The 56,093-nt window shown below is 65.1% G+C and carries 52 protein-coding genes, 1 pseudogene and 1 riboswitch (2 of these 54 running past the window's edge); of the genes and pseudogenes, 22 read left to right on the top strand and 31 right to left on the bottom strand.

Going from position 1 to position 56,093, the window contains the following annotated elements; all coding sequences use genetic code 11:
* The 3 genes from CXQ88_RS07795 to CXQ88_RS07785 form a co-directional block, all read left to right on the top strand.
* Positions 1-78, top strand: the final stretch of a protein-coding gene (locus tag CXQ88_RS07795; RefSeq protein ID WP_104043586.1) for an ABC transporter permease. It extends 972 nt beyond the left edge of the window; the window shows 78 of its 1,050 coding nt (coding positions 973-1,050); its start codon lies off the left edge, out of view; its stop codon occupies positions 76-78.
* A 72-nt stretch (positions 79-150) separates the two neighbouring features.
* On the top strand, positions 151-1,233 hold the full coding sequence (locus CXQ88_RS07790) for a polyprenyl synthetase family protein (RefSeq protein WP_258061739.1): 1,083 nt from the start codon (positions 151-153) through the stop codon (positions 1,231-1,233).
* Between the two features lie 230 nt (positions 1,234-1,463).
* On the top strand, positions 1,464-2,708 hold the full coding sequence (locus tag CXQ88_RS07785; RefSeq protein ID WP_258061738.1) for an ROK family protein: 1,245 nt from the start codon (positions 1,464-1,466) through the stop codon (positions 2,706-2,708).
* Between the two features lie 118 nt (positions 2,709-2,826).
* On the opposite strand, the gene CXQ88_RS07780 is transcribed toward CXQ88_RS07785, so the two are convergent.
* The 8 genes from CXQ88_RS07780 to CXQ88_RS07745 all read right to left on the bottom strand — a co-directional run bounded on the left by CXQ88_RS07780 (position 2,827) and on the right by CXQ88_RS07745 (position 13,349).
* The gene (locus tag CXQ88_RS07780; protein WP_219816310.1) at positions 2,827-4,911 is read right to left on the bottom strand and encodes a PQQ-dependent sugar dehydrogenase; all 2,085 of its coding nucleotides are present in this window, start codon (positions 4,909-4,911) and stop codon (positions 2,827-2,829) included.
* 317 nt (positions 4,912-5,228) lie between these two features.
* Complete coding sequence (locus CXQ88_RS07775) at positions 5,229-6,629, bottom strand: alkaline phosphatase family protein (RefSeq protein WP_104043583.1); 1,401 nt, start codon at positions 6,627-6,629, stop codon at positions 5,229-5,231.
* A 38-nt stretch (positions 6,630-6,667) separates the two neighbouring features.
* Positions 6,668-7,801, bottom strand: coding sequence for a metabolite traffic protein EboE (gene eboE, locus CXQ88_RS07770; protein ID WP_104043582.1), 1,134 nt, complete (start codon positions 7,799-7,801; stop codon positions 6,668-6,670).
* Positions 7,801-8,679, bottom strand: a complete 879-nt coding sequence (locus CXQ88_RS07765) for a TatD family hydrolase (protein WP_104043581.1) — start codon at positions 8,677-8,679, stop codon at positions 7,801-7,803. Before CXQ88_RS07765 ends, eboE begins: the two co-directional genes overlap by 1 nt.
* Positions 8,680-8,690: 11 nt before the next feature.
* Positions 8,691-10,199: an EboA domain-containing protein gene (locus CXQ88_RS07760; protein WP_219816309.1), complete on the bottom strand. Its 1,509-nt coding sequence runs from the start codon at positions 10,197-10,199 to the stop codon at positions 8,691-8,693.
* Entirely contained in the window at positions 10,196-11,077 is an 882-nt protein-coding gene (locus tag CXQ88_RS07755) for an SCO3242 family prenyltransferase (RefSeq protein ID WP_258061736.1), read from the bottom strand. The genes CXQ88_RS07760 and CXQ88_RS07755 overlap by 4 nt, the downstream gene beginning before the upstream one ends.
* A complete protein-coding gene (locus tag CXQ88_RS07750) occupies positions 11,074-12,294 on the bottom strand; it encodes an inositol-3-phosphate synthase (protein ID WP_258061734.1) in 1,221 nt (406 codons plus the stop codon). Before CXQ88_RS07750 ends, CXQ88_RS07755 begins: the two co-directional genes overlap by 4 nt.
* Before the next feature lie 104 nt (positions 12,295-12,398).
* A complete protein-coding gene (locus CXQ88_RS07745; RefSeq protein WP_181037441.1) occupies positions 12,399-13,349 on the bottom strand; it encodes a sugar phosphate isomerase/epimerase family protein in 951 nt (316 codons plus the stop codon).
* A 322-nt stretch (positions 13,350-13,671) separates the two neighbouring features.
* Here CXQ88_RS07745 and CXQ88_RS07740 point away from each other — a divergent pair, with 322 nt between their 5' ends.
* The 3 genes from CXQ88_RS07740 (at position 13,672) to idi (ending at position 17,142) form a co-directional block, all read left to right on the top strand.
* Complete coding sequence (locus tag CXQ88_RS07740) at positions 13,672-14,880, top strand: ROK family transcriptional regulator (protein ID WP_104043579.1); 1,209 nt, start codon at positions 13,672-13,674, stop codon at positions 14,878-14,880.
* Positions 14,881-15,380: 500 nt separating this feature from the next.
* A complete protein-coding gene (locus CXQ88_RS07735) occupies positions 15,381-16,280 on the top strand; it encodes a sugar phosphate isomerase/epimerase family protein (protein WP_219816307.1) in 900 nt (299 codons plus the stop codon).
* A gap of 334 nt (positions 16,281-16,614) precedes the next feature.
* A complete protein-coding gene (gene idi / locus CXQ88_RS07730) occupies positions 16,615-17,142 on the top strand; it encodes an isopentenyl-diphosphate Delta-isomerase (RefSeq protein ID WP_104043682.1) in 528 nt (175 codons plus the stop codon).
* Positions 17,143-17,179: 37 nt separating this feature from the next.
* Here idi and CXQ88_RS07725 read toward each other — a convergent pair whose 3' ends face one another.
* Positions 17,180-17,830, bottom strand: a complete 651-nt coding sequence (locus CXQ88_RS07725; protein WP_104043577.1) for an AmiS/UreI family transporter — start codon at positions 17,828-17,830, stop codon at positions 17,180-17,182.
* A gap of 203 nt (positions 17,831-18,033) precedes the next feature.
* Here CXQ88_RS07725 and gdhA point away from each other — a divergent pair, with 203 nt between their 5' ends.
* Entirely contained in the window at positions 18,034-19,371 is a 1,338-nt protein-coding gene (gene gdhA / locus CXQ88_RS07720; protein ID WP_104043576.1) for an NADP-specific glutamate dehydrogenase, read from the top strand.
* Between the two features lie 9 nt (positions 19,372-19,380).
* On the opposite strand, the gene CXQ88_RS07715 is transcribed toward gdhA, so the two are convergent.
* The 3 genes from CXQ88_RS07715 to CXQ88_RS07705 all read right to left on the bottom strand — a co-directional run bounded on the left by CXQ88_RS07715 (position 19,381) and on the right by CXQ88_RS07705 (position 22,445).
* Positions 19,381-20,478, bottom strand: coding sequence for a D-TA family PLP-dependent enzyme (locus CXQ88_RS07715; RefSeq protein ID WP_104043575.1), 1,098 nt, complete (start codon positions 20,476-20,478; stop codon positions 19,381-19,383).
* A gap of 72 nt (positions 20,479-20,550) precedes the next feature.
* Complete coding sequence (locus CXQ88_RS07710) at positions 20,551-21,300, bottom strand: ThuA domain-containing protein (RefSeq protein WP_104043574.1); 750 nt, start codon at positions 21,298-21,300, stop codon at positions 20,551-20,553.
* On the bottom strand, positions 21,300-22,445 hold the full coding sequence (locus CXQ88_RS07705) for a Gfo/Idh/MocA family protein (protein WP_258061731.1): 1,146 nt from the start codon (positions 22,443-22,445) through the stop codon (positions 21,300-21,302). The genes CXQ88_RS07710 and CXQ88_RS07705 overlap by 1 nt, the downstream gene beginning before the upstream one ends.
* 168 nt (positions 22,446-22,613) lie before the next feature.
* Here CXQ88_RS07705 and CXQ88_RS07700 point away from each other — a divergent pair, with 168 nt between their 5' ends.
* Both CXQ88_RS07700 and CXQ88_RS07695 read left to right on the top strand, forming a co-directional pair.
* The gene (locus CXQ88_RS07700; protein ID WP_104043572.1) at positions 22,614-23,465 is read left to right on the top strand and encodes a helix-turn-helix domain-containing protein; all 852 of its coding nucleotides are present in this window, start codon (positions 22,614-22,616) and stop codon (positions 23,463-23,465) included.
* A gap of 124 nt (positions 23,466-23,589) precedes the next feature.
* The gene (locus CXQ88_RS07695; RefSeq protein WP_104043571.1) at positions 23,590-23,982 is read left to right on the top strand and encodes a DUF1761 domain-containing protein; all 393 of its coding nucleotides are present in this window, start codon (positions 23,590-23,592) and stop codon (positions 23,980-23,982) included.
* Positions 23,983-23,987: 5 nt separating this feature from the next.
* Here the strand turns inward: CXQ88_RS07695 and CXQ88_RS07690 are convergent, their stop codons facing one another.
* Positions 23,988-24,578, bottom strand: a complete 591-nt coding sequence (locus CXQ88_RS07690) for a dihydrofolate reductase family protein (protein ID WP_104043570.1) — start codon at positions 24,576-24,578, stop codon at positions 23,988-23,990.
* 332 nt (positions 24,579-24,910) lie between these two features.
* Between CXQ88_RS07690 and CXQ88_RS07685 the strand changes: the two genes are divergently transcribed.
* On the top strand, positions 24,911-26,200 hold the full coding sequence (locus CXQ88_RS07685; protein WP_104043569.1) for an ammonium transporter: 1,290 nt from the start codon (positions 24,911-24,913) through the stop codon (positions 26,198-26,200).
* A gap of 161 nt (positions 26,201-26,361) precedes the next feature.
* On the opposite strand, the gene CXQ88_RS07680 is transcribed toward CXQ88_RS07685, so the two are convergent.
* Positions 26,362-27,387, bottom strand: coding sequence for a glycoside hydrolase (locus CXQ88_RS07680; protein WP_258061730.1), 1,026 nt, complete (start codon positions 27,385-27,387; stop codon positions 26,362-26,364).
* A gap of 174 nt (positions 27,388-27,561) precedes the next feature.
* A complete protein-coding gene (locus CXQ88_RS07675) occupies positions 27,562-31,068 on the bottom strand; it encodes a DEAD/DEAH box helicase (RefSeq protein WP_104043567.1) in 3,507 nt (1,168 codons plus the stop codon).
* A gap of 230 nt (positions 31,069-31,298) precedes the next feature.
* Between CXQ88_RS07675 and CXQ88_RS07670 the strand changes: the two genes are divergently transcribed.
* Complete coding sequence (locus tag CXQ88_RS07670; RefSeq protein ID WP_104043566.1) at positions 31,299-32,150, top strand: DMP19 family protein; 852 nt, start codon at positions 31,299-31,301, stop codon at positions 32,148-32,150.
* Positions 32,151-32,235: 85 nt separating this feature from the next.
* Here CXQ88_RS07670 and CXQ88_RS07665 read toward each other — a convergent pair whose 3' ends face one another.
* Positions 32,236-32,829, bottom strand: a complete 594-nt coding sequence (locus tag CXQ88_RS07665; RefSeq protein WP_258061729.1) for a DUF5655 domain-containing protein — start codon at positions 32,827-32,829, stop codon at positions 32,236-32,238.
* Between the two features lie 131 nt (positions 32,830-32,960).
* Between CXQ88_RS07665 and CXQ88_RS07660 the strand changes: the two genes are divergently transcribed.
* The 3 genes from CXQ88_RS07660 to CXQ88_RS07650 all read left to right on the top strand — a co-directional run bounded on the left by CXQ88_RS07660 (position 32,961) and on the right by CXQ88_RS07650 (position 35,194).
* Positions 32,961-33,671 carry a protein tyrosine phosphatase gene (locus CXQ88_RS07660; RefSeq protein ID WP_104043565.1) on the top strand — a complete coding sequence of 237 codons (711 nt, stop codon included), beginning with the start codon at positions 32,961-32,963 and terminating at the stop codon, positions 33,669-33,671.
* A 223-nt stretch (positions 33,672-33,894) separates the two neighbouring features.
* Positions 33,895-34,473, top strand: coding sequence for an RNA polymerase sigma factor (locus CXQ88_RS07655; protein ID WP_104043564.1), 579 nt, complete (start codon positions 33,895-33,897; stop codon positions 34,471-34,473).
* A complete protein-coding gene (locus CXQ88_RS07650; RefSeq protein WP_104043563.1) occupies positions 34,466-35,194 on the top strand; it encodes a hypothetical protein in 729 nt (242 codons plus the stop codon). Before CXQ88_RS07655 ends, CXQ88_RS07650 begins: the two co-directional genes overlap by 8 nt.
* A gap of 40 nt (positions 35,195-35,234) precedes the next feature.
* Here CXQ88_RS07650 and CXQ88_RS07645 read toward each other — a convergent pair whose 3' ends face one another.
* Complete coding sequence (locus tag CXQ88_RS07645; protein ID WP_104043562.1) at positions 35,235-35,774, bottom strand: COG4315 family predicted lipoprotein; 540 nt, start codon at positions 35,772-35,774, stop codon at positions 35,235-35,237.
* Between the two features lie 167 nt (positions 35,775-35,941).
* Between CXQ88_RS07645 and CXQ88_RS07640 the strand changes: the two genes are divergently transcribed.
* Both CXQ88_RS07640 and CXQ88_RS07635 read left to right on the top strand, forming a co-directional pair.
* Entirely contained in the window at positions 35,942-36,442 is a 501-nt protein-coding gene (locus tag CXQ88_RS07640; RefSeq protein ID WP_104043561.1) for a sigma-70 family RNA polymerase sigma factor, read from the top strand.
* On the top strand, positions 36,439-37,107 hold the full coding sequence (locus CXQ88_RS07635; protein WP_104043560.1) for an anti-sigma factor family protein: 669 nt from the start codon (positions 36,439-36,441) through the stop codon (positions 37,105-37,107). Before CXQ88_RS07640 ends, CXQ88_RS07635 begins: the two co-directional genes overlap by 4 nt.
* 86 nt (positions 37,108-37,193) lie before the next feature.
* Here the strand turns inward: CXQ88_RS07635 and CXQ88_RS07630 are convergent, their stop codons facing one another.
* Positions 37,194-38,039, bottom strand: coding sequence for a DUF1206 domain-containing protein (locus CXQ88_RS07630; RefSeq protein WP_104043680.1), 846 nt, complete (start codon positions 38,037-38,039; stop codon positions 37,194-37,196).
* Positions 38,040-38,207: 168 nt separating this feature from the next.
* Positions 38,208-39,131, bottom strand: a complete 924-nt coding sequence (gene trmB, locus CXQ88_RS07625) for a tRNA (guanosine(46)-N7)-methyltransferase TrmB (RefSeq protein WP_104043559.1) — start codon at positions 39,129-39,131, stop codon at positions 38,208-38,210.
* A 268-nt stretch (positions 39,132-39,399) separates the two neighbouring features.
* On the opposite strand from trmB, the gene CXQ88_RS07620 reads away from it, so the two are divergent.
* Positions 39,400-40,707, top strand: a complete 1,308-nt coding sequence (locus tag CXQ88_RS07620) for a CynX/NimT family MFS transporter (RefSeq protein ID WP_104043679.1) — start codon at positions 39,400-39,402, stop codon at positions 40,705-40,707.
* Between the two features lie 27 nt (positions 40,708-40,734).
* On the opposite strand, the gene CXQ88_RS07615 is transcribed toward CXQ88_RS07620, so the two are convergent.
* Both CXQ88_RS07615 and CXQ88_RS07610 read right to left on the bottom strand, forming a co-directional pair.
* Positions 40,735-42,024 carry an MFS transporter gene (locus CXQ88_RS07615; RefSeq protein ID WP_104043558.1) on the bottom strand — a complete coding sequence of 430 codons (1,290 nt, stop codon included), beginning with the start codon at positions 42,022-42,024 and terminating at the stop codon, positions 40,735-40,737.
* 26 nt (positions 42,025-42,050) lie between these two features.
* Positions 42,051-43,298, bottom strand: coding sequence for a M20 metallopeptidase family protein (locus tag CXQ88_RS07610; protein ID WP_104043557.1), 1,248 nt, complete (start codon positions 43,296-43,298; stop codon positions 42,051-42,053).
* Between the two features lie 132 nt (positions 43,299-43,430).
* On the opposite strand from CXQ88_RS07610, the gene CXQ88_RS07605 reads away from it, so the two are divergent.
* Positions 43,431-44,462 (top strand): Lrp/AsnC family transcriptional regulator, encoded by a 1,032-nt coding sequence (locus tag CXQ88_RS07605; RefSeq protein WP_104043556.1) that lies wholly within the window; start codon positions 43,431-43,433, stop codon positions 44,460-44,462.
* 79 nt (positions 44,463-44,541) lie between these two features.
* Positions 44,542-45,963, top strand: coding sequence for an MFS transporter (locus tag CXQ88_RS07600; protein ID WP_258061727.1), 1,422 nt, complete (start codon positions 44,542-44,544; stop codon positions 45,961-45,963).
* A gap of 2 nt (positions 45,964-45,965) precedes the next feature.
* Here the strand turns inward: CXQ88_RS07600 and CXQ88_RS07595 are convergent, their stop codons facing one another.
* Positions 45,966-46,754: an SAM-dependent methyltransferase gene (locus tag CXQ88_RS07595; RefSeq protein ID WP_104043554.1), complete on the bottom strand. Its 789-nt coding sequence runs from the start codon at positions 46,752-46,754 to the stop codon at positions 45,966-45,968.
* A gap of 376 nt (positions 46,755-47,130) precedes the next feature.
* Here CXQ88_RS07595 and CXQ88_RS07590 point away from each other — a divergent pair, with 376 nt between their 5' ends.
* Positions 47,131-49,050 (top strand): DEAD/DEAH box helicase, encoded by a 1,920-nt coding sequence (locus CXQ88_RS07590; RefSeq protein ID WP_104043553.1) that lies wholly within the window; start codon positions 47,131-47,133, stop codon positions 49,048-49,050.
* A gap of 54 nt (positions 49,051-49,104) precedes the next feature.
* Here CXQ88_RS07590 and CXQ88_RS07585 read toward each other — a convergent pair whose 3' ends face one another.
* From CXQ88_RS07585 to CXQ88_RS07555, 7 genes are all read right to left on the bottom strand, one after another.
* Positions 49,105-49,755, bottom strand: coding sequence for an MBL fold metallo-hydrolase (locus CXQ88_RS07585; RefSeq protein WP_104043552.1), 651 nt, complete (start codon positions 49,753-49,755; stop codon positions 49,105-49,107).
* 35 nt (positions 49,756-49,790) lie between these two features.
* Entirely contained in the window at positions 49,791-50,786 is a 996-nt protein-coding gene (locus tag CXQ88_RS07580; RefSeq protein WP_104043551.1) for an aldo/keto reductase, read from the bottom strand.
* A gap of 69 nt (positions 50,787-50,855) precedes the next feature.
* Positions 50,856-51,482 carry a nucleoside/nucleotide kinase family protein gene (locus CXQ88_RS07575; RefSeq protein ID WP_104043550.1) on the bottom strand — a complete coding sequence of 209 codons (627 nt, stop codon included), beginning with the start codon at positions 51,480-51,482 and terminating at the stop codon, positions 50,856-50,858.
* Between the two features lie 49 nt (positions 51,483-51,531).
* Entirely contained in the window at positions 51,532-51,918 is a 387-nt protein-coding gene (locus CXQ88_RS07570) for a DMT family transporter (protein ID WP_104043549.1), read from the bottom strand.
* Positions 51,918-52,241 (bottom strand): DMT family transporter, encoded by a 324-nt coding sequence (locus CXQ88_RS07565; RefSeq protein ID WP_104043548.1) that lies wholly within the window; start codon positions 52,239-52,241, stop codon positions 51,918-51,920. Before CXQ88_RS07565 ends, CXQ88_RS07570 begins: the two co-directional genes overlap by 1 nt.
* A gap of 9 nt (positions 52,242-52,250) precedes the next feature.
* Positions 52,251-52,316: riboswitch (guanidine-III (ykkC-III) riboswitch) on the bottom strand.
* Positions 52,317-52,455: 139 nt separating this feature from the next.
* Positions 52,456-52,986: a ferritin gene (locus CXQ88_RS07560; protein ID WP_104043547.1), complete on the bottom strand. Its 531-nt coding sequence runs from the start codon at positions 52,984-52,986 to the stop codon at positions 52,456-52,458.
* A 72-nt stretch (positions 52,987-53,058) separates the two neighbouring features.
* Positions 53,059-53,649 carry a HutD/Ves family protein gene (locus tag CXQ88_RS07555; protein WP_104043546.1) on the bottom strand — a complete coding sequence of 197 codons (591 nt, stop codon included), beginning with the start codon at positions 53,647-53,649 and terminating at the stop codon, positions 53,059-53,061.
* A gap of 95 nt (positions 53,650-53,744) precedes the next feature.
* Between CXQ88_RS07555 and CXQ88_RS07550 the strand changes: the two genes are divergently transcribed.
* Together CXQ88_RS07550 and CXQ88_RS07545 are read left to right on the top strand one after the other, a co-directional pair.
* A complete protein-coding gene (locus CXQ88_RS07550) occupies positions 53,745-54,359 on the top strand; it encodes a phosphoribosylanthranilate isomerase (RefSeq protein WP_104043545.1) in 615 nt (204 codons plus the stop codon).
* A gap of 69 nt (positions 54,360-54,428) precedes the next feature.
* Positions 54,429-54,830: a YccF domain-containing protein gene (locus CXQ88_RS07545; protein WP_104043544.1), complete on the top strand. Its 402-nt coding sequence runs from the start codon at positions 54,429-54,431 to the stop codon at positions 54,828-54,830.
* Positions 54,831-54,884: 54 nt separating this feature from the next.
* Here CXQ88_RS07545 and CXQ88_RS07540 read toward each other — a convergent pair whose 3' ends face one another.
* Positions 54,885-55,259 carry a VOC family protein gene (locus CXQ88_RS07540; RefSeq protein ID WP_104043543.1) on the bottom strand — a complete coding sequence of 125 codons (375 nt, stop codon included), beginning with the start codon at positions 55,257-55,259 and terminating at the stop codon, positions 54,885-54,887.
* A 93-nt stretch (positions 55,260-55,352) separates the two neighbouring features.
* Positions 55,353-56,093 (bottom strand): annotated as a pseudogene (locus tag CXQ88_RS07535) (2-phosphosulfolactate phosphatase) (it continues 23 nt past the right edge of the window).

Raw genomic sequence — 56,093 nt, 5'->3', positions numbered from 1 at the left:
AAGGGCCTGATCATTGTTGTCGCAGTTCTCCTGCAGCAGCGCTTCGCCGCCCGGGGTCCGCGCAAGATAAAAAGCTAGGTCGCCGGAGGGCGGGCACAGTGCGCTCCCGGCAATTCCGCGGAGCCAGGACCAGAAGCGAAGGGCAGCGCAGTGAACTTCCTGAACGTGGACAACCGACTGAACGGCAACGCGGACCTTGAGCTGGTCGAAAATGCGCTTCAGCGCTTTTTCGCCGACGCGAAGCTGCGCGCTGTCTCCGTGAACGCAACCTATCTCGGCCTCTGGGAAGCACTCGAAAGAGCAACCGCGGGCGGCAAACGCTCCCGCCCGCGGTTGGTCATGCTGGCTTACCGCCAGCTGGGCGGCACTGATTTCGTCAGCGCCGCGGAGCTCGCGGCCTCGTACGAACTCCTGCACAGCGCGCTCATCATTCATGACGACGTCATTGACCGTGATTTCGTCCGGCGGGGCATCCCCAATGTGTCCGGCCACTACCGAAGCAGGGCACTGCGTGCCGGTGAGCCGTCTGCGTCGGCAGACCACGCCGGGGTTTCGGCCGGGCTCCTTGCCGGGGACCTGGCCCTGTCGAGCGCCTACCGACTGTTGAGGGCGATAGAAGCGCCGGCCTCGGTGCACTGGCGGCTGAACAGCATCCTCGATGATGCGATTTTCTCTTCGGTCGGCGGCGAAGTCCTGGACATAGAGTTCAGCCGGACGCCGGAAATGCCTTCGCTTGAAGACATCACCAAGACGGCACACCAAAAAACTTCCGTTTACTCGTTCGAGGCGCCCCTGCAGGCAGGCGCCGTGCTGGCAGCGGCCCCGGAACCCGTTGTGGCGGCGCTGACTGGCTTTGGGCGTTACGCAGGCATCGCCTATCAGATCGCGGATGACGTTCTGGGCGTTTTCGGCAAGGAAAGCCGCACCGGGAAAACCACTTGGGGAGACCTCCGGGAAGGCAAACGGACGGCCCTGCTCTCCTATGCAGCCACCCGGCCGGAATGGAGCAGGATCGCGTCACTCATCGGATCGCAGGACATGACCGCCGCAGACGCCGAAAAGGTCCGGTCGCTGCTGGTGTCCTGCGGTGCGAAGGACTACGCCATACAGCTTGCCACCGAGAATGCCCACCTCGCAGTGATGCACCTGGACGCAGACCGAGTGCCGGATGCCGTAAGCAGGAGCCTTGAACGAATGCTGTTCTCTGCTATCTCCAACGTCGGGTCACACTAGCCGCGCTGTGATGGCTCCCGCCTCGCAGATACCGCCCGCTCTGCCGTTATTATGAGAGAACAAATCCGGCACCGAGGCTATCTGCCAGGAAGGACCTGATCCGGGGTGGAAGGGAAGACGTCGGCCGTTGTCGAAGTGCCCTGCCTTTGCCGTTCGGTTCCACTCTTGATTGCGGGAGTCGCGCCCGGACAAGTTGCCGCGGAATGACTTCGCCAATGCACGATGAGCGCGTGCGACGCACCGTTGCCGGGACCAACCTCGGGAACAACCGCGATTCCACCCGGCAGCATAATCTTTCCACCGTGCTGGGCCTGGTGCACTCCATGGCCGGCGTTTCCCGCGCACAACTGACCCGGGCCACCGGGCTCAACCGATCAACTATCGGGGCGCTCGTGGGTGAACTCGTCCACCTCGGCCTTGTGGTGGAGAGTGACCTCGACCAGGCACAACAGCACGGCCGCCCCAGCATCATGATTGAACCGAGTCCCGGCGCGCTGGCACTGTCGGTGAACCCGGATATCGATGTGGTCAGCGTTGCGCTTGTTGCCTTGGGCGGGCACATAGTGAACCCTGTCCGCTTCCATACCGTCCGCGCGCCGTCGGTAGCGGAAGTGGTAAATATCGTGAAGGCGATTTACACGGGGATGCGCACCTCGCTTCCCGCCCGTCACCGGATCATGGGCGTGGGGCTGGCCATTCCGGGGCTGGTGGATCCTGTGGATGGCACCGTCATAGAGGCCCCGCATCTTGGCTGGCGTGACCAGCGTCTCGCAGCGCTCCTCAGCGAGGCCTTGAAACTGCCGGTCACCGCAGCAAATGACGCTGTCGCCGGTGCACGTGCGCAGGCCACATTCGGTGCGGGCCGCGACGTTCGGGACCTTGTCTACCTTTATGGCGGAGCGAGCGGCATAGGCGGAGGTGTCATCAGCGGAGGGCGCCTTATTCGAGGAGCCACGGGATTCGCCGGACAACTTGGGCACACTCACGTGCGCTCAGGCGGGACCGCTTGCACCTGCGGGTCCTACGGCTGCCTTGAAGCCGAGGTCACGCGTGAAGAGCTGATTGCTGCAGTCGGCTTACCGGCCGGGGAAAGGGAGAACCTCGAAGAGGCCGTGTTGGAGAAACTGCAGGACGAGTCCGCGTCCCAGGAGTTGCGGGACATCATCGACCGGCAGGTCGCACTTCTGGCTATCGGACTGAAGAGCGTGGTCAACCTGCTGAATCCGTCCCTGATCGTGCTGGGCGGTTTCCTGCGCATCCTCGTTCGCGCCGCACCGGACGCCCTCGGCGAAGCGCTGCGCACTCCGGGAACACGCGGGCCGCGGGAGAGCGTCGCCATCGAGTTGGCTCCCCTTGGCGAAGATTCCATCCTGGTTGGTGCCGCGGAGCTCGCCTTCGAACCCCTCATCCGGGATCCCGCCGGTTTCCTGCGCCCCCAGGATGACGACGCCGATGCGAGGGTTCCGTCCGCGTAATTCTCCGCGGCAGGTAACCAAAAAGCGGATCCTGTTCCAGCTTTCGGCTGGGACAGGATCCGCTTCATTCTTTGGGCCGGTGGCCCTTATAGTGCAACCACTGCTACTCCGCGGAGCATCAGTTGGCTACGGCAAGTACCACCTCAGCGGTTCCGGTCAGCGGAGCAGATGCGGCGTCGCCGGCGTCGGTGTAGCTGGCGCTGAAGACTGCTGAAAGGTCGTCTACGGCCGGGTCATGGCCCTCGGGAACGGTAGTGGTGAGGGTGCCGGTGCAGCCCGAGGTCGTGGTCTGCGGGTGTCCGTGCGTGTGGTGGCCGAGGATGTAGGTCACCTTGACAAGTGAGCAGTCAACCGGCTGGTCATCCGTAACGCGGACCTCGTAGCTGACAGTGTCGCCGAAGCGGAACTCCTGGCCTGCGACGGGGTTGATGAACTCAATGACCGGTGCCTGGTTGCCTACCTCAATTGCCACCTCTGCGGACGAGTGGCGCCCACGGTGCTTGCCGCCCTGGTCCGTGACCTTCAGGCTCGCAGTGTAGGTTCCGATTTCCTCATAGGTCCAGGTGGGGTTCGCTTCCTCAGAGTCCACGACTCCATCGGAGTTGAAGTCCCACTCGTAGCGGATCTTGTCGCCGTCGGCGTCGGCAGTGCCTTCGCTCGAGAACTTCACGGTCAGCGGTGAGGCACCCGCCGTCGGCGTTCCGGCGGCTACCGCCACGGGGCTGTGGTTGCCGCCTGCGCCGATGTAGTCGATGCGGGAAAGCTGCGCGTCGGGGTTCTCACCGAAGTAGCCATCGCCATATTCGAGAACGTAGAGGGCACCGTTGGGCCCGAACTCCATGTCGATGGGGTTATCGACCACGAGGGAGTCGACGACGTTCTCGATCGAGACGAGGTCCCCGTTCTCCACGGTCATGCCCTTGATGTAGTCGCGGGTCCATTCGTAGAAGAAGGACTTGCCGTCGTAGTAGGACGGCCACGCAACAGGGGCGCGGCCCTTGGTTGCCTTCTCGTCGAACTCGTAGGCAGGGCCGGCCATCGGGCCAATTCCGCCGGTTTCCAGCTCAGGGAATTCGGCAGAGGCGCCGTAGGAGAACCAGACCTCAGGCTGGACTACCGGGGGCAGCTCCCGGAGGCCAGTGTTGTTTGGTGAATCGTTCACGGGAGCAGCACAGTTGAATGTTTCACCGGAGGTGCCGGTGGCGAAGTCGTAGTCGACGTACGGCAGTTCAGCGGTAGCGCAGTAGGGCCAACCGTAGTTGGAAGGCTCGTTGACTACAGCCCACTTGCCGGTGCCTGCAGGGCCGCGGAGGGGGTTGGCGGAACGCGCGTCGGGGGAGTAGTCGGCGATGTAGAGATCGCCGGTGCTCTGGCTGAGTTCGATGCGGAAGGGGTTGCGCAGGCCCATCACGTAGATCTCAGGCCGGGTCTGGGGAGTGCCGGGCTGGAACAGGTTGCCTGCGGGGATGGTGTAGCCGCCGCCGTCCTTGGGCGTGATCCGCAGGACCTTGCCGCGCAGGTCATTGGTGTTCGCGGAGGTCCGCTGCGCATCCAGCGCGGGGTTGCTGGTGGGGCGCTCGTCGATGGGGGTGTAGCCGCCCGACTGGAACGGGTTGGTGTCATCTCCGGTGGAGAGGTACAGGTTGCCCTCGGCATCGAAGACGATGTCGCCGCCGACGTGGCAGCAGATGCCGCGGTCCACGGGCACTTCGATGATCTCCTGCTCGCTGGCGAGGTCGATGGAGGAACCGTTGAACTGGAAACGCGAAAGCACCAGGGAGCCCTTGAACTTATCGAAGTCCGCGGCTGTGCCGGTGAAGGGCGCGTCACCCTCGTTCACGCCGGTGGTTGCGGGATCATCCACAGGGGTGTTCTGCGGTGGCGAGTAGTACAGATAAACCCAGTTGTTGCCCTTGGTCCCGAACTTGGGATCAAGGGCGACGCTCTGCAGGCCTTCTTCGTCATGCTCGTAGACATCCAGGGTTGCGGCCAGCGTGTTAAGGCCGGTCTCCGCGTCGTTGAGCCAAACTTCGCCGCCGCGGGTTGTGTGCAGAACGTCGTTGTTGGGCAGAACGGCCAGGTCAACGGGCTCGCCCGGGCCGTCGTTGAGCGTTACCTTCTGGAAGTTGGCATCGGGCGGAGCTACGTCGGGAGTGCCGCCCGGCTGGGCCTGCGCCGGTCCGACTGCGAGGGAGGTGGCCATCAGGGCAGCCATAGCCAAGCCGGCACCAGCTCGGGCGGTGCGTCTTTTGGTAAAACCGGTGGCATCGGCCCGATGCCCGGAAGCTTGCGCTATCCCGTGTCGATTAACAGTCATCGTTCACTTTCTTCTCGTCATTGAGGACCCGGACCAGCCGGACTCAGGTCACTTAGAACGCTAGTTGAGCCAACCGCAATTGCCTAGTGGTTTCAGAAAACAAAATTGAGCAGATCTTGAGCTGCCAGCTTATTTACGGGCATCCGCGACTGCGACAGCGCCGCAAACTGCCTGCCGTAGTTTTGTTGTTTGGAACGCTAAATTTAGCTTCGGATTCCCTGTGTCTGGAGAACAAGCTCCTTCACTGCAGCCGCAGGCACCTGCCGGCCACTGCTGAGGAGAACCTCTATCGAGGAAGGAATCCGGTCCTCCGAGCCAATGATGAGGGGCGTGCCGGCTGCGGAATCCGGGAGCCGTCCGTGAGTGCCCCGCACGTGCGTCGGATCCAGTGGCACGGTACTCATGGCATACCGCAGTCCCAGCTTCTTTTTCACCAGGTTGAGCCCTGCTTTTGCCTTCGCCAGCTTGTCTGCCGGATTGAAGAAGAGCTCGGCGGGATCGTAACCCGGTTTCCGGTGGATATCGACGCCGCGCGCATACTCGGGTGCCCGGTCGTCGTCGAGCCAGAAGTAATAGGTGAACCAGGCGCGGGGCTCCGCTACGGCAACGAGCTCCCCGGACCTTTCATGATCGAGTCCGTAACGGGCCTGCGCCTCCCGGTTCAGAACCTCGTCCACTCCATCAGTCCCGCGAAGAACCGCCGCCACCCGCTCCACGTCTGCCGGGTCGGAGACGTAGACGTGTGCAACCTGGTGATCAGCCACGGCAAACGCCCGCGACGTCCACGGATCGAGTTGCTCCCGGCCGTCCTGCACGTAGACCTCCAGCAGGCCTTCCCTGCGCAGGACGCGGTTGATATCCACGGGCCTGCTTGCTTCTTCGATCCCATACTCGGCCACGGCAATCACCGCGTAGCCACACGTCTGGGCTTCATCCAGCAGCGGCGCCAGGGTGCGGTCGAGTTCGGAAGCTGCGCGCGAAGCCTGCGGTGAATTCGGTCCATACCGCTGCAGGTCGTAGTCCAGATGCGGCAGATAGGCCATCAGCAGGTTTGGTGACTGGTTCCGCATGACGTGCCGCGTGGAGTTGACGATCCACTCACTCGACTGGATGGTCGCCGTCGGGCCCCAGTACTGGAAGAGCGGGAACTCACCGTAGCTGGCCACCAGTTCGTCGTGAAGTTCCGCGGGCCGGACGTAGGCATCGGGGGATTTGCGGCCATCCGCATGATAGACGGGCCTTGGGGTCACTGTTAGGTCCGTGGACATCCCCATGGCGTACCACCAGCAAATATTGCCTGCGCTGTACCCGGGATGCTGCCGGCGGGCGGCCTCCCAGATGTTCTCGCCGCTGACAAGCCTGTTGTGCTGGCGCCACAGGAAAACATCCCCGAGCTCCCGGAAGTACCAGCCGTTCCCCACGATCCCGTGCTGCGCCGGCGCCAAGCCTGTCAGCATGGTGGACTGAACCGTGCACGTGACAGCGGGCAGGACCGTAGCCAGCTCAGATGACCATCCCTGTGCAGCAAGCCGCGACAGGCGAGGCATTTGGCCCAGGGCCTTGGCAGTCAGGCCAACGACGTTCAGCAGCAGTACTGGTTTCACGGTTTTTCCTTGCTTCGGGTTGTCATTGGCGTCCGGCGTCAGGAGTGCTGGTCAGCGTGTGCGGCAGCAAACAGATTCGACTGCGCCCACTCAATCTCCGCTGCAATTCCGTCGGTGATGCCCACCGAAGCGCCGGGCAGCACGCTCCAGGTATAGGTCTCGATATCGAGGTGGACCTCAGATGCGTAGGGCAACTGGCGAACTTCGGTGACGGTCCGGCTCAGCACGTCCACGGTGGTCTCCAGAGGGGCGGAGGGGACGTGATGGAGGGGGATATGGAAGTGAACCCGCCACGCGCTTTCCCCTGGCAGCTCAGTGAGGGCTTCACCGAGATCGTCTGCAGCAACAACGCCGGTCGGCTGGGACTCCCGTACCTGGTGCAGGTATCGCGGTTCAACGAAGGCAGCCAGGGCCTCCCGGGCTGCCGGGTCGGACGGATCCGTGACGTGCAGGGCTGCTGACGCCTGTACCTTCACTATCCGCAAGCCAGCGGCATCGATCTCCTGGACAGCGTCCGCCGGGTCCGCGAACGAAACGGCAAGGTGGCAGGTATCCACGCACAAGCCTACGAACTCGGGATCCACGCCGCGTTCTATGCGGGTACGCAGCCAGCCGACCACGTCAGACACGGTATCGAGCACGCATCCCGGCTCGGGTTCGACGGCGACGCGGACAGTCTTTCCCGTACGTTCCCGCAGGTCACGCAACCCGGAGCTCAGCTCGGCAATGGCGGAGGTGGCGGCGTCGTCGTCGGCCTGTGTCCATGGCTCACGCCACGCAAGGGGCAGGGTCGAGATTGAGCCGGCTGTGCCCTCCGGCAGGAAAGCTGCCAGCACCTCGGCGCAGTCCAGCGTGTACTCCAACCGCGCACGCTCCGCCCACGTCGGCTTGTAAACGTCGAGCTTGACTACCTCATTGTGGAAGCCGCCGTAGGGGAAGGCATTGATTGTGTGCAGCTGCAGCCCTTCAGCATCGAGGACGTCGCGGAGGGCAGCGCGGTCGTCTGTATTGTGGACCAGCTGACGGGCCAGCCCGGCGGGTAACCACAGCCCCACGCCGAGGGTATCCAATCCGACGGTGCGGCGGATGGGACCGGCGTATTCGCGGAGCTGCCGGATCACGCCGTCGAGATCCTCGGCGGGATGGACGTTGGTGCAGTATGAGAGGAGCATCAGACCCTGGCCCCCCGCAGGACGGAGTTGCCCTCGAAACCCGCTGCCGCATCAGGCAGTTCAGCCGCATCGAACCCGGGGATCGGATCAAGGATGAGCTGGCCGCTCTGGCCGTAGAACTCGACGGGATTGCGCCAGAGCACCTTGTCGACGTCGTCGGTAGTGAAGCCGGCCGCGAGCATCGCGTTGGCGGTGCTGACGGTCTTCAGGGGGTCCGACCTGCCCCAGTCCGCGGCTGAGTTGACCAGCACCCTTTCGGTTCCGTACCTGTTCATGATCGCGACCATCCGCTGCTCATCCATTTTGGTGTCCGGGTAGATGGAGAACCCCATCCATGCGCCGGCGTCTTTCACCATCTCAACGTTCGTTTCATTGAGGTGGTCGACAACCACCATGCCCGGCGTGATGCCTGACTCTCGTACGACGTCGAGCGTCCTTTGAGTGCCGGCGAGCTTCTCCCGGTGTGGAGTGTGCACCATGGCCGGCAACGAATACTCAAGCGCAAGTTGCAACTGGCGGCTGAATGCCTCGTCCTCGGCGGGAGTCATCGAGTCGTAGCCAATTTCACCGATGGCCACGACGCCCTCCTTCGCCAGGTAGCGGGGGATCTCGTCCAGCACGGGAACGCACCGCGGATCGTTCGCCTCCTTGGGGTTGAGTGCGATTGTGGCGTGATGCCGAATGCCGAATTGGGCGGCGCGGAACCGTTCCCAGCCGAGCAGCGAGTCGAAGTAGTCGATGAAGGAGCCCACGTTGGTGCGGGGCTGGCCCATCCAGAACGCGGGTTCCACGAGCGCACGCACTCCGTTGGCGTAAAGGGCCTCGTAATCATTGGTGGTCCGGCTGGTCATGTGGATGTGGGGGTCGAAAATACGCATATCTGCTTCCCTTAAGAAGTGGTGGAATAGCTGGATGAGGACTGCAGGATCAGATGGACGTCCTCGGGGATCGGACGCCCGGCGGCGCTGCGTTCCGCAGCGAAGTCGCGTGCCATCCGCGCAAGCTCGGCATCAGCCCGTTCCTGGAGATCAGTGACCGCGCCGAGGCTGATGCCCATAAAAACCAGCTTCAGCACGGCATGGCGCCAGCTGTGCTGGTCCAGGTAGGCGGCGGCGAAGGGACCGACGGCGGCTGCAACAATGCCGCTTTCGCTGGTCCTCAGGGCCTCCGCTGTCAGGCGCACTCCGGCGGTGACGACGACGGCCGGAGGTTCCGGCGAGCGCGTTGCCAATGCCCCCAATCCCTTCAGCACGCCCCGGCGTTCGGCGGAATCGCCGCCGTCGTAAAGCGTCAACAGGGTTTCTGCCAGTTCATGGGGAGAAAGGACCTCTCCAAGCCATCCGATCAGCTGGCCACGCGCATTGTCGCTTACGGTGCCGTACAGAACACCGGCGGGATCGGCATCCGGACGCAGAGGGCCGCGGCCGAGGCGGCGGCCGGCCATGGCAAAAATCCTGCCAAGGCTGGCGGGGTCGGCGGCGATCGCCGCTGTGCTTTCCCGCAGCCATCGTTCCGATTCCGCCCTGGTTCCCGCTTCGCCCCAGGCGGTGCCGAGCGCCTCCATACTGCGCACCGCCAGCCCCGGCGCGTCGTGGGAGTGCCGCGGAAACTCGACGGCGGCAACGCCACGGTAGCCGAGCTCGGCCAGGGTCGCGAGTGCGAGCGGCAGGTCGACGGTGCCTTCACCAAACGGCAGGTGCTCGTGGGCGTGCGGGCGCATGTCGTCCAACTGGACGTTGGCCAGGAGTGGACCGGCCTGCAGCAGTGCGCCCCTCACCCCGGCCGGCTCCACTACTACACAGTGGCCGATATCCACGGTCACCCGCAGGTTGTCCGGATTGCCAAGTTCTTCGCGCAGGCGCAGCACGTCGGAAACCGTCTCGACCAACATTCCCGGTTCGGGTTCGACGGCGAGTAGGACGTCCCTGCCGCGTGCATACTCCACGATGTCAGCGACCCGGGAGGTAAGCCGCTGCCATCCCGTTTCGGGGGTGGCATCCTCAGGAAGTATGCCGGAGAAGAAGGAGACGCACTCTGCCTGCAGGACGGCTGCTATGTCAACAGCACGGCGCAGGAAGGCGACCCGGGCTTCGGCCTTTTCATCCACAAGCGCGGGCCGGTGCTTGTGCCGCGGGTCGAGCAGGAAACGCGTGCCCGTTTCAATGACGACGCGAAGCCCAAGCTCATCGAGCCGGCTTCGCAGTGCCTGCAGTTGCGCGTCCAGGTCCTCCGCAAACGGATCCAGGTGCGGGTGGCCCAAGGTCAGGGCCACTGCGTCGTAGCCCTGTTCCGCGAGGAGTTCGAGGGCGATGGGAAGGGGATGGTCGGCGAAACCGTTGGTACCGTATCCCAGGCTGAAGGGCATCGTGGGTGCTGATGCGGATGTAGGTGCTGTCATGACTCGCTTATCCTCGAACTCCGGGGACGGGAACGCAGGACCATGCCGAGCAGGTCCACTGATGCAAGCACTCCGGCAGCGGCCACGTTTCCCTGCCGCAGCGTGAGTGCAGTCTGCAGGGGGATCATCGCCCGGATGCCTGCCTTCGTGGCCTCAAGTGCGTTCGTCGCCACCGGATTGCGGGCAGCCCGCACCTGAGCCGGACCGCAGCGGACGGCATAGGCGGCCGCCGCGGCAAGCACAGCAACAAATTGGACGCGGCGTACAGCAGTACCGGCAACTACGGCACCTGCCAGCAGGCCAGTGCCGGCAGCAACGCCGGAAGCCGTCGCCGTCGTTGTTCCCTCGACTTCACCGCGGGAAAGGAGGGTGACAGCCACCGTGTGACCGCCCATGATGCCGGCCGCGGCGAGTGCGGGGCGAACGTGCCCGGAGCCCGCGCCCATAAGTACGTCCAGGGCACGGCAGGACGCCATGGTGAGTGCACCGGCCACCGCATGGCTTTTGGCCAGCAGGTCATAGGTCCAGATTGACGCGGCCAGCGGAAGTGCCACGGCGAACGCCCGCCTGCCGCCCCCGGCAGCGCTGAAGCCGAGCCCGGCCACGGTCAGGGTTGCCGCGGCAGCAAGTGCGTTGCGTTCGCTGACCCTCCCGGACGGTATAGGCCGTCCCGGCCGTTCGCGTGCATCGATCCCGCGGTCGGCGTAGTCATTCAGGGCCATTCCCCCGGCATAGAGGCAGGCGCTCGCAAGGGGAAGGATCATCCGGCGGCCGCTAAGCGCGTGCCCGGCGGCGGACCCGCCCACGAGCGTGTCTCCGAGGACGGTAAGGACGGCCGGCGCACGGACCAGTTCAAGGTAATCGTTGATGCGGCTCACTGCTGCTCGGGGCTCCCAGTGCCGGCCGCCAGCTTCGCGCTGGCCGCCTGTGCCCACTCCACGAGGTTGTTGGTCTGGTTCGCAAACGAGTGTTCATCGCTGCCCCACGGATCCTTGAAGAAGAATCCCAGGGCGCCTACGTGGTTTTCTTCTCCGGCAGCATGGGCCAACGCCATCAGCCGTGAGAGGTCAAGCACCATGGGTGCGGCCAGCATGGAGTCGTAAGCGCTCCAGGTAGTCTGCAGCGTGAGGCGGGAGCCGAGGAAACCTTCAACGTTGATGTGGTCCCAAGCCACCTTCGTCTCGCCGAGATCCTGGACGTTGTCAATGTGAAGCGGGGTAACCGCCCCTCCGGTCAGCTCCTGGAGCCCCCGGTTCTTGGACTGCAGTTTCCCTGCAACGGCCCGCGGGTCAGCAAGCGTCGCTCCGTCACCGCCGCCGAGGAGGTTCGTTCCGGCCCAGGACAGGACACGCAGCCCGCGGGCGGCAAAGGCCGGAGCCAGAACGGACCGCAGCCAGGTCTGGCCCGTCTTTCCATCCTGCCCGGCGGTTGGAACACGGTGCTGGGATGCCAGTTCGCGCAGCGCAGGCACGTCAAGAGCAGTGGAAGGTGTGAAACACACGTAGGGAGAGCCAGCCAGGACGGCGGCGTAAGCACTGACGGAGCTGGGCGGAAGCACCGCGCGTGCCGGCTCCTCGAGCGCGGCCAGGAGCAGGTCCGCGTCACTGAACTCAGGGATTGGCTCAACCGGCGCTTCCGTGGAAGCGACGTCGAGAACAATGACGCGGTTCAGGCGGTTGGAGTGCTTGAAATCCCTGATGTCCTGGGCAAGCCGTTGCACCACTTCGGCCTGCGACTCCGACTTCTGCGCCGCGTTATAGCCCGGCCGCACGCGCTGGTCGGTTTCCACGAGCTGGGGTCGGACGGATTCGAGCAGGTGAAGCGGAAGCATCCCCGATTCAACGAGTGCCTCGGCGCGCTTGGTCATGCAGACGTCGCTAATGTCATGGCCGCCCACCACAAAGTCCGCGAAGTCGGGAAGCGCGACTTCGCGGAAGGGTTCCTGCTCCGTGACGCAGCCGGTGGCGTTCGCGAGGCCGGCGGAGATGGCGGCCAGGCCCACCGCGGCTGTGGTTGCCACTGACCCCCGCGCGCCGATCAGCCAGATGCCCGTCTTTCCGTAGGTATATGTGGTCGGTCCTGCGCTCGAGGTCACGCCCGTTGTCCCCTCAGCTGATTTACCCAATTTGATGTCCTTTCAAGATGCGGTGTGCAAGCCCTCAGCGGGCGGGCTCCATGAGCCGGTCGAAGATCCAAGGGTCAGTAGGAGTAGCAGGTGAGGAAGTTGAAGCTGTCTTCAGCGAATTCGCGGGTAACCGGGGCACCATCACGTTCCACCACGTAGTACTTCACCGTTCCCTGCGCTGCGTCGAGGACCGGGGCCCAGTCGATGTCGCCTTCGCCGACGTCGGTGGGGATGGCCCGTGCGTCCCCGTTCAGGAAGCCGTCCTTAACATGCAGGAGTTCAATGCGGTCGCCATGCTCCTCGATGAGACTGACGACGTCGACTCCGGCGTGAGCTGCCGACAGGACGTCCAGTTGGAAAGTCACATACCGCGGATCGGTGTTCTCCACCAAAATTTCCCAGGCGCTCTTGACTTCCCCGGTTTCCGGATCGGCGAACTGGTTGGTGAATTCACCCTGATGGTTGTGGACGAAGATCTTGCCGGTGCCCGCCTTCTTTGACATCTCGCCCAAGCGGTTCAAAGTCTGCGCCGTCGCCAGGGTGTTCTCATAGGTGCTGATGCCAGGCGACGCGGATCCGCCCGAGCCCGTGTATTTCTGGCCAATTGCCTTCGCGTACGCGAGGGTCCCGTCGAACTGCGCCTCGTTGGTGCTGCCGTGCGACGTGGGCGCCTTCAGGCTGTACCTGCCGAGCAGGTCGGCGAACTCGGACGAAGTCCGGCCCTCGTAGGTGCCGCCGAAGGGCTCCACATTTTGGTAGCCGATGTCGCTTAGCTCGGCGAGGACGGCCTCGGTGCCTACCTCACGCGTCCAACCCCAGTAGCTGAACATCTGGATGGAAATTTTGCTGGCGGGAACGCTTCTGCCTGCGCAATCAGCGGCCGTGTACGAGTTGGGGGAATCGGGAGCTGCGGCAGTCGGACTGGCGAGTGCTGCAGTGGCCGCCATGGCCAGTGCGGCAGTTGCAGCGGCCCTGCGGACACCCAGCCGCCAGTGGGGGCCGCCGAAGTTGATGTCAGTGATCAAATCTTCCTCCTTGAAGTGATGCTGCATCTAGCCCCGTCGGCGCCCTTCGAAGGGCGTCGCCCTGTGAGGCGTCGATCACAACGAACCTAACACGACTAATGACGGCAAACAACGAATGTCGTCCGCTCCTCGATGTATTCGCGCTTCCAGAGGCGTTCCTTAGACCGAACTGGCGCTGAGTTATGCGGATTTGGGTAGTGGGCGCGTCGGCCTGGCGTCATTGATACCTTCTCTCTGAATCACCGCCCTAGCCGAAACCAGACGTCAGGTGCAAGCGGCCGCTCTCTGACCCTTTTGTCGAAAGGTGTGCTTTAATTAGTCGATGAGTGACATAAGTACTTTTAACGGCTTGGGTTCGTCCGGAGCGAGTGAACTGTTCCAGATCCTGCGGGACGGGCGCCCGCGTACGAGGACTGAACTCGCGGAGAAGATGGGACTCGCACGTTCCACCATCACGCTTCGCATTGAGGCGCTTATGGAGCTTGGGCTGGTCGGCTTCGTCGACGATGCTGTTTCCACCGGCGGGCGCCCCTCGTCGCGCATTGCGTTGAAGGCCGGCAGTAAGGTGGTCCTCGGTGTGGACATCGGAGCATCGCACCTGAGTGTGGCGGTTACGGATCTCACCGGTCACCGCTTGCGGGAGGCCGCGCGCAGCATCGAAGTAACCCAGGGTCCGGACATAGTGCTGGAGGCTGTTGTCGAACTGGGTACCGAGCTGCTCCGGGACTCCGGGCGGGCAATGACGGATCTCCTGGCAATCGGCATCGGCCTGCCTGGGCCGGTGGAGCATAGGACCGGCAGGCCCATCAATCCGCCGATCATGCCCGGTTGGAACGGCTTCGACGTTCCGGGCCACCTGCAGGCCCACTTCCACGTTCCGATCCTCGTAGACAACGACGTGAACATCATGGCACTGGGGGAGCGCAATGTTGCGTGGCCAAACATTGACAATCTCATCTTCGTTAAAGTCGCCACTGGCATCGGCTCGGGCATCGTATCCAGTGGCATGCTCCAGCGCGGCGCGGATGGAGTTGCCGGCGATATCGGGCATATCCGGGTGCACAATGGTGCCGGCGTTCCGTGCCACTGCGGAAATTTGGATTGCCTCGAAGCCGTCGCATCAGGACCCGCCGTCGCGTCCAGGCTTCGCGAGCTCGGCGTGGAAGCGAACACCAGCGAAGACGTAGTACGCCTTGTCGGCGCCGGCAGTGCTGAGGCCGTACGAGCGGTGCGGCAGGCAGGAAGGGACGTGGGTGAGGTTCTCTCCGCCTGCGTCAGCCTCATGAACCCGTCTGTCATCGTCATTGGCGGCTCCATGGCGTTGACGGGCGAGCACTTCATCGCAGGCATCCGGGAGGTCGTTTACTCCCGCACCATTCCGCTGGCAACCCAGCACCTCCAAATCGTCCAGTCCAGCTCGGGACTCGATGCGGGAGTGCTCGGCGCCAGCATGCTGGCAATTCACCACGCCATGTCTCCGCAGCGCATCGATGCTATGGTTTTGGGCTTGTCGGGTGCCTTGACCGTCTAAGTCGTCAACTTGCTTCAACCTCCCGACGGCTTTTGCTTGACAGGCAACAAAACCGGCCATTAGTCTCAAACCCAAAGCCCGGTCGATGGCAACGCTACTTTTAGTTCGGGGCGCCAATGGCCGGTCAGGCTGAAAGCCAACACCACTTTCTGCCTGGGTTTCAGGCGTCGTTACCGCGCGTGAAATCAGGGGATTCATGTCAGCGAAAGCGTGCATCACAGCTGCACCCTGAGTTCCTGCCCCCATCGCATCTGATGCTTATCTCGGCAACGGTGGAGCGCGAAGCTCACGGCGAAGACGCTGTGGGCGAAGCAACCAACCGTGGGCGGCGTTGCCGCTTGGCCGTGGTCAGCCTCTGCCGCGAGCCCTCTTAAACAACCCGCTGCGTTGCAGCTTCGCATGCTTCCCCTCACCAAAGCCGGTGAAGGAACGCATTACCTGCCAGGAAAGGCAAACATATGTGCTTCGGATTTAATGCCCCAGGCGCCCTTCGTCGTTCATTGGAAGAGAAGGGTGTCGACCGGCGCGGCTTCCTGAGGGGAGCGATGGCGGCAGGCGTGGGTGTCGGTATCGCCGGATTCGGCGGGACTGCCGCGATGGCCGCTCCGGCTGCCAAAGCGGCAGGCCGGCCGGTGCCACCCGGACTGATCAGCATCCAGCTGTACACGCTGCGCTCGATCATGCGCGGCGAGGGCGTGGATGCCACGCTGGCGAGCCTCGCCAACTACGGCTACACCAAGGTTGAACTCGCGGGTTTGTACGGGCGAACCGCCGGGGCGATGCGCTCGACGCTTGATTCACTCGGCATTACGCCCTCCTCCAGCCATGACGGCATCAGTGCCACTCCTGCCGCGCTCGAGACGAAAATCGCCAATGCCGTGACTCTCGGCCAGACCCACATCAACGTGCCGTACCTGGTTTCCAGCTCTGCAGCTGACTGGTACCGCTGGGCGGAGCAGATGAACGCGGAGGCCGCTGTTGCCCGGCAGGCCGGCCTCAAGTACGGCTACCACAACCACGCCCATGAGTTCACTACCGATCTCGGCGGCGGCCTGACCCCGTGGCACATCTTCACGAAGTACCTCGATCCAAAACTGGTCCACCTTGAGGTGGACCTCTACTGGGCAGTGACCGCCGGCGTTGGCGTGGGTGCAAAAGATCCTGTCCAGTTTGCCATTGATACCATCCTCCAGGCTCCGCAAAAGGTCCTGCAGTACCACGTGAAGGACCGCGCCACCGCGGGCGATTTCGCGGACCTCGGAACCGGAACCATCGACTTTGCACGCATCTTCCGGGCGCACACGCCGAAGGAATTTATCGTCGAGAACGACCAGCCCGATGTCACGCCGCTGCAGACGGCCGAGGTGGGCTACAACTACCTTCGGGGGCTCCGCTTCTAACGGGGGCCGCTCACATTTGAGAGCCGGGCCTGTGCTATGGGGGAGCGCAGGCCCGGCTCCGCCGTCCGATGCTCGTCATCCCGCTCTTCGTTGCGGAATTCCCTTGTCTGGCGTTGCCGGAAAATCGAATAGGAGCCCCCAATCTCCGCGTAAAACATGGATAGTTGTTGCTACCAGCCTCATTGTCATTCACGTTGAGGCCCGCGCCTGAAAGGAATGCCCCTGTGAATGCTTCAGGCTTGCTAGGCCCACCTATGACTGGCACTACAACGTCCGGCAATGCCATGCCGTTCTTGAATGAAGCATGGCGCAGCTTCATAGGCAGGACGCGGGCATGACAGATCAAGAGTTAGTTGTACTTTTGGACGCGCACGGCCAGCCCTGTGGGACAGCGCCGAAGCAGGATATCCATGATCACCAAACCCCGCTTCATTTGGCGTTTTCCTGCTACGTATTTGATCGAATGGGGCGAATTCTTGTTACCCGGCGCGCCCTTGTGAAAGCTGCCTGGCCAGGTGTGTGGACCAATTCGTTTTGCGGACATCCGGCTCCACACGAGGATATGGTGGACGCGATTCGGCGGCGAGGCCAGTGGGAACTCGGAATCGAGGTCCTGAATGTGGAGCAGCGCCTGCCGCAGTTTAGGTACAGGGCTGTTGACCCGAATGGCATTGTGGAAAACGAACTGTGCCCTGTCTTTACAGCCCTAACTGATGATTCGGTAGCGCCGCGACAATCTGAGGTGTGCGAGTACCAGTGGGTTTCCATGTCAAGCCTCGAGGCGGCAGCGGAGTCCGCCCCATGGGCTTTCAGCCCCTGGCTGGTCCTGCAACTAAAAGAGCTGCGCACCAGCCTCCTGTAAGGCGCTCCCTGGAACAGTAAGGCGCGAATTTACCCGTTCAGGGATTGGAAGTGCTGACTGGCCCGGCGCCGTCTGCCGAAACAAGGCTTGCAGGGAGCGCCGCCCTGCCCTCGCGGCGGGCCAGCAGGAACGCCGCTGCAAAGAGCGCCGCCAGGATGGCAGCGGCCAGCCAGGCCAGCCCAGGCGTTCGTGGCCAGGCTCCTGCCAGGCCGAGGAAAGCGGGGATGGTGGCCGTCGCCTGGCTGGCCAGAACCAGGCCCCAGCCGATGGCCGGGTCCAGGCATCCCAGGCCGAGGGCCATCGAGGCGAACATCAAGCCCCAGAGAGCCGCCCACGCCAGCCATAGCACGGCAAGCAGGGGATCCGTATTAAGCCAGGCGGCGGCCAGCAGGAGTCCGACGAACGCAACCATGCCGCAGAACCAACCCAGCCCCTTCGACCCGAGGTTCAGCAGGACGTCCAGACCCACGTAGACGTACGTCAGGCCGAACAGGAACATGCCCGCGGCAGTCGGCAATAGGCCTCCACCGCCGTCGTCATTTGTCACATATCCGACGGCGAGGACCAGTTGGATGGACCCCACCACCAGGCTGAGCACTGCTGCATCGCGGCGCGGCAGGTGCCCCAGGATGGCGAGGCCGTTAATGAGAAGTGCGGCGCCGGAGAGGAGGAGGCATACGTGTGGCATCAGGACACCCCGCAGGTAAAACGCGACCGGACGGGTGATTTCATAAAGTGGAATTTCGTTGTCACAATACGGAGAATAGCGCTGTGCTCGTCTGCTCGCCTAACAGTACCGAGTCGTAATCCGATAAGTTGAAACGTAAACTTCCTGGGACAGTGCTGCCTCCGCGCCGCCGTCCCGCGTTCGCCCACGGTAAGGAATAGTTCATGGATGCACGGCTGGAGGCCATCAGGGACACGGTCCTGGCCCGGAACCCCGGCGAGGCGGAATTCCACCAAGCCATCACGGAGGTCTTCGAGAGCCTGGGGCCGGTCCATGACAGGCACCCCGAATTCCTTGAAGCCGCCATCCTGGAGCGGCTCTGCGAACCCGAACGGCAGATTATCTTCCGGGTACCGTGGACCGACGACGCGGGGCGCGTGCAGATCAACCGCGGCTTCCGGGTGGAATTCAACTCCGCCCTGGGCCCCTACAAAGGCGGCCTGCGGTTCCACCCCTCCGTCTACCTTGGCATTGTTAAGTTCCTTGGCTTCGAGCAGATCTTTAAAAACGCCCTCACCGGCATGCCCATCGGCGGCGGGAAGGGCGGCTCCGACTTTGACCCCCGCGGCCGCAGTGACGCCGAAGTGATGCGGTTCTGCCAGTCATTTATGACCGAGCTCTACCGCCACATCGGCGAATACACCGATGTCCCGGCCGGCGACATCGGGGTGGGCGGGCGCGAGATCGGCTACCTGTTCGGCCAGTACAAGCGCATCACCAACCGCTATGAATCCGGCGTCCTCACGGGCAAGGGCATCTCCTGGGGCGGCTCTCTGGTGCGGCCCGAGGCCACTGGTTTTGGGACGGTGATCTTCACGCAGGAAATGCTGAAGACGCGGGCGACATCCTTCGATGGCCAGCGTGTGGTGGTCTCCGGCTCCGGCAACGTGGCCATCAACGCGATCGCCAAGGCGCAGGCGTTGGGTGCCACGGTGGTGGCCTGCTCTGACTCTTCCGGTTACGTGGTGGATGAGGCCGGCATCGACATCGTGCTGCTCCGCGAGGTGAAGGAAGTGGAACGGGGCCGCCTGAAGGACTATGCCGAACGCCGGGGCGGCGCCTCCTACGTGGAAGGCGGCTCCGTCTGGGACGTGAATGCCACCGTGGCGTTGCCCTGCGCCACCCAGAACGAGCTCGACGGCGATGCTGCCGCCCGGCTGGTCCGCAATGGGCTCCTCGCCCTAGGCGAGGGTGCGAACATGCCGTCCACGCGCGACGCCGTGGCAGTTTTCCAGGAAGCCGGCGTGCTGTTTGGCCCGGGCAAGGCGGCCAATGCCGGCGGCGTGGCGACGTCGGCCTTGGAGATGCAGCAGAACGCCAGCCGTGACTCATGGTCCTTCGAGCACACGGAAGAGCGGCTGACCGAAATCATGGTGGGCATCCACCACCGCTGCGCGTCCACCGCTGACGAGTACGGCGACCCGGGCAACTACGTGCTCGGCGCCAACATCGGCGGCTTCGTCAAAGTGGCCGACGCGATGCTGGCACAGGGGCTGATTTAGCAGGACCTCTCATCGGTTCCTTCCTCTGGCCGCCACACTCCAACGGTCCACGAGTTGTCCCTGCTTTACGACGGCCACCTCATCCACAAGGTTGATAGCCAGGCACACGTGGTTGGGGATGACCCTCAGCCGCGTGCCGATGGGCGGTGGCGCCCCGCCGTCGTGCCATTCCACCGTGGCGTGGTGCTCCGAGAGGGCGGTGATCCGGGCGTTGGCATGGTCGATCAGCCGGCCGTATCCGGTTGCCCAGGACGGGCGGTCACTGCCCAAAATCTTGCTGCCGGCGTCAACGATGAAGCGCCCAGGGGTTCCCGGCGGAGTGTTGTGGTGACTGACCACGGTGGTGGCCACGGTGAGGGCGATGTCTTCGAGGGCGCACCTGCCCAGCTCAAATTGCTGGGCGTCACCAAAGACGTAGACGCCAGGACGCACTTCGGTGGCAACGGAACCTTCGGTGAGCAGCGCCGTCGGGGTGGATCCGCCGCTGCGGACCTGCGCCTCGAACCCAGCCTCGGCAAGGGCCTCTGTCGCATGCTTCAAAGCTTCCCGCTCCTGCACCACCGCCTCGATCGACATCCCCGGGGCGTAGCTGTGGCCCGGGAAGGTGAACACACCTGCCACCCGCAAGCCGGCGCCGGAGGCTGCCCGGGCCACCTTTGCCGCCGCTTCCGGCAGCACGCCGCTGCGGTGGTGGCCGCTGTCGATCTCAACAAGGACGGCAACTTCCGCGGCCGCGTCGCCCAAGCCCTCTCCGAGCATTGCGGCGCCGGCCGCAGAGTCCACGCCGACTGAAATTGCTGCCGTTGCCGCCAGCCGCCGGAGGCGTTCAGCCTTCCGCGGCGAGAGCCACAGGGGGTAGGCAATAAAGATGTTGTCCACACCTCCGGCCGCGAACACCTCCGCCTCGCCGATGGTTGCCACGGTCAGTCCCGCTGCACCGGCCGCGAGCTGCCGGGCTGCGATCTCGGGGATTTTGTGGGTCTTGGCGTGCGGTCGCAAGGCAAGGCCTTTAGCCTGGACTGCGCGGGCCATCCGTTGGATGTTCCGGTCCAGGACATCCACGTCGACCAGGATTTGGGGTGTATCGATTCCGGCGGGAATGGTCATTCTTCCGGCCTCCTCAGCGCCAGGCGCGCTCGATATGGTCAACACTCTTTGGCATTACGAAGCCGCAAACTCCTAGGCCTCCTCGAACCAGTTCCGGGCAGGGTTGGTGACTTCCGGGACCGAACGCTCCAGTTCTGGCTGGGCGGCCCACTTCACGCCGTTCGCCAGGACCCGTTGGATCTGCGGGTGGTGGTAAACCGGGTATTCCTGGTCGCCGGGGCTGAAGTAGAAGATGCGCCCCTTGCCACGGGTGAAGGTGACGCCGGAGCGGAACACCTCGCCGCCGGCGAAGGAGCTGATGAAGATCAGGTCGTCCGGGTCCGGGATGTCGAACAGCTCGCCGTACATTTCCTGCTCTGGGATAACGATGGGGCTGTCCACGCCTTCAGCGATGGGGTGCGAAGGTTTCACGGTCCATACGAGCTCGCGCTCGCCGTCGTTCCGCCACGCGAGGGAGCAGGTGGTGCCCAGCAGCTTGGTGAATACTTTGGCGAAATGCCCCGAGTGGAGCACGATCAGCCCCATTCCGCCGAGAACGTGCCGGTGGACGCGTTCGACGACGGTGTCGCTCACCTCATGATGCGCCATGTGCCCCCACCAGAGCAGGACGTCCGTCTCCGCAAGCACGTCCTCGTCAAGGCCGTGCTCTTCGTCGGTGGCAAGGACCGCCGTCGTGATTTCCGCTTCCGGGTAGTAGGAGTGGAGACCAGCGGCGATGGCGCCGTGGATGCCGTCGGGGTAGATCTCCCCGATGTGGGACGGCTCGTTGATGGCCTCGTGGACGCCCTCGTTCCACACCCGGATCCTCAGTTTGCCGTTCATTAGAGACGAACCTCCCTCTGCTCCCGCGCGGACTGGTAGCACGCGTCGATGACCTGTGCCCGGTAGAGGGCCAGGGATCCGTCGTGCTCACCCCAGATTCCCGCTCCGCCGCGCACTGCCGTTACGAAATCTTCCACAACTCCGTCGTGTGCGCGCCCCGGCAACACCGACGGCACGTAATCGGCGGATTCGCCGTCCTTTTCCGTGAACACGCGAAGCTCGCCAACGGGCGGGAAAGGTGCACCCTGTACCTTGAGCTCGGCCCCGCCGTCGGTCCCGTAAACCGTGAAGTCCAGCAGGTCGTCCGTCTCCCGGTAGGTGGCCCAGCTCGCCTCGATCAGCAGGGTGCCGCCACCTTCAAGGCGAAGGAAGGCGGACGCGAAGTCTTCCACCTCAAACGCGTGCCTGGACGCCAAAGCGGAGTACTGGCTTCCGCCGCCCCGCCCTTGCGGGCCCAGCTCTGAATGAGTGGCTGCGGAAACCGACACGACTTTCGGTTCACCGAGAAGGTGCAAAGCGTAGTCCAGCGCATGCACGCCGATGTCCGCCAGCGGTCCGCCGCCTGCCAGTTCGGGGTTGGTGAACCAGCTGCCCAGCGTGGGAATACCCGAGCGGCGCAACCAGGATGCCTTGGCGTAGTACGGCCGGCCCAGCCCGCCCTGCTCGATGACGCCCTTGAGGGCCTGGATGTCACCCCGGCGGCGGTGGTTGAAGGCTACGTCCAGGACGCGTCCCGCCTTGCGGGCCGCGTCCACCATGGCCTGGCCTTCCACGGCGTTGCGTGCAATGGGCTTCTCGCTCAACACGTGGATTCCCCGCTCCAGGGCGGCGACGGCGATGGGCGCGTGCAGGAACGTAGGAACGGCCACGCTGATGGCGTCGAGGCCGCCGTGCTCCAGCATTTCTTCCCAGTCCGAGAAGGCACTGGGTATGGAGTATTCGGCCTGGAGCGAGCCCCGGAGTTCCTGTTCCATTCCGGCCAGAGACACGATGCGGACGCCTCGCAGGGAAGCGTAGGCCTTGAGATGCTGCTGTCCCGCCCAGCCAATGCCGACGACACCTACCCGCAGTTCCTGGCGAGTTTCGCTTGCCGGCGCTTTTTGAGGGGCAGGTGCCTGCTGACCGGACGACTGCTCGTTCTTCACGGATGCTTCCTTTTCCTTGGCGGGTGACGGTTGTGACTTGGTGCTCTTGGAATCGATTCGCCGTGCTGCTGCGGGTTTCCCCAGCATAACTGGCCCCGACGAAGGTCGTTCAGGGGCGGCCTCTGTGCCCGGGGAAGTGGCTTCAACGGGGCACCGTAGACTGCTCCTGTGCTCTACGAGGAGTTTCCCGCACCGGCCCATCTTCAGCCTTTCGTCAGCCATTTCTGGTTTGTCCGTGGTGCGCCGGTGGCGAAGTACGAAAAGATACTCCCCGGGCCGCTGGCGCACCTGGTCCTGAATCTGTCATCGCCGTACCGCCTGCTTGACCCGTTCGTCGCTTCCGCGGAAGCTGCAGCTGCCGAAGTCGCAGTCGGTTTCTACTCGGGCATCCAGCGGACCTACCTCATCAGCGAAAACCCGCCGGAGCTGTTCAACGTCGGCGCTGCGCTGCAGCCCTACGGCATCGCGGCACTGACCAACGTGCCGCCGTCGGACCTGCAGGGAAAGGTACAGGACTCGGACGGTTTCCTTCCTGGCTTCGCGGAGCTGCGGGCGGACCTGGCATCCGCTGGCCCGGCTGCTGCCTTCGCAGCGCTGGAACGCTTCCTGACCTCCCGGCTGCGCCCGGGAGTGGACGAGCGCACACGCCAGGCAGTTGCGCAGTTGGCGGCCGAGGACATCCCCGTGGCGGAGTTGGCCGCACACGTGGGCATCAACCCCTCCACGCTGCAGCGGCTGATGCTCCGGAACTGCGGAATCACACCGAAGGGCTACTCCGATGTGTGCCGTTTCCACCGCTTCGCTACGGCTGCCGCCCGGCTCCCCGCCGACGGCGCCAGCGGCCGGGACCTCCTCGCGCTGGCTAACTACTACGATCAGCCGCACTTGATTCGGTCCTTTCGGCGCTTCAGCGGGTTCACGCCGTCGGAATACCTCCGCGTGGTCCGCGAGCATGGGCCTGAGTACGCCACATTCGTTCCCCTTGACCGCGTGGGAGACGGCCAGCCGGTGGCCCGCTAAAGCCGTAGATCCGGCCGCCCTAAGAAGCCACGAGCGTGCCGTTTTTGTACAAGACTCCGCCGGCCAGCGGCCATAAGCTCCAGCCAATGACGCACTCAAAAGCGCCCACGGGAAGGGGCCTGCGATGGAAATCGACATTAACTGGGTGGCTGTACTGCTGGCTGCCTTGACCACATTTGTGGTGGGCGGGCTCTGGTATTCCGTACTCTTCGCCAAGGTGTGGCAGCGCGAAGCCGGGGTGACGGACGAACAGCTGAAGCATGGCACGGTCCGGGTTTTTGTGGGGTCCTTCCTGCTTGCCGTGATCATGGCTGTGGTGCTGGCCGCATTCATCGGCGATGCCGGCGCAGGCTTTGGCGCGGCGGCGGGGCTTGCCGCGGGCGTGGCCTGGGTCGCGGCGGCATTGGGCATCAACTACCTCTTCGAACGGCGCAGCCTGACCCTCTTTGCCATCAATGCCAGCTACAACGTGGTGTCATTTGCAGCCATGGGGGCGACCATTGGCGCCCTGCAATAGGCGTCTTATTGATGTTTAGTGGCCGCTCCTGGATTTTTCTTCCGCACGCGGTACGTCATCAAGACGCAACCGCCGTCGATGGTACGCAATTCGGTTAGTTCAAGGGCAATGCGTCGCGTTTGGTGGAAAAACGGGATGCCCGACCCCAGCAGTACGGGATGTACGTTCAGACTGATCTCATCAATAAGGCCTGCCTCGAAGAGCGAGCCGGCGAGCTCGCCGCCGCCCATCACGCAGATACCACTACCCGGTTGTTCCTTGAGCTGCGTCACGAAGCCAATTGCATCAGCAGAGATGAGCTCCACTCCCGACGGGGGTTCCGTGAGCGTCCGGGAGAAGAGGTAGGTGGCGACAGCCGGTGTGCCGCTGCCCTCGTTGCTCGCGGAGGGGTTGCTGGAGTCGGGCCCACCGCCCATGCCTTGGGCGGCTGCGAACTCCCACGTCTTCCGGCCCATCAGTACGGCATCCACAGTGGACCAGTACTGAGCCATGACCTCCTCCACGTCGCGGCTGAAGTGGAGCCAGTCGATGGCGCCGTCACTGCCGGCGATGAACCCGTCAAGGCTGCACGCTGCACCATAAGTCACGGTCCGCATCCGTCTTCCTTCCACTTTCGAGTCCCCTCAAAAACTGTAGGCACGCGGCGGCCTTTGGCGACAGGCCTCGGAAGAATGTGCCCTTGCTGCCTTTCTCCGCACCCCACCTGGCTGCCCGCCTGCAATCAGTGGGACTGCTGAAACTCACAGGTGGATGACTGAAACCATCATTTAACACGCCCGAAACCTACCCAAAAATGGCAGCCATACAGTTGGAGCACGACGGCAATAGCTACCCTCCGATGAACGTGGTACTGACCCCGCGTCCCTCCTCCGGAGCGGCTCTGACGGCAACTTACCGTTCTCTCTTCGCATCACGAAAGGGGTTTCCCATGGATTCGGGAAATGTCGCTTGGATTCTGGCCAGTTCAGCGCTGGTCTGCATGATGATCCCCGCCCTGGCCCTATTTTACGGGGGCATGGTGGGGTCGCGCCGCATTCTCAACATGATGATGATGTGCTTCGGTGGCGCCAGCCTGGTGGCTGTCCTCTGGGCGCTGTTCGGCTACTCGATGGCCTTTGGAAACTCCGTAGGCGGCCTGGGACTCATCGGTGACGTCACCGAGTTCCCCGGCATGGCGCAGCTGCTCCCGGCGGATGAGGGCGCCTCCATCCCCGTGGTCCTGTTCGCCGCGTTCCAGCTGTTCTTCGCCTGCGTTACAACTGCCCTGGTTGCGGGAGCCGCAGCCGGCCGCATGAAGTTCGGCGCCTGGATGCTGTTCGCTGGAATCTGGGCCACCATTGTCTACTTTCCCATCGCGCACTGGGTGTTCGCGTTCTCCTCGGCCGACGGCAGCGTTACCGGCGGCTGGATTGCGAACGGCATCAAGGCAATCGACTTCGCTGGTGGTACTGCGGTCCACATGAATGCAGGCGCCGCCGCCCTGGCCCTTGCTTTGGTCCTGGGCAAGAGCTCGGGCTGGCCCAAGGTGGAGCACGCCAAGCCGCACAGCCGGCCGCTGGTTCTCATCGGTGCAGGGCTGCTGTGGGTGGGCTGGTTCGGCTTCAACGCCGGCTCCGCACTTTCAGCCGGCCAGTCGGCGTCGGTGGTTTTCCTGAACACCGCCGTTGCCGCTTCGGCCGGCCTCCTCGCCTGGGCACTCGTTGAGCGCCTGCGCCGCGGCGCAGCTACCAGCATGGGCGCGGCATCCGGCCTAATCTCGGCACTGGTGGCCATCACGCCCGCCTGTGGTGCAGTGAGCCCTCTCGGGGCGGTGGCCATCGGTGCCATCGCCGGGGCCGTCTGCTCCCTGGCCATCGAGCTGAAGTTCCGCCTGGGCTATGACGATTCGCTCGACGTCGTCGGCGTCCACCTGGTGGGCGGCATCCTCGGCACGCTGCTGATCGGCCTGTTCGCAACCGACGCCGCACCCAACGCTGTCAACGGCCTGTTCTACGGCGGGGGCGTCGCACTCCTGGGTGTCCAGGCGCTGGCAACCGTCACGGTGCTCGCTTACTCGTTTGGCATCACCTGGATCCTTGCAAAGATCCTGGACAAAACCGTTGGCCTGCGCATCAAGCCGGAAGACGAGATGCGTGGCATCGACCTCGCTGCCCACTCGGAGCTGGCATACCTCACAGATGAGGATCCCGTGGAGCTTGGTTCGCCTCAGCGGGCCTAGCACGCGCTAAGAATTTCGGGTGGCAGAGGCGCCCGGGATACGAGTCAGGCAGAGGGCCAAACCGTGGACCGGTGCCAGCAGCAGCTGGCTTATAGTTCCAGGGCTTGGCCCTTTGTCATCTGCGGGTTGCGGGTTGCGGGTTGCGGGTGCAGGTGCAGGGTTCAGTGCTCGGTGCAAACCAGGTTGCCGTCGCGAACTTCCAATACCGCTGCCCTGACGTGGCTGAGGCGGGTCTTCGGTTCAGGTGCCATGGTGTCGATGTCTTCCCCGCCCCAGTGCGGGTGCGTGAAGTAGACCAGCAGTGCCCGTTCTCTCCCGTCTTCCTGGCCTGCGAGGGGAACCACATCCGCATGGCGTCCGACGACGGGCCTTCCGTCCACGCGTTCCGGTTGCGTCAGGATGAGCCCGCCCAGGTGTTCCTGCGGTACCCAGTTGCCGGCGGCGTCGTCCGAGCGGTAAATGGCCTGGCCGCGCCATTCATCAACAATCATCCAGTAGGTCCCCTCGAGCTGGAAGACCTTGGGTCCTTCGTGGGGACGGCCGGGGATGGTAAGTCCTTCCTGGATCCACGACGACGGGTCCTGGGGTGTATCGCTCACTGCGCTGTAGGTATTGGAGCCGCGGGCCTCGTCCTTGTACCAGAGGCGGTAGCGGCCATCCCCGCAGAGGGCGACGGCGGCATCAATGACCCGGGGTGAATCCAGGTCGATGGCGCCGAGGTACTCCCACGTAGCCAGGTCCCGGCTGGCCAGCTGGACGATGGACGCGTTGCCGGTCCAGTCTGTCCGCACCCCGCCCAAGACCGTCAGGTACATGATCCACTGATCGCCGATCCTTACGACGTCGGGAGCCCACAGAGTAGCCGGCAGTTCCGTTTCCGGAGGCACCAGTCCGTCCAGGGTGCCTTGGTAGCTCCAGCCCAGTCCGCCGTCGGCAGACCTCGCAACGCCGATCGCTGTTCCGTGCACCCACTCGACGCCAGTCAGTCCCGGTTGCGCGGCCCGGCGCTGAGTGTAGAACAGTACCCACTCGCCGGTGAGGTGGTCCGGAACCAGGATGGGATCGGTGGGGCCGTCCCAGAGGGGGTCGCGGTACGGAGTCCGAAAGGCCTCGGGGCGCAGGGGAGTGAGTCCAACGGCAGCCTGGTCCTGGGGGGCTGCGTCCTGTACCACTGGGTCCTGTTGCACCGATTCTCCAACGTTGTAGTTTTGGTGCTTCCAGCATATTCACGTTTGGCGACTCGTGAACGCAATAGCGATACGCAAATTTGCGGGCGCTACCCAATGTTCGGCCGCGTCAGCGAATTTGCGGGTCGAAACCGCGATGCCGTGTCGACAGCGGAACAGACACCACTCGCGCGGTTACTCCTGGAACAGCCCTGCCAGGTCTTCAGCGGTGATGGAGCCACCGGCCAGGGCGTCGCCTTCCATCACGTCGGCGAACAGCTGCGACTTCCGGGCCTTCAGCGCCATGACTTTCTCTTCGATCGTGTCCTTGGCGACCAGCCGGTAGACCATCACGTTCCGCTCCTGCCCGATCCTGTGGGTCCGGTCCACAGCCTGCGCCTCCGATGCCGGATTCCACCATGGATCCAGCAGGAACACGTAGTCGGCCTCCGTGAGGTTGAGCCCGAACCCGCCTGCCTTCAGCGAGATCAGGAACACGGGTGCACTGCCGTTCTTGAACTCGCTGACAACGTCGGCCCGGTTGCGGGTTCCACCGTCGAGGTAGCAGTACTCGATCTTCTCCTCGTCCAGCCGCTCCCGGACCTTGCCGAGGAAGCCCGTGAACTGGCTGAAGATCAGGGCACGGTGGCCCTCAGCCACCAGGTCCTCAAGCTGCTCGAACAGCACGTCCAGCTTGCTGGACCGGACCGACGACAAGGCCGGATCAACAAGCGAGGCGTCCAGGCTGAGCTGCCGCAGCAGGGTCAGCGACTGGAAGATGGTGAAGCGGTTCTTGTTGACGTCCTCGATCAGTCCAAGGATTTTTTGCCGTTCCCGCTGCAGGTGTGTCTGGTAAACCTTCTGGTGGCGCGGGTTCAGCACCACCTCCAGGATCTGCTCCTGCTTGGGCGGCAGGTCCTTGATGACCTGGTCCTTGGTGCGCCGCATCATCAGCGGACGGACCCGACGGCGCAGCTTGTCCAGCTGCCCCTTGTCACCGTTCTTCTCCACCGGCTTCTGGTAGTACTCCGCGAAACGCTTGGGACTGGAAAACAGCCCCGGCGCAACGATCGAGGTGAGCGCCCAGAATTCCATGAGGTTGTTTTCCAGCGGTGTGCCGGTAATGGCCAGTTTGAAGGCGGCGGGCAGTTTCCTGGCGCACTGGTACGCCTTGGACTGGTGGTTTTTCACGAACTGGGCCTCGTCCAGGACCAGGCCGGCCCATTCCAGGGAGGCGTAGGCCTCGTAATCGATCCGGAACAGGGCATAGGACGTGATCACGATGTCCACTCCGGCGAGCGACTCGGCCGGGACCTGGTTGCTCTTCGCGAAGGTCTCACTGATGGCCTGGATCTTCAAACCGGGAGCAAAGCGCGCTGCTTCCAAGGCCCAGTTGCCCACGACGCTGGTGGGCGCCACCACCAAAAAGGGAGCGCCGGCGTCGGGCGCGGAAATAGCGGCGCCGGAAGCCGGAACACTGGAACCTGACGCAGCGGGCGCGGGTTCCCCGGCAGCAACCGAACGCGCCAGTTCCTTTGCCGCGCACATCAGGGCGAGCGCCTGCACGGTTTTGCCAAGGCCCATGTCGTCAGCGAGAATGCCGCCGAGGCTGTGCCGGTACAGGAAGGTGAGCCAGTTGAAGCCCTCCAGCTGGTATGGACGCAGTTCGGCGTTCAGGGTGGCCGGGAGCGGCAGGCCGTCCACGCCGCCCTCCAGCAAACCGCCAACCGCCGTGCGCCAGGCCGCTGCCTGCTCGTCAACGATCCCCAGCTGGGCGAGCTCATCCCACAGGCCTGCCTGGAAACGGCTGATCTGCAGCGGTGCATCCTTATTGTCCTGCAGCGAGCGGGCTTCCTCGATCAGAGCGCGCAGCTGGTGCAGTTCGGGGAGGTCCAGCGAGAAGTAAGCGCCGCTGGGCAACAGCATCTTGGTCTGCCCCGCGGCCAGCGCGGAGAACACGGCGGCGAACGAAACCGGCTGGCCCTCAAGGGATATCTGGATGCCGAGGTCGAACCAGTCACGCTGCTCGGTGGCCTTGGTGGAGATGGAAACCACCGGCGCTTCCTCAGCCTCGCGGTAGTCGGCGATGTCGCCCACGGTGTCGACGTCGACGTCCGGAGCCTGGCGAAGGCGGGGCAGTACTTCCTCGGTAAACGCCAGGGTGTCCAGGCCCTTCAGCTCTACCGAAGCCGCGAGCCGGGGAGTGCCCCAGCCGCCGGTTGCGGATTCGCCCAGGGCAGGGACCACGTCCCAGGGCTGGCCGATCCCTTCAAGGATCCGGGCCTCGGCGGTGTCGTCACGGTAGCCGTGGTCGCCGGGGTGCCGCCACAACGGTTGGGCGGTGACCAGGTTTCCCGTTTTGTAGTGCCATTCCCAGTGCAGCCGCACCCTGTGGTCGGCGCCGTAATTTGCCAGCAGCGAGAGGGTGGGGAGGGCCAGGGTGGGGAGCTCAACAGACTCATCCCGGGCAGTGACGCGGGCCGACTGCTTCAGCTTGGGGTAGAAGCCTGTAAGGAAGCGCGATTCGTCCTTGGCAGGAATGCGGAGGGTGCTGCCCGCAGTCACAAACGAGAGCAGCTCCTCGCTCAGGCCACTTTCCAGCGGCGCCAGCGTGATGACACCGTCGGGGTCCGGGACGCCCGGTAAAGCCGCCTCCCCGGACGTTACAAAAATGCCGTGCGCCGGACGGCCGATCGTGCCTATCGACGCCGGATCAACCTCGACCCCTTCAACAGTGACGGTGGGCGCAAGCTCCAGCCCGCCGTCGGAACTTTGAGCTTCGGCGGGCGTGCCGTTTGAATCCGCGCCGGCAGCGGAAGGTTCAGTGAGGGGCGAGCCGTAACGGCCGAGGTTAAGGCCGACGGCGGCGGGGGACTCCGCGAGCCGGACCGGTTCGGTGCCGCGCGAGTGAACCAGCGCCAGGCCGATCTTTTTGGCGTCCGCCAGCAGGCTCCAGAGGTTCTTTCCGGAGTAGGTGTTCAGGCCCAGCCAGAGGCCCGATGAGTTCTGCATCCGGGCGGCCGAGGCGGAGTGCGCGGCCAGGAACTCCTGCATCCACTCGACGTGCGACTCGTTGCACTCTCGGCGGAAGTTCAGGTAGCTCAGGGTATTCCAGGAGACGTCGCCGCGGATCCACTTGCCCTTGGCGCCCATGATCACCGGGCGGGCCTTCAGCTGGCGGACACTGCGCAGCGGGTCCCGCCGGCCGGTGTAGGAAAAATGCGGCGCGGGCTCTTCAACCTCGAACTGGAGGGCCAGGGGGACGCCATTTGTCGACAGTGCAATGCCCGGCTGGGAGATCAGCGGGCTGAGGGCCCGCTCCCAATCAGAAACGGTGGTGAGCGGTTCCCGCGAAACCTGCGTGGCGGTAGCCGGCGAAAGCAGCTGCACGCGGGTGGCCGGGTTGTCCTCCGCCGCGAAAAGCAGCGCCGCCACGTGCTTGCAGTCCTTCCGGACCGGGCAGCTGCACACCCCTACGGTGCAGCTCCAGCCGCCACCCCTGCGGACCAGCTTGGCGGTGGTCGAATACGGAAGGTCCGCGCCGCCGCGGACCTTGCCCAGCATGAGTCCGGTGGCGGCGTCGAACGAAATTCCCGAGACGCGGCTTCCCATGGCATAAGCCAGCCCGGCCGCCAGGGAACGGTCGTTGATGGCGGGGGTCTGTATTGCCAGTGCCGCACTCTCGTCCGGTTGGGATGGCATGGTGCGCGCTACTTTCAGCAGGCCACGGTGGGGCCGGGCCGGTGGTTGGTTATCTGATCCATCTTAGTTCGCCCGCGGGGGAGGGCGTGCCGCCGTCGAATCCCCAGGCAGGGACAACTGGCCCCACAATTTTCGCCGGACGTTCACTTCCCCCTCAACGCTGGTGGTACCCGGCCCACGTAGCGTGAAAACCGTTCGAGCACCACCCGCTTACAGCAGTGAGGATTGCCATGATCACCAGCCAGCAGCCTGTCGTTTTGACCAGCAGCAGCATTGATTCCAGCGACGAGGACGTCGTAGAGGCCAACGTTAGCGTCGTGGATGCCATGCATACTGCCCTGCTCCGCACCGAAGAGATGTCGCCCGTCGCCGTGCGCAGCTACTACGTGGACTTTTACCTCACCCAGGCACTCGAAGGTGGCTTCGCGCAGTACGTCTTTACCGCCGTCGACAGGTCTGAGACGGACACGCTGATCCGCGAAGGCATGGCGGGAATGGGCGCCACTACGCACTTGGACCTCTTCAACCGGTCCGTCGAAGCATTCGATGACCTGTCCGAAGAAGACGAAGAGCATTACCTCGACGGCGGCCTGGATGACTCCGAGGACACCCCCGACGGAGTCCTCCGGATGGAGGAGCTCGACGGCGAGTTCGAGGAGCTGCTGGAGAGCGAGAACATCACCGCACTCAACGCCGCCTGGCTGCGCGGCCAGGCCGAGCTGCTGGTGCTGGACGACGAGGAAATCGGCGCATGCATCGAGCGGCTCGTGGCCCAGATCCCGGACCTGCCGGAGCGCCAGGCGCAGGCCGACGCCGAGGCCCTCGAGGATGCCCCTGACTTCGAAATCATCATCCGCGAACTCTGCAGCATCGCAGGGTACGGGCTGCTCAAGATCACCATGGGCGACCCCAACTACCTGCACGACGGCGAGAAGACCCTGGCCTGGCACTTCTCCACCGACCACGGCGACTTCCTGATGGTCGAGGAGGACGGCGAGGCCTTTATGATCAACCCCGAAACCCAGGAGATCGTCGCTGCCGTGGAGTTCGAGGAAGCCGACTCCGAGCTGGCCGACGCCTGAGACCTCAACGGGGGCGCCCGCAACGGGGCGCCCCCCCCGCCGGTCCAGCGCTGTCAGCCGCTGAGCGCTGTTCTGTTCTGCGTCCTTAGCTGTTCTGCTCCAGGGCCAGCGCAAGAATTTCCAGCAGCCCGTCGTCCACGTGTTCGGTTGAGGTCAGGCGCACCCGGCGGGTAAAAGGGTCGTCAGGCCGGGTCTTGACGGATTCGATCCGGCCCGCAGCAGGGGTGTCGAGCCTGAGCGTCACGTCCACCGCGGTGTTGGTGGTCCGGGTGACCTGGGCGAACTTCCGCCGGGGGCTGTGGAGGGACACGTAGCCCTTCCGCATCTGGATCTCCACTCCCTCGGTAGCGGACGCCCAGGCCAGGATGGCATCCGCGATGGGCCTCAAGTGCGGGTGGTTGGCGTACTGCCCGTTGATCAGCTCGTCGGCGTCACGCAGCATAAAGTCCGGGTAGCCGAACATTTCCCATGACACCGCGTACTGGGCGTACCCCGTCACCCCGAAGGTGTCCCGCATCCAGGTGCGGAGCTCGCCGTCGTTTTTGATTCCTGCGGCGCGCGCCTTCCCAACCCAGTACGCCGTGTCCTCGCCGGTCTTCCTGACAAGCAGGGCTTTGTTGCTGTCCACCATCGATTGCCAGGTGTTCGGCTTTTTTGTGGACTCCGGGATGGCAGGCATGCATCGATCGTAGCGCCGTGAAAAAAGATTCCGCGCACCCGTAACCTTTCCGGCGTCCCACGCGATGTAGGAGGTGATGGGTCCGCCCGACGGACCGAATCAGACGTGTTGTCTAGGTTTTGGAGTGTCTTATGTCGTTGTTCACCGTTCTCGCCACCAGCAAGATCGCCGCCGGAGTACTCGCTGCCGGAACCCTGGCCGTCGGCGGAACCGGCGCCGCTGCTGTTTCCGGCGTCCTCCCCGCCGAAGCACAGCAAAGCGCCCACGATCTCTTCGGTGCACCGGCCCCGGAACTCGTTGGAGAAGCAGCCGCTGACACGCAGTCAGTAGCTGACACCGCTGTGGATGCCAGCACGGTCGCCTCCGCTGACGCTGGAGCAGAAGCCGCAGGAACCGCCGCAATTTCGGAGGACAGCGTCGCTGCCCAGGGCTCCGCCTCCGCTGCTGCAGGCACGGCCGTCGATGCAGCCGGCGCAGCGGCCATCGGCCTTTGCACCGCTTTCGCCAATGGCGGCCTGAACGCTTCCTCCGAGGGCTTCTCCTCGCTGGCCCTTGCTGCACAGGGTGAAGCGAACGTCGAAAGCTTCTGCGCCGACGTCGTAAACCAGGCCGCCGTTGCCGCAGAGGCAAGCGCCGCAGCCACGGGCTCAGCCGCTGTTGAGGTCGGGCGCCCCGAGCTTCCTGCCGTTCCGGCCATCCCCGCTGTTCCGGCCGTCCCCGCTGTTCCGGGTATCGAGGGCGAGCCGGCAGTTCCCGCTGTACCTGCCGTTCCCGAAGTCCCGGCTGCTTCCGTCGACGGAGGCAGTGCAGCTGTGGACGCCCCGTCCGTTTCGGTCCGCTAAGCGGCGTTAGCTAGTGTGTACTGCGGGAAACGGCAAGAAGTCCGTTTCCCGCAGTAGGGCAATCCTGACCCTTGAGGACATCATCCTTCAGGAAGATCGCCGCCCTATGGGAGGCCGGTCCGGGAATTCGGCCCGGTAACACCTGCCGTCAGGCAGCGGGGGGAAGAAGCGCAGGACCCGCAGCCCGCACCGTAAACCGGGATGGGCATTGCCTTGTTCCGGGATGGAGGAGCCGCCGGTGCTAGACACTTTGGCCCAAGAAGAGATCGACATATTCGACGACGCAGCCGGAACCGACCCGGCCGCGCTGTTCGGCGTCGCCTACCGGTCCTTTGCAGGTCCAGTGCTGGGTTACCTCAAGGCACGGGGCGTCGACGATCCCGAAGCAGTGACCCAAGACGTGTTCCTGGCGTTCTTCCCGAAAATCAGCGGCCTCACCGGAGGGCTGCAGGGGGCCAAATCATTGCTGTTTTCCATCGCCCACGCCCGGATGGTTGACCACTATCGGCGGCTGGAACGCAGGCCACAGCTGACTCCTTACGACCCACAGGAGGACAGCCGGAGCACCCCTTCGGCAGAGCACTGCGCGGTGGAGCTGAACGGCGCTGCTGCCGCCCTGCTGGACGGGCTCAGCGACGAACACCAGGAAGTGCTGGCCCTGCGGGTGGTGGCCGACCTTTCCATAGAACAGGTGGCCGGAATCATGGGCAAAAGCGAAGGGGCGGTCAAGCAGCTCCAGCGCAGGGCCCTTCAAAATCTCAAGGCACAGACGCTCAAAAGAAACCAGGCAAACAATGAGTGACACCGCAGGATCCCGCCGTGACGGGCCCGTTGACCAGCTGCTGTTGGAGGCTGACCTCGACGGGGACACCCAGCTCCGCCCCGTCCTTCTGGAACTCCGTGCCTTGGGTTCTGTTGCGCCGGAACCAACAGCTGAACTGCTTGCCCTGATGGCCGGAGCAAACGGAACCCTGGCCGCCGTCGAACCCTCAGCAGGTCCTGCTGACGAGCTGGCTGCCCGCCGCAGGGCCAAACGCCGGGCCACGCTCACGGCCTTGTCCGTGGCGGTTTCCCTGAGCGCCGGCGGTGCTGTTGCCGCCGCATCCGACCAGGGCATCCGGGAATCATTTGGTCAGCTCAACCGGGCGGCCACTTCCTTTATCACCGGTCCCGGCGGCGCACCTGCGGACGATCAGGCCGAACAGCCCGCGGCGCCTCTGCCCACCGCCCCAGCCGGGACCGCGCCCGCCGGCGCTCCAACCGTCGGCGACCCGACATCGATACCGGCAGACCCTGCCGCGGCCACGCAGCCGACGGCAGGTCCGCAGTCGGACGGCCCGGGCGAAAGGCCCGCCACACGCCAGCCAACTTCCCCGGGTAAGCCCGGGGAAGTCCCCGCTTCAGAGACCCTGCCCGGGGTTGTTCCCGGGCACATCGCCGATGGACTGGGCGGATCGCCGGAAGTGCCGGTTCCCTCACGGGTTCCCTTGCCGGCGACGCTGCCGGCAGTTCCGCTCCCGTGACGGCGCCGGCACCCGGCTCACCGTCCCCCAGGTCCTTTATTTATTTGGCCGCCGTCTTGATCATTTCGCCGGCCGGATCCGCAAGGTACCAGACGTCGTTGACGCCTTGGCCGAGGATGTCACCGGCCTTTGTGTCCTTGGCGAAGTAGTACAGCGGCATGCCGTTGAGGGTCACTTGCTTTGCACCCTCCGGCGTCGTGATGGTGCCTACAGTCCCGGTTACCCCTTCAACCTTGGGCTCGTCCGATGTGGTGAGGAGCGGCGGCCACGCGGTCAGGCACCCCTCCGTGCAGGCACTGGTTCCGGAATCCTTCACATCCTTGGTGAAGTAGTAGAGGCTCATCCCCTTGGAATCCACCACAATGTCCCCGAGGCTGGAGGAAGCGATCATAAGGTCGACTCCGGCGGCTGCAGTTGACGCTGAGGACGTGGCATTGGGAGCGGCCGAGGAGGTGGCGGGAGCGGCAGTGGTTGCCGCGGGGGTGCTGGCTGCGGGGGTGGTTCCGCTGCCGCCGGCGCACCCGGCCAGGGCCGCCGCCAGGGCGAGAATTGTAAGGCCTGTTCCCACATGCTTTTTCATAGGTTTGCTCCTTGGCTCGTGCCCGGCGTCGATGCCGGACGCTAACGACTACGACGCTTCCGGGTGAAGAATGGTTCAAATGAACCAAATTCCGGCTGCGGGCGTCGTAATAGCCGGAAGCAGTACGGAGGTGAGCCGTACTGCAGGCCGGGACAGGAGGTCCTGTAATGCCGATGGACGAGGACGTAGTGGAGTCCATTTACCGTGAACACGGCCCGGCCCTCCGCCGCTTTGTGCTCAGCGCCTCCAGAGATCCGCAACTGGCCGAGGACGTGGTCCAGGAAACCGTGCTCCGCGTATGGCAGCACGCGCCGGAGGTCACCGGAAGCCTCCGGAGCTATCTCTTCCGGACAGCCAGGAACATCATGATCGACAACTACCGCCGGGCCCAGCGCCGCCCGGTTGAGACTTTGGATGACGGCCTTGCCGACAGTGCAGGGGCGGTGGAACGCGTGGATGAGCTGCTCAACAGGGTGCTGATGGAGGAAGCGCTGCTCCGCCTCAGCTCCGAGCACCGGGACGTGCTGGTGGCCCTGCACTACCGGCGGTTCACCGTGAATGAGGCAGCGGTGCAGTTGAACGTGCCGAGCGGAACGGTGAAGTCCCGTGCCTATTACGCTGTGCGGGCGTTGCGGACCATTCTGGACGAGATGGGGGTGGAACGGTGAACGCTTCCGAGCAGCACCAGTTGCTGGGCGCGTACCTCTTGGGCGGACTCGCCGCCGAGGACATGGAGAGGTTTGAATCACACCTGCATGGTTGCCGGAGGTGCCGGGACGAGCTTGCCCGCCTTGAGAAACTGCCTGCGCTGCTGGACGCCCTTCCGGTGCCGGACGCCGTGGCGCTTACAGTCGTTCCGGCTGGATTGGGTGCGCCGCCCGCCCCTCCAGCCGGAGCCCCGGTGCACCTTCTCTCCGAACTGGCGCACCGCCGTCGTAAGGCACGACGGCGGTGGGCGGCCCTGGTAGGCGCGGTCGCCGCAGCGTGCCTCGCCGTGGGGATGGCCGTGGGTCCGCTCCTGAACCGGCCCGCGCAGCCGGACGCCACATATTCAGTACAGTCCGGAGGCGGCCTGCAGTTCAGCATCGACCTGGCCCGGAAGAACTGGGGAACCGAGCTGGCCGTGAACGGCAGCAGCCTCCCCTCCGACGGGACGTTGTCGCTGTGGGTGCGGGACCGCGCCGGCGGAGAGGACCGCGCCTGCGCCTGGACGGCCACGCCGAGCGGCAGGGTCAGGGTTACCGGAGCCACGCCCATCCAGCTGACCAGTATCTCGAGCGTGGAACTGCGGGACGGCACGCAGCAGGCCGTCGCGGTGATCACCGTCCCTTAGCGCTCGGGGCTTACTCGAGGCACTGGGCCGGCACTGGGCCGGCACTGGCCCGACGACACCGGTCTGGTGGCGCGGGAGCGGGCGGTTTATTGGTTCATCTTCGCGAGGCGCGCGCGGACGATCATAAAGACGCCGTAGCAGATCAGCCCCACGCCGACCGCTGCCAGGAGGTACACCCCGAAGGGCTGGTCCCGGAGCGCACGAAGCCCGCCGTCCAGTCCGGTGGACTCCTCAGGATGCGCCTGCAGGGCGGCTATGGCGATGAGCAGCCCGGTCAGCAGCAGCACAATTCCCTTGGCCACGTACCCTGCCACGCCCAGCACGGTGACGGCGGTCCTTGCTGTGGAGGATGCCGGCATCACCAGATGTTTTTCGAAGGATTTCCGCAGGCCGCGGATGCCGTACACCACGCCGGTGACGGCAATCCCGACGCCGAGCAGGACCAGCAGCGCCACACCGCCCGGAGCTTTCATTACGGAAGCGGTAAGGTCGCTCGCCGCCTGCTGGTTGTCGCCGCCCGAACCGGTGCCCCGCGCGAAGGACATCAGCGTGAGGGCAAGCCCCGCGAACACCAGAGCCTGTGCCGCTGCCTTAGCTTTCTTCCCGGCCTTTTCCTTGGTGGGCAGCCGGCTGTAATCGAAGATGGCATCGCTGGTCTGCCACAGCGCGAGGGCTGCGCAGGCGGCGAAGCTGGCCCACAACAGGAAAGGTCCCGCCGGCTGGCTGGCGAGCTCAGCTACCGCGCCGCTGAAATCAGCGTTGCCCGTACCGCCCATCGCCAGCCGGATCGCAATGGCGCCCACCAGCAGATGCAGGATGCCGCTCGCCGCAAACCCCGCCCTCGCCAGCAGTTCCAGGGTGCGGGAGTTGGTGGCGTTCTCAGCTGCACCAGCGGCCTGTCGTAATTCTCTTTTGATGGCTGTTCCCTTAATGCAAGCGCGAAGGCGCTGATGTTTCGTGCTCCCGGCACAAGGGCAATCGTGCCACGCCAGGATGGCAGGCACCAGTCATCCAGCAGCACTTTGTGGATTACGCCGCAGAAGCGTGGCCTGGGGATTATCGGGCCGGGGCCGGCCGCGCTGAATCTAATGGCGCTGGAATTAACGGCGGCGGTAGCAGAGGTCGAAAATGAGCCGACCGGCTTCGTGGGCCTTGCCCTCGAAGCTGGTCCTGATCCGGCCTTCGAACCGCGGCGCCCAGCCACCCGTCTCGTCCACGCCCTCGTTGGGCCCGGTGTGTTCTGTGCTGACGGGAGCGCGGCCTTCACGGACCGGGGCTCCGCCCACCACTGATTCCACGCCGGACTGCCACACCTGGGTCAGTGGGCTTTCCGGTCCGCGGCGCTCGCCGGTGTGCAGGTTCTCGAAGTCTGCCGATACCGCCAGGACGTCGCGGACATGGACCGCGTAGTTGGACCAGTCAGTGGCAATCCGCCAGAGCCCGCCCTGTTTGAGCGCGCGTGCCGCGAGGTCCGCGAATTCCGGCTGGATAAGGCGCCGCTTATGGTGGCGGGACTTGTGCCACGGGTCGGGAAAGAAAACCCACAGTTCACTGACGGAACCTGCCGGAAGCATGCTGGCGAGCACTTCCGGCGCGTTGGCCTCCACCACACGGACATTTCCCAGTCCGCGGCTGTTGATCTTGATGATGGTGTTCGCGAGTCCTGGGGTGTAGACCTCCACTGCCAGGAAATCGGTGTCCGGGTTCTCCTCTGCGGCATGGCAAATGGCGTCACCCAGGCCGGAACCGATCTCCACGATGAGGGGTGCCTTGCGGCCGAACTCCGCCTCGGCGTCGAAAGTGTAGTCCGGGTGGACCGACGTATTCGCGACGTGCCGGGGGACGTCGACAGCCCAACGCTCGGCGTGCTCTTCCCACGCGGCCTGCCGACGGCCCTGCAGCCGGGTTCCGCGGCGGACAAAGCTGACAGGCCGCCCTCCGTAGGTGCCGAAGGAAGCCTGCGTGCCGGGGGTCACCGGCCTCGGGACGTGCTCCGGCTGGGGGGATTCTGGGGATTCGCTCATCCCTTCCAGAATACCGGCGGGTGAACGGCGCAGCACACAGCAAACGCGGCGGATGACCGGTCCGGAGAGGCGTCCGGGAGTTCTTAATGACGGGAACTGCCAGCGCCAGGGAGGGCATCGCAAACAGGAGCGGCAGGCTGAGGAACACCAAGGGTGCCACCCAGGGAGTGGGGGACCGCCGTCGGACGGGTAAGTGCCAAGCTCCTGTAAGAATGGGCGGGTGACGGAAGCGACGAATGCGGCGGCGAAGAGGCAGCAGCCCGGGGAGCTGGCGGGAAAGCCCCGGCCCGACAACCTGGTCCATCCCGACAACCTGGTGGACGCCGGGATTGATGAGCTGCCGGCGCCGGAACCAACCCGGGTAGGAAGACGGAGGGGCCTGGTTTTCCTGGGCCTTTGCCTGGTCCTGATCGGCCTGAACCTGCGCACCGTCTTCTCCAGTTTCTCGGCCGTGCTTCCCGAGGTTACCTCGCAGGCTGCACTGCCGGGGTGGGCATTGGTTGTGCTGACCACTGTCCCGGTGACGCTGTTAGGCGTCTTTGCGCCCCTTGCCCCGGCACTGGCCCGCCGCTTCGGCGCCGAACGCGTCCTCCTCGGTGCGATGGCGGTCCTCACTGCGGGGCTCCTGCTCCGCCCGGCCGAGCTTCCATGGCTGCCCGTAGCGGGTGCGCCGGGACCAGGGCACCTGCCCGCACTGCTGGCAGGAACAGCGGCCTGCGGTGCCGCCATCGCCCTGTGCAATGTGCTCCTGCCGGGACTGGTCAAACGCGACTTCCCGCACCGGCTTGGCCTGATGGGCGGGCTGTACACCACCGCCATCTGCGCCTCTGCCGCACTCGGGGCCGGCTTCACCTACCCGCTGTACACGGCGACGGGGGAGTGGACCCTGGCGCTGTGGTTCTGGGCGCTGCCTGCCGCCGTCGTCCTTGTCCTGTTCCTGCCGGTGGCAGTCCGGCAGCATCCCGTCCGGCACCAGGCGGTGAGGAAGGGGGTGAACGTCTGGCGTTCGGCAGTCGCATGGCAGGTCACCATCTTTATGGTGCTCCAGGCCATGATGTCTTTCAGCGTGTTCGCCTGGCTGGCGCCCATTCTGCGGGAGCGGGGAGTGGACGGCGCGACGGCGGGGCTGATCGTGTCCGCGTGCATTGTCCTGCAGATGCTCGGTTCGCTGTTCGCACCGGCGCTGGCCGCGAGGTTCGGTGACCAGCGGACCATCAATACGGTGGTGGCGCTCATGACTGGTGGGGGCTTCGCGCTGAGCATCTTCGGGCCGCTCGAGCTGATTTGGGTGTGGGCAGGACTCCTGGGGCTGGGACAGGGGAGCCTCACCGCGGTGGCGCTGACCTTGATCATGCTGCGCACCCGGGACGGGCACACCGCGGCCCACCTGTCCGGCATGATGCAGGGCGTGGGCTACGGCCTCGGTTCTACGGGAACACTGATGGTGGGCCAGCTGCACCAGGCAACCGGAACATTCACAGCGGCTGGCATCCTCTTCCTGGCGGTGGGACTGCTCGCTGCGGTGTTCGGCTACCGCGCCGGACGGAACCGGTTCGTCGGGGACCCAAACAGGTAGCAGCAGGTGCTACCTACTTTGGGAAAACTAGTGGGTGAGGTCCTTGCCCTTCGTTTCCGGGATGGTGAAGACGAACAGGGCACTGACCACCAGCAGCAGTACGGCATAAACGTTGAACAGGTCCGGCAGTTGCAGGGTGGTGCCCAGCCACTGCTGCAGGTACGGCGCGGTGCCGCCGAACAGCGCCACGCAGATGGAGTACGGGACGCCCACACCCACGGTGCGGATGCTGGTGGGGAAAAGTTCGGCGTACACGGCCGGCACGATTGCTGCGCTCGCGGCGATGAAGATCAGCATCACGGACATGCCGACAGCCAGCTGCCACGCGGAGTCCTTCAGTAGCCAGGTCATGGGGAAGTGCATCACGGCTGAGCCGGTGGCGCCGGCCCACAGCACCTTCTTGCGGCCGATCCGGTCCGACAGTTTGCCCCAGAAGGGCAGCGCCGCGATGAACACGATGTTGCCGATGACGCCGGCCCAAAGGGCTTCGCCGCGGTCGATCTTCAGCGCGGTGGTGGCGTAGCTGGGCGCCACCACACCCCAGATGTAGTAGATCACCGTGAGGCCCACCGTCAGGCCGATGACCTGCAGGGCCTGCCTGCGGTGGCGGACAATCTGCGGCCAAATCGGCGCGCGCTTCTCGCCGGCGGATTCGCTCTGGAAGGCCTCGGTCTCGTGCAGCCTGGACCGCATTATCAGGGCGTAGAGCCCCAGCGCAGCGCCGATCAGGAACGGGATACGCCAGCCCCACGCGTTCATGGCCTCCGTGCTGAGCACCATGTTCAGGACGGCGCCAAGGAGCGTGCCGAACAGGATGCCCACCGTCCCGGAGGTGTAAATCAAGGTGGCCCAAAAGCCACGCTTTTCCTTCGGCGCCATCTCGGAGAGATACGTCTGCGACGACGGCAGCTCGCCGCCGTGCGCCAGGCCCTGGACCAGCCGGGCCACCAGCAGCATCAGTGACGCCCAGGCACCGATGCTCGCGAAGGTGGGGGCGATGCCGATCATCAGGCTGCCCAGTGAGGCGAGGCCCACGGCGAGGGTCATGGACGTCTTGCGGCCCACCCGGTCGCCGATCCAGCCGAACAGGAAACCGCCGAAGGGCCGGGCAACGAAGCCGACGGCGAAGATCGCCAGCGTGGACAGAACGGCCGATGCCGGGTCCGCCTTGCTGAACAACTGGCTGGCAATGAAGGGGGTAAAGGTTGCATAAATGGCCCAGTCGTACCATTCGACGGCATTGCCAATCCCGGTACCGACGAGGGTTTTCCGCATAGCTGCGCGCTCAGTGCGCTGGGTGCTGATGATGGACGTCATCGAAGTTCTCTTCCTGGAAGGGTGGATCAGGAGTTGGTGCGGGATAGCGAAAGCGCGGCGAGGCGCTGCGTCGCGAGCTCCGCGTAGAGGGCGGCACCGTCCGCCAGCACGCCGTCGTCGAACGTTGCGTACGGAGAGTGGTTGAACGGCGAGGCGGCATGATCCGCGCCGCGGGGGACGGCACTGAGACCAATGAACGTACCGGGTACCTCAGCCAGCACACGGGAGAAGTCCTCCGAGCCGCTCAGCGGCGTGGCCCAGCGGGACAGCCTGGACTCGCCGAACATTTCGGTGATGACGTTCTCGGCTGTTTGGGTCTCATCCTCGTCCGTGATGGTGAGGGGGTACTCCTGCTGGTAGTCGACGTCGACCTCCAGGCCGTGTGCCGATGCGATCCCCTGCAGGAGGCGCGGAATGGAGTCCATCAGCTTTTGCCGCGAGGCCTCGGAAAAGGTCCGGACGGTGGCCTCGATCCGTGCCGTTTCCGGGATGACGTTCCGCTTGGTCCCGGCGTGCAGGACGCCGACGGAGAGGACCACGGGATCGAACATGTTGAACTGGCGGGTGATCATCACCTGCAGCGCAGTGACCATTTCGGCGGCCGCGGTCACGGGATCCTTTGCAGCGTGCGGGGCGGAACCGTGGCCGCCTGCGCCGAGCACGGTGACCACCAGGCCGTCGGAGGCGCTAAGCATCACGCCGGGCTTGGTGGCGAAGGTGCCGTGTGGTTCCAGGGCGGAAAACACGTGCATCCCGTACGCGGCGTCCACCCGCCGACCGGGCGCATCCAGCACACCCTCGCGGATCATGTAGCTGGCGCCGTCGAAGCCCTCCTCGCCGGGCTGGAACATCAGGACGACGTCGCCCGCCAGGCGGTGCCGGTTGTCGGCCAGCAGGGTGGCAGCGCCCGTAAGCATCGCCGTATGAAGGTCATGGCCGCAGGCGTGCATGGCGCCGTCCAGACGGGAGGTGTACTCGACGCCGGTCTTTTCCTGGACGGGGAGGCCGTCCATGTCGGCGCGCAGCAGGACGGACGGCGCGGCCTTCTGTGCCTTCCTGGCACCTGCGCCCGAGGGGCCGGTGCCGCGCAGCACGGCCGTGACCGACGTCGTCTCCTTGCCCAGGGTGATTTCGTACGGGAGTCCGTCCAGAGCCTGAAGGACCTTTTCCTGAGTGCGCGGCAGGTCGAGGCCGATTTCAGGCTCCTGATGCATGGCATGGCGGAACCGGATCAATTCGGGCTGTAGCTCCCTGGCTGCGGACGTGATGGTCATTTCGGCTCCTCCAAAGAATGGGTTTAGTCCAGTGTGGGGTGACATGACTCACATACGCCGGATCTCCTCGAAAAATGCATCTGCACGCCTTCTGCCCCAGCATTCATGCGCGGCTGCGGAAGAATGGGGAACATGGACCTGACCGAGGAGGACCTTGCCCTTATCAACGCGCTGCAGATTGCGCCGAGGGTGAGCTGGGCAGACGCCGGTGAGATCCTTGGCGTTCACGCCACCACGCTGGCCGCGCGGTGGGAACGGGTGCGCCAGTCCGGCGCCGCGTGGGTGACGGCGCACCTGATGGGGGACCCAAAGCAGATGTGCCTGGCGCTCGTCGACGTCGGCTGTGACATGCACCGTCGCGAAGAGGTCACCGAGGCCCTCGCAGCGGTGCCGCAGATTGTCACCATCGAAGAGGCTGCCAGCAACCGTGACCTCATGCTGACGGTCATAACGCAGTCCCTTGAGGAGTTCACCACGGCAGTGGCTTCCCGACTCAAGGACATCGACGGACTGCTGAAGTACCAGACGGCCCTCTGCACCAGGCTGCACTCCGGCGGTTACGCCTGGCGCCTCAATGTACTCAACCGGGCGCAGATCTCGGCGCTGCAGGCCAAGGCCGGACCGGAAGCAGCGGGGTCGGCACCTCCGGAGTCCGTCGTCGAGCCGTTGCCGGAGAGCCACCTGGCACTGCTTCCCTTCCTGGCGAGGGACGGGCGGGCGACAGCGGCCGGCATCGCCCGGGCGCTCGGCCGGCACCCAGCCACCGTGCAGCGCCAGTTGAACCGGGTCCTCGCCAGCAGAGTCCTCTCCTTCCGCTGCGAAGTGGCGCAGAAGTTCTCCGGCTACCCCGTCACGTGCCAGTGGTTCGCCAACGTACCCGCGGGCCGGCATGAGGCCGCTGCCGCCGAGCTCCGGGGCCTCCGCAATGTGCGGCTCAGCGCCTCAACCACTGGCCGCACCAATTTTGTGATCATCATGTGGCTGCAGTCGCTGGCGGACGTCATGAACGCAGAACTTGCCCTGCAGCAGCGGATTCCCGGAATCGAACTGGTGGAAAGCGTGGTGATGCTCAGCACCGTCAAGCGGGTGGGGTGGATGCTGAACCAGGACTCCACAGCCACCGGTCGGGTGGTCGTCCCCGCGGCGGTGACCAGCGCCGGCTAGGCCTGTCAGAAGCCCGGCCCTGTCCGTGCCGGCCGCTATGCTGTGGAGCACGTCCAATACAACCGATCGGGCCAGAAGCGTGCGCGAGACAACCCTTTCAGCCACCGACCCCCACGCCGGCATCCTGCAGCGGCCGTACCTGTGGGTGACCATTGGTGCCTGCGCGCTGGTGTTCCTGGCCGCGTTCGAGTCCCTCGCCGTAACCACCATCATGCCGGTGGTGAGCCGCGAACTGAACGGCGCCAGCCTCTACGCCCTTGCTTTCGCGGGGCCGCTCGCAACTGGTGTGATCGGCATGGTCGCTGCCGGAAACTGGTCCGACCGCCGTGGCCCCACCGTCCCCCTCTACGCATCCGTGGCTTTGTTCGTCGCAGGCCTGCTGATCGCAGGCACCGCGGTCTCCATGCCGCTGCTCGTCGCCGGGCGGCTGGTGCAGGGGCTGGGCGGCGGCGCCCTGACAGTGGCGCTGTACGTCCTGGTGGCCCGCATCTATCCAGCGCTGCTCCACCCCAAAATCTTCGCTGCCTTCTCCGCGGCCTGGGTGATCCCGTCCCTGGTGGGCCCGTTTGCCGCCGGCATTGTGGCGCAGGTGTTCAGCTGGCATTGGGTGTTCCTGGGCGTGGTGGGCCTGGTTATTCCGGCGCTGGTGATGATTGCGCCGGTGTTGCGGGGTGTGCCGTCCTCCAAAGGACAAGGCGCCAAAGGACTAGAAGGTGCACAGCAACGACCCACCCCGTGGGCCTTCGACCGGCTTGCCTGGGCCACCCTCGCGGCGCTCGCGGTACTGGGACTCAACCTCTCGCGGGAGGTCCGTCTCCCCGGGTTCAGCGCAGCGCCGGCACTCCTGGCGGTGGCCGCCGTCGTGATTGCCCTGGTGGCCGTGCGGCCGCTGGTGCCGCTGGGGACGCTCACCGCCCGGCGGGGCCTGCCCAGCGTGATCCTGGCCCGCGGGCTCGCCTCTGCTGCCTTCTTCGGGGCCGAGGTCTATCTGCCGTACCTGCTGATCGAGCAGTACGACTTCTCGCCAACCTTTGCCGGCCTTACCCTCACCGGTGGAGCGCTCGCCTGGGCAGGCGCGTCGGCAGTCCAGGGCCGGCTTGGTGCACGGTTGCCCCACAGCCGCGCCATCCGCATCGGTACCTTTATGGTACTGGGCGCCGTTGTCCTCGCCCTGGCCACCACCGCGCTGCACTGGCCGGCCGCCGTCGCCATTGTGGGGTGGATTTTCGCTGGCGGCGGCATGGGCCTGCTCTATCCCCGCCTGAGCGTGATGACCCTGGCCCTGTCCGCCAAGGAAGACGAGGGTTTCAACAGCTCCGCCATGTCAATTTCGGACTCCCTGGGCGGCGCGCTGGCGCTGGCCACTACGGGCATCGTGTTCGCAGCATTTACGACGACGACGGAATCCTTTGCCGGGGTCTTTGGACTGGCCGCCGTAGTCGCCGTAGCCGCGGTGGGGGTTGCTCCCAGGGTCACCAGCAAAAGCCAGCGCGGCGCTTGACGTCAGGTCAGCCGGCTGGCGCGGACCACCACATCTGCGATGGTGGCGTGCTGCCCGTCGGGCCCCTTCACCGGCCGCTCCCTGCTGGTCTGCACTTCCACCTGCCATTCAGGGCCACCGAGTCCCAACTCGTGGACCAACTGCTCCCCGGTGTAGAACATCCCGTGCGTTGTGTGGCCACCGCCCCACGGCGGAAGCCGGTCCGGATGGTGGCCCACCACCAGCAAGGTTCCGCCTGGTTTAACCGCTGCCGCTGCCGTTTTCAGGGGCTTCTGCCAGGCGAGCTCCTGGGAGTGGAGGAACTGTGACGTCACCAGGTCGTACGACTCGTCAGGCTGCCATTCCTCGAGGTCGGCCTGCTGCCAGCGGATCCGGCTGGCGATGGCCCCCTCGGCAGCGTGCACGCTTTCCCGAGCCAGGGCGGCTTTCTCGTGCCCGTGCGCCCGGTCCAGTGCGACGGCGGAAACGTCGACCGCGGTGACCGTCCAGCCGTGCTGGGCAAGCCAGATGGCGTCCGCACCTTCGCCGCAGCCCAGGTCCAGCGCATGTCCCGCCCGGAGCCCGCCGGCCTCCCGGACCAGCTGCGGGTTTGGTTTGCCGCTCCAGATCTGCGGCTTGGTGCGGTAGCGCTCGTCCCACAGGGCGGCGGCGTCCCTGATTTCCTGACCGTCGCCGTTCCCGGAAAGGCCGGGGCCATCGCCGTCGCTAGGAAGGCCGTGCCCGCTGTCGTGCGTTGCCTGGCTGGTTTCGACACGGTGCGCTTCATGCTGGTGGGACGCGTGTTCAGTCATGACTTAACCCTGCCCCGCCCCGACGGTGTTGGCAACGCCCCCAAGTAACTGGCACTTAAAGCACTTAAAACGGGTTTTGACGACGTTAAGTGCGAGCTAGTTGGGAGGGGGAGGCAGGGGGAGTGGGCGCGGGATGCTAGACTGTTGGAACTTGATGTGCAGTGATGCCCATGTTTCCCTTCATTTAGGGACTGGGCTTTTTTCATGTGAGAGGCACATCCTGCGTCGATGAACGCGTTCCATTTGGTCCCGGCCGCCGCTTTGCATAAGCGGCAGCAGGCTGGTTGATCACCTGAATTTTCTTCGGCGAACCCCCTTGGCCAACCGGCGTCGGGGGCCGATATCCGCACGGATACCGCCTGAAAGACCTTTGACTTTGACTACTTTTGCTGCCCTCGGCACGCCCAAAGCCCTTGCCGACACCCTCACCGCACAGGGAATCACCGAGCCGTTCCCCATCCAGGTGAAGACCCTCCCTGACACGCTGGCGGGACGCGACGTCCTGGGCCGCGGCCGCACCGGTTCCGGAAAGACCATCGCCTTCGCCATCCCGCTTGTAGCACGACTCGCTGAGCGGGAAGCCAAGCACTTCCGCAAGCCCGGCCGCCCCATGGGCCTGGTCCTTGCACCCACCCGCGAGCTGGCCACCCAGATCAATGCCACCATCGAGCCGCTGGCCAAGGCCGCCGGCCTGAACACCACCGTGATCTACGGCGGCATCTCCCAGGCCCGCCAGGAAAAGGCCCTGCGTGCCGGCGTCGACATCGTCATCGCCTGCCCCGGCCGCCTGGAGGACCTGATCCGCCAGCGCATCCTCACCCTTGAGGCCGTGGAAATCACCGTCCTGGACGAGGCCGACCACATGGCTGACCTCGGCTTCCTGCCCGTGGTCAAGAAGCTCATGGACATGACCCCCAGCCAGGGTCAGCGCCTGCTCTTCTCCGCCACCCTGGACAACGGCGTGGACAAGATCGTCCAGCGCTACCTGTCCAACCCGCTGACCCACTCCGTGGACGACCCGCAGGCCGCGGTCACCACCATGGAGCACCACGTCCTGGTGGTCAACGACCAGACCGTCAAGAAGCAGCTGATCGTCGAGCTCGCCTCCGGTGCCGGCCGCCGCGTACTTTTCATGCGGACCAAGCACCACGCCCGCAAGCTCGCCAAGACCCTGACCGACGCCGGGATCCCCGCCGTTGACCTTCACGGCAACCTGTCGCAGAACGCCCGCGACCGCAACCTCGCCGAGTTCTCCTCCGGTGACGTGCGCGTCCTGGTTGCCACCGACGTCGCAGCCCGCGGCGTGCACGTGGACGACGTCGAACTGGTCATCCACGTTGACCCGCCCACCGAGCACAAGGCCTACCTGCACCGCTCAGGCCGTACAGCCCGCGCCGGTTCCGACGGCACCGTGGTCACGCTGACCCTCCCCGAGCAGCAGACCGACGTCAAGAAGCTGATGAAGGCCGCGGGCGTCGAGGTCAACTTTGAGCGCGTCACCGCCAACTCGCCGCTGGTTGCTCAACTGGTCGGCGAAATGGCTGACAAGATCGATCCCCGCACCCGGGCCGCACTGCTGGCCAAAAAAGCCGCGCAGCAGGGCGGCGGTACCTCCACCGGTGCCAACGCTGAGCGTAAGCGCGCCCGCCGCCAGGCTGCGCCCACCACCGGTGGACGTGGCGGCCGTGGAGGACGCGGGAAGGTTTCCGCCGAGCCCACTCGTACCGATGTTCCGCGTGCCGAGCGCCGGGCAGTCGCTTTCGAAGGCCGCACCGAAGCCCGGGCAGCATTCGACCGCGTCAGCGAGCAGAACGAGGACCGCGCCATCGCAGCAGCAGCTGCCCGGCGCAACGCACGAGGCCGCGGCACCGCGTCCACACACAGCAATGACGTCCCCGCGGCAGGTGGCCGTGCAGCGGCTGGCCGCGGTTCGGACGGACGCACTGATTCACGTGTAACCCGCAGCGACGCTCCCCGTGGCGGGACCGGCCGTCCGGCTTCCTCCGGCCGACCGGCTTCCTCAGGCCGTCCGGCAGCCTCGGGTGGCCAGCGCAGCGGACGTCCGGCAACGGGCCAGCGTGCCGCAGCCGGTGCAGGTGCCCGGACCGGCGGCGGTTCCCGTTCCGCAGGTGCAGGTGCAGCCGGCGGCGGCAACAAGGCTGTCTGGTCCTCCAACACTGGTGGTACCTCCGGCGGGTCCTACTCCGCCGGCAACGGCGGCGGTTCCGGCCGCCCCGCCCGCAGTGGCCCGCGCCGCGCTTCGGCTCCGGCCTCGAACGAACGCCGCAGCCGCTAAAAGTTTGTTCGGTGGTTGAGCCTGTCGAAACCCGCGGGCTCAACCACCGCTGGCTTACCAGCCGCGGTCGCGCCACTCCTCCAGGTGCGGCCGTTCAGCACCCAAGGTTGTGGGTTTCCCATGCCCAGGGTGCACCACGGCGGAGTCCGGGTAAGCGTCGAATAACCGCTCGCTGACATCGGCGATCAGCTGGTTGAACCGCTCCGGATCCTTCTGGGTGTTGCCCACGCCGCCGGGGAACAGCGAGTCTCCAGAGAAGATGTGCGTGGGGCCTTCCGGGTCCTCGTACACAAACGCGATTGAGCCTGGTGTATGCCCACGCAGGTGGACTGCCGTCAGCTCAACGCCCTCCACGGCCACGGTGTCCCCGTGCTCCAGGGGCCGGTCAACCGTGACAGGCAACGCGTCGGCGTCGTCCTTTCCCGCAGCAGTGGGCGCACCCGTGGCTGCCGTCAGCTCCTTCAGCGCCCGGACGTGGTCCCAGTGCTGGTGCGTGGTGGCAATAAGGGCGAGCCGAGGTTCGGCGGACGCATCCGCCGAGGAATCCTGCAGCAGTTGCTGGATGGCCGGCAGGTCGTCCGCGGCGTCGACCAGCACCTGCTCGCCGGTGGCTTTGGCGGTCAGCAGGTACACGTTGTTGTCCATCTCGCTGACTGAAATCCGGCGGATGGTCAGGGCCTGCAGGTCGTAAAGAAGTGAGTCCATAGGCTTCAGTCTAGGGATGCATGTTCCCGGCTTAGTTACTCGCGGCCTTGGGACACCCAGTTGGGATCGGCGGAGCGGGAGCCGACGACGGCGTCCGAAGCTTCGCCCAGTGCGTCCAGTTGCGCCGGGGTCAGTTCCAGGGCCAGGGCGCCCAAATTTTCGTCAATCCGGTGCCTTTTGCGGGTGCCTGGGATGGGGACGACCGGCAGACCCAGCCGTTCACCTTGGGCCAGCAACCAGGCGAGGGCGACCTGGGCAGGCGTGGCATCAAGCTCGTCCGCTACGGACCGGACGGTGGCCACCACAGCCTCGTTGGCGCTGGCGGCGTCCGGGGCGAAGCGGGGGATACGGCGTCGGAAGTCTTTTTCCCCGAGTTTTGAGGCGTCAACAGTGCCGGTGAGGAATCCCCGGCCCAGCGGCGAGTACGGCACAAAGCCCACCCCAAGGGCGGCGGCGGCAGGAACAACGTTGCGTTCCACGTCGCGGCTCCAGATGGACCATTCACTCTGGACCGCCGCAATCTGGTGGACGGCGGAAGCTTCTTCCAGCTCCTGGCCCGTCACTTCCGACAGCCCCAAGTGCTTGACCTTGCCCTGCTGCACAAGCTCCGCCATGGCCTCCACGGTTTCCACAATCGGAACGCGGAGGTCACGGCGGTGCATGTAGTAGAGGTCAATCACGTCCGTGCCCAGCCGTTGCAGGCTGCGGTCCACGGCCTGCCGGATGTGGGCGGCGTCGCCCCTGATGTCCGTGTAGCCATCTGCCGGCGAACCTACGAGCCCGAACTTGGTGGCCAGCTGGACCTCGTCCCGCCGCTCCTTCAGCAGCTGCGCGATCAGTTCCTCGTTGCTGCCCCCGCCGTAGATATTCGCTGTGTCAATGAAGCTGACTCCGGAATCGACGGCGTGGTGCAGCGTCCGGAGTGCGTCACCCGGATCCACCTCCCCATAAACCGGTGTCAGCGCCATGCCGCCAAAGCCGAGCGCGCTGACGTTGAGGCCATCGCCGAGGTGAACCATAGGTGCTGCCATGACTGTGCTCCCATCATTGAAGTTATCCAAGCCAAGAACCCCGTCCCGGGTTGCTGTATTCCGTCAGTCCTAGTGCCAGGGAATGATCCGGTCTGCTGCCGGACGCGTGGCCTGGATCAGGACTGCGTTGGCTTCGTCCGGGCCGGTTGCCCAGGCTTCTGCCGCAGCCCGGTCCATACCGAATGACACGTGCCGTTCCGCCAGGCGGCTCAAGCGCAGCGCGTGCGGTGTGTCTACAAACCAGACCTCGTCCAGCTGGGACCTGATCTCTTTCCAGGGTTCCTGCTCCGCCAGCAGGTAGTTGCCCTCGGTGATCACCAGCGGCACCTCCGCCGGGATCGCAATGGAGGCCGCCACGGGTTCATCCAGGATGCGCCGGAACTCCGGGGCGTAGACGACTGACTCATCCCGGCGCACCAGGCGGCGCAGCAGCGACAGGTAACCGCCGGCGTCGAACGTGTCAATTGCTCCCTTGCGCTGCCGCAACGGGGTGCCGTCGATGATCGCATTACCCAGGTGGAAGCCGTCCATGGGCACAACCACGGCCTGGTCGGGACCGAACTGTTGTTGAATCAATTCCGCGAAGGTGGACTTTCCGGAACCCGGCGCACCCGCAATGCCCAGCACTATCCGCCGGCCGCCGTGCAGCGATTGGCGTAGGGCAGCGACAGCCTTAGTGATCTCGGGTGCGTCCATGGCAAAAGCCTAGACCGCATAGTCGCAGGCAACTCAACGGGAGGCAGACTCAGCGGATGGTGGAGCCCGAAGGGGCCGCAGCTTCAGGCTTATCGGCGTCGGCACCGCCGGGCAGAACCTTGAGCCCGGCCGCACAGCCAACGATCCCGGCAATAAACAGCACCTTGAGCACACTGAACGGCTCAACGCCGGTGGCCATCGCCCAGCCCACGGTCAGCGCCGCTCCGATTCCCACCCAGACGGCGTACGCGGTGCCCAACGGGATGCTGCGGATCGCCATGCCCAGGCCCAGCATGCTCAGGGTTGCTGTCACTGCGAATATCAGGGTGGGCGTGGGCTCAGTGAAACCGTTGGACAAGCCAAGGGCTGTTGCCCAGACTGCTTCGAGGACGGCCGAGGCCAGCAGTACCAGCCAGGGAATCGAACGCCGCAGCATCACGCCACCACCTTCAGGCCCACCACGCACACGGCGACGCCGGACAACAGGAGGAGGCGTGCCGCCGTCGGGCGTTCCACCTTGGTGACGATCGCGTAGGCGGAGGTCAGCACTACGCCCACGCCCACCCACACCGCGTAAGCGGTGCCGGTGGGGATGGACTGCATGGCGATTGCCAGGCCACCGGTGCTGGCAGCCACGGAGACCAGGAACAACAATGTGGGCGCGATGCGGCGCCGACCGGACGCCTGAAAGGCGCGATGCAGGGCTGCCGCCCACACGGCTTCAAGGGCACCGGAAAGAATAAGTATTAACCACGGCATGACAGATCCTTTGGCCAGTCTTGTCGCGTGCCGGGTACTGAACCGTCGTCCGGAGGCTCCGCCGCGGAGCCTTGACTTCCAGCGTAGCAACGCCCGACGCCGGCCGGCCAATGTTGGTGCCCAACCTCACCACCTCAGCAAAGGTAGGTAGCGCCAAGTGTCGTTATGACCCGTCAAACGACACTTCGCGCTACCCGGTTGCGCCAGGCGGACGTTAGAGGGCGCCGCCGGCAGCTTCGGGGGCGGAGGCGTCACGGCCGCTGTCGCCGATGGTTTCCCGGGCGATGAAGTTTTCGATGTCGAACAGGTTGTCTGCACGCTCGGCGATGTTCAGCAGCGTGGTCATGGACGCCACTTCCTCCACCTGCTCCTTCAGGAACCAGAGCATAAACTGCTCACCCAGCGCGTCGTTCTCGCCGCGGGCGGCCCGGAAGAGGTCCTCGATATTGCCGGTGACCTCCCTTTCCTGCTGCAGCGCAAGGGCCAGCGGCTCGGTGACGGAGGTGAAGTCGTTGCGGACGGCAGGGACGCCAGGAATGGTGAAGGGGATGTCGCGGTCCAGCATGTACTGCACCATCATCATGGCGTGGTTCCGTTCCTCCACGGACTGGCGGTAGAAGTACTGGGCCAGCTGGGGGAGGTCCTGGTTGGCGAACCAGGTGGCCACGGCAATGTACTGCTGCGATGCCGTGAATTCGTTGCCGATTTGGGTGGACAGAAGCGCATTGAACGTTGAAGTGGTCATAGGGCGAGTTTAGGGACGGCTGCAGGGAGTGACCAGTGTGGAAAGGCTCTGCTTCCCAAAGGCGAGCCTTTCCTATTCGGCCCCGGGCTCATCCTCCACCGGGTCGATCGACACGACGGCCAGGAAGCCGCGGCCCAGGACGTCAGGGGTGTCGACGTCGGAGCCCACCACGGCGTCGTACCGTACCAGGGTTTCAGGGTCGTCTGTCCCGACGGCGGCTGTTGCCTGTCCCTGCAGCAGGATCCCCAGTTGCCCTTCAAAGAGGGGCTTCGCGCGCTTCTTGGAGAGCTCGATGATCGAGGTGAAGCCTTTGAAGGCGCCGGTCCGGGTGATCACGTTGAGGTCCCGGATGTCGCCCGTGGGCAGGGAGGCATGCGTGTCGGCCCCGCCCGGGAAGCGGAACGCACGGTACTTCTCCAGTGGATGTTCGGCGCCGTCCACCGTGAGCAGCAGGAGTTCGCCGTCGATAACTGTCAGCACCCGCTCCATACCGGGGAACGGAGAGAAGTCGCCGGCCTTGCTGACATCCGCGATGCTGACCCGCCAATCCCAGGGTCCGTCCTGCGTCGAAGCGGCCTTGGGGTGGGTGGCGAGTTGTCGTGTCACCCCGCCGCCGTTGCGCCAGGGCTGGGGCTTGAGGTCTGCAAAGCGGATGATCTCCATCAGCCCAGCCTAATTGCCACGGGTGCCTCCGGGCCCCGGCCTTCCTGCTACTCTCCTCCGGGGGGATAACACAAAACAGCCTCAAGGAGCCGGGAATGTTTGTAAAAGTGTGTGGTCTCAGTACGCCCCAATCCGTCCGTGAAGCGGTGAACGCCGGGGCGGATGCCGTCGGTTTTGTCCTCACCGCCAGTCCCCGTGTTGTCTCGCCGTCCCAGGCGTCCTCGTTGTCGGCGGAGGTGCCCGCGGGAGTTTCGCCCATCGGCGTCTTCCGCCACGAACCCGTGGCCGACGCCGTGGCCATCGCCCGCGCTGCCGGGCTCGAATGGGTCCAGCTGCACGGCCCGCGCTCGCGTCAGGACGTAACAACAGTGCACGACGCCGGCATGAAGCTGATCAGGGCAGTCACCCTGGGCGCCACTCCAGAGGAGTTCGAAGACTGGGGCGAGGACCTTCTGCTGATCGACGCCGCGGTGCCCGGCTCGGGTGAGGCGTGGGACTACGCCTCCGTGGCGGCGCTGCCCGTACTTCAGGGCCGCCACTGGCTGCTCGCGGGCGGGCTGGACCCGGCCAACGTGGGCGACGCATCCACGGCCGCCCACGCCTGGGGCGTGGACGTGTCTTCCGGCGTGGAGGCATCCCGAGGGGTCAAGGACCTGGCCAAGGTGCGCGCCTTCGTGCAGGCAGCGAAGAGCGCCGCTGCCCCGGTTTAGCAGCTGAGTCAGGGGCCAGTCAGGGAAGGCCCCTGACTTTTGTCAGAGCCCCCGGGGCACAATGGATGAATGAAGACACTGCTCAACATCATCTGGCTGGTTTTCGGCGGATTCTGGCTTGCGCTGGGCTATTTTGTGGCCGGCGTCATCTGCTGCCTGCTGATCGTCACCATCCCGTGGGGCATCGCCTCGTTCAGGATTGCAGAGTACACGCTGTGGCCCTTCGGCCGGACGGTGGTGGACAAGCCAGGCGGCACAGGGGTGTTCTCGCTCCTGGGGAATGTGATCTGGCTGTTGGTGGCGGGCATTTGGATCGCGATCGGCCACGTGGTGACTGCCTTTGCCATGGCCGTTACCATCATCGGAATCCCGCTGGCCATCGCCAACCTGAAGCTCATCCCGATATCCCTGATGCCCCTGGGCAAGCAGATCGTGCCAACCAGCGCGCCGTTCGTCACCACCTACCGGTAAAACAGTCGCCGCCGTTCCCACTAGGAGCGGGGGAGCCGCGGCGGGGACGACTGGTCAGTCGGCCTGAAGTGCCCGCAGGACGCAGAACTCGTTGCCGTCTGGATCCGCCAGCACCACCCAGGTCACCTCAGGACCCTGGCCGACAGAGACGCGCTCGGCGCCAAGACCCTCCAGCCTTGCAACCTCTGCGTCCCGGTCCTCGGGCCGCAGGTCCAGGTGGAGCCTGTTTTTGACCTCCTTGCGTTCGGGCACCTTCAGGAAGAGCAGGTCCGGGGAAACCCCCTCCTCGGGGCTGCCGGCCGGCGGCTCGAGCACAATTTCATCGTCCGCCTCATAGGTCCGGCGCCATCCCAGCGCCTTCTCCCAGAAGTCCGCAGGCACTTTCGGATCAGTCGAATCAATGCAAAGGGATTGGATGCGCAAGGTCATCCGAGCAGTCTTGCATCCGTAGCCGACGGCGGTAAAGGGTTAGCCGTCGGGCATTCCGAACCGCCGGCGCACCCCAGAAGGCGAGCCTCACCTTCAGCGTGGGCTGAAGGCCCCGTCCACCAGGATGGCCACAGCGCCGCTGTCGTCCAGTTCCGCGGCGATATCGACGTCGTCCCCGTAGCCGGCACCGGCCAACTCGCGGCCTCGAAGACTGCCATGGCCGCTACAGCCTCCGGGGAGTAACCGTGCCTGCCGTCCTCGGCCTCGTAGCCGCCCTTGCCCGCCGCCACCAGGCCGGCGATGAACGCGCCTGCCCCGATCTGGTCCTCCACGGCAGGGCGCAGGGTGCCGTCAGGCCAGCGTTCACCGGCGGCAACCACTGCGATGACAGCATCCGCGGGCAGGTTGGCCGCCACCCAGTCGGCCGTTGCCGCGGCATTGCGCAGGGACACGGCAGCTACCAGCGGGACCTCGCCTGCCAGCTCATGGCAGAGGGCGGAACCGTTCGGGGACGGCAGGACCACCCGCTCCAAGGACGCCGCAGCCCGGATGCTGGCAGGGGAGAGGCTGAGCCCGCCGCCCTCGCGGGGACCAGCCAGCCGGGCGCGGTGGTGGGCGGCGAAGTCCTCGGCACCCGTGTCCTTCCAGGGGAAAGGAAAAACAACGGCACCCCGGTCCAGGGCGACGCTGACGCAGGTGCTGAAGGACAGGATGTCCACCACCACGGCGAGGTCCGCCCCGGGCGCCACTGTCATGGCGCCGTCGAGCCCCCACTCCAGCCGCACGGTGTAGGGCAGCTGCCGGTGGACCGCACTCGCTGTCAACATGTGGCGG

The organism is Arthrobacter sp. ZGTC412 (assembly GCF_002929215.1).
GTDB lineage: Bacteria > Actinomycetota > Actinomycetes > Actinomycetales > Micrococcaceae > Arthrobacter.
Note: the sequence above shows the minus strand (reverse complement) of the source record. Positions and strands in the feature narration are given on the sequence as shown.

What these genes read in the sequence shown, in the direction of transcription:
- CXQ88_RS07560 (WP_104043547.1), bottom strand. Translation starts at nt 52,986, where the DNA reads ATGACCACTTCAACGTTCAATGCGCTTCTGTCCACCCAAATCGGCAAC.
- CXQ88_RS07585 (WP_104043552.1), bottom strand. Translation starts at nt 49,755, where the DNA reads ATGGACTCACTTCTTTACGACCTGCAGGCCCTGACCATCCGCCGGATT.
- CXQ88_RS07725 (WP_104043577.1), bottom strand. Translation starts at nt 17,830, where the DNA reads ATGCCACACGTATGCCTCCTCCTCTCCGGCGCCGCACTTCTCATTAAC.
- CXQ88_RS07555 (WP_104043546.1), bottom strand. Translation starts at nt 53,649, where the DNA reads ATGGAGATCATCCGCTTTGCAGACCTCAAGCCCCAGCCCTGGCGCAAC.
- CXQ88_RS07645 (WP_104043562.1), bottom strand. Translation starts at nt 35,774, where the DNA reads ATGAAAAAGCATGTGGGAACAGGCCTTACAATTCTCGCCCTGGCGGCG.
- CXQ88_RS07760 (WP_219816309.1), bottom strand. Translation starts at nt 10,199, where the DNA reads ATGACAGCACCTACATCCGCATCAGCACCCACGATGCCCTTCAGCCTG.
- CXQ88_RS07575 (WP_104043550.1), bottom strand. Translation starts at nt 51,482, where the DNA reads ATGGACGCACCCGAGATCACTAAGGCTGTCGCTGCCCTACGCCAATCG.
- eboE (WP_104043582.1), bottom strand. Translation starts at nt 7,801, where the DNA reads ATGCTCCTCTCATACTGCACCAACGTCCATCCCGCCGAGGATCTCGAC.
- CXQ88_RS07710 (WP_104043574.1), bottom strand. Translation starts at nt 21,300, where the DNA reads ATGAACGGCAAACTGAGGATCCGGGTGTGGAACGAGGGCGTCCACGAG.
- CXQ88_RS07540 (WP_104043543.1), bottom strand. Translation starts at nt 55,259, where the DNA reads ATGACCTTGCGCATCCAATCCCTTTGCATTGATTCGACTGATCCGAAA.
- CXQ88_RS07780 (WP_219816310.1), bottom strand. Translation starts at nt 4,911, where the DNA reads ATGGCCACCTCCCTCGCAGTCGGACCGGCGCAGGCCCAGCCGGGCGGC.
- CXQ88_RS07670 (WP_104043566.1), top strand. Translation starts at nt 31,299, where the DNA reads ATGATCACCAGCCAGCAGCCTGTCGTTTTGACCAGCAGCAGCATTGAT.
- CXQ88_RS07665 (WP_258061729.1), bottom strand. Translation starts at nt 32,829, where the DNA reads ATGCCTGCCATCCCGGAGTCCACAAAAAAGCCGAACACCTGGCAATCG.
- CXQ88_RS07580 (WP_104043551.1), bottom strand. Translation starts at nt 50,786, where the DNA reads ATGGCAGCACCTATGGTTCACCTCGGCGATGGCCTCAACGTCAGCGCG.
- CXQ88_RS07685 (WP_104043569.1), top strand. Translation starts at nt 24,911, where the DNA reads ATGGATTCGGGAAATGTCGCTTGGATTCTGGCCAGTTCAGCGCTGGTC.
- CXQ88_RS07640 (WP_104043561.1), top strand. Translation starts at nt 35,942, where the DNA reads ATGCCGATGGACGAGGACGTAGTGGAGTCCATTTACCGTGAACACGGC.
- CXQ88_RS07650 (WP_104043563.1), top strand. Translation starts at nt 34,466, where the DNA reads ATGAGTGACACCGCAGGATCCCGCCGTGACGGGCCCGTTGACCAGCTG.
- CXQ88_RS07690 (WP_104043570.1), bottom strand. Translation starts at nt 24,578, where the DNA reads ATGCGGACCGTGACTTATGGTGCAGCGTGCAGCCTTGACGGGTTCATC.
- CXQ88_RS07660 (WP_104043565.1), top strand. Translation starts at nt 32,961, where the DNA reads ATGTCGTTGTTCACCGTTCTCGCCACCAGCAAGATCGCCGCCGGAGTA.
- CXQ88_RS07570 (WP_104043549.1), bottom strand. Translation starts at nt 51,918, where the DNA reads ATGCTGCGGCGTTCGATTCCCTGGCTGGTACTGCTGGCCTCGGCCGTC.
- idi (WP_104043682.1), top strand. Translation starts at nt 16,615, where the DNA reads ATGACAGATCAAGAGTTAGTTGTACTTTTGGACGCGCACGGCCAGCCC.
- CXQ88_RS07610 (WP_104043557.1), bottom strand. Translation starts at nt 43,298, where the DNA reads ATGACCATCACGTCCGCAGCCAGGGAGCTACAGCCCGAATTGATCCGG.
- CXQ88_RS07655 (WP_104043564.1), top strand. Translation starts at nt 33,895, where the DNA reads ATGGAGGAGCCGCCGGTGCTAGACACTTTGGCCCAAGAAGAGATCGAC.
- CXQ88_RS07595 (WP_104043554.1), bottom strand. Translation starts at nt 46,754, where the DNA reads ATGACTGAACACGCGTCCCACCAGCATGAAGCGCACCGTGTCGAAACC.
- trmB (WP_104043559.1), bottom strand. Translation starts at nt 39,131, where the DNA reads ATGAGCGAATCCCCAGAATCCCCCCAGCCGGAGCACGTCCCGAGGCCG.
- CXQ88_RS07765 (WP_104043581.1), bottom strand. Translation starts at nt 8,679, where the DNA reads ATGCGTATTTTCGACCCCCACATCCACATGACCAGCCGGACCACCAAT.
- CXQ88_RS07565 (WP_104043548.1), bottom strand. Translation starts at nt 52,241, where the DNA reads ATGCCGTGGTTAATACTTATTCTTTCCGGTGCCCTTGAAGCCGTGTGG.
- CXQ88_RS07550 (WP_104043545.1), top strand. Translation starts at nt 53,745, where the DNA reads ATGTTTGTAAAAGTGTGTGGTCTCAGTACGCCCCAATCCGTCCGTGAA.
- CXQ88_RS07545 (WP_104043544.1), top strand. Translation starts at nt 54,429, where the DNA reads ATGAAGACACTGCTCAACATCATCTGGCTGGTTTTCGGCGGATTCTGG.
- CXQ88_RS07740 (WP_104043579.1), top strand. Translation starts at nt 13,672, where the DNA reads ATGAGTGACATAAGTACTTTTAACGGCTTGGGTTCGTCCGGAGCGAGT.
- CXQ88_RS07715 (WP_104043575.1), bottom strand. Translation starts at nt 20,478, where the DNA reads ATGACCATTCCCGCCGGAATCGATACACCCCAAATCCTGGTCGACGTG.
- CXQ88_RS07695 (WP_104043571.1), top strand. Translation starts at nt 23,590, where the DNA reads ATGGAAATCGACATTAACTGGGTGGCTGTACTGCTGGCTGCCTTGACC.
- gdhA (WP_104043576.1), top strand. Translation starts at nt 18,034, where the DNA reads ATGGATGCACGGCTGGAGGCCATCAGGGACACGGTCCTGGCCCGGAAC.
- CXQ88_RS07615 (WP_104043558.1), bottom strand. Translation starts at nt 42,024, where the DNA reads ATGACGTCCATCATCAGCACCCAGCGCACTGAGCGCGCAGCTATGCGG.
- CXQ88_RS07605 (WP_104043556.1), top strand. Translation starts at nt 43,431, where the DNA reads ATGGACCTGACCGAGGAGGACCTTGCCCTTATCAACGCGCTGCAGATT.
- CXQ88_RS07675 (WP_104043567.1), bottom strand. Translation starts at nt 31,068, where the DNA reads ATGCCATCCCAACCGGACGAGAGTGCGGCACTGGCAATACAGACCCCC.